At 38.6% G+C, this 42571-nt stretch carries 33 protein-coding genes and 4 pseudogenes; 5 read left to right on the plus strand and 32 right to left on the minus strand.

Going from position 1 to position 42571, the window contains the following annotated elements; all coding sequences use genetic code 11:
- The first annotated feature begins 1191 nt into the window (after positions 1-1191).
- A complete protein-coding gene (locus tag JIG37_RS08295; protein ID WP_036973798.1) occupies positions 1192-3018 on the plus strand; it encodes a diguanylate cyclase in 1827 nt (608 codons plus the stop codon).
- A gap of 42 nt (positions 3019-3060) precedes the next feature.
- Here the strand turns inward: JIG37_RS08295 and JIG37_RS08300 are convergent.
- The 8 genes and pseudogenes from JIG37_RS08300 to JIG37_RS08335 all read right to left on the minus strand — a co-directional run.
- Positions 3061-3543, minus strand: a pseudogene (locus JIG37_RS08300) (GGDEF domain-containing protein); the annotation flags it as partial.
- Positions 3544-3698: 155 nt separating this feature from the next.
- Positions 3699-4262, minus strand: a complete 564-nt coding sequence (locus tag JIG37_RS08305) for a hypothetical protein (RefSeq protein ID WP_199529172.1) — start codon at positions 4260-4262, stop codon at positions 3699-3701.
- A 356-nt stretch (positions 4263-4618) separates the two neighbouring features.
- Positions 4619-5662 carry a TraU family protein gene (locus tag JIG37_RS08310; protein ID WP_199529173.1) on the minus strand — a complete coding sequence of 348 codons (1044 nt, stop codon included), beginning with the start codon at positions 5660-5662 and terminating at the stop codon, positions 4619-4621.
- On the minus strand, positions 5662-5811 hold the full coding sequence (locus tag JIG37_RS08315; RefSeq protein ID WP_199529174.1) for a hypothetical protein: 150 nt from the start codon (positions 5809-5811) through the stop codon (positions 5662-5664). Before JIG37_RS08315 ends, JIG37_RS08310 begins: the two co-directional genes overlap by 1 nt.
- Complete coding sequence (locus tag JIG37_RS08320; protein ID WP_171039774.1) at positions 5808-6986, minus strand: TrbC family F-type conjugative pilus assembly protein; 1179 nt, start codon at positions 6984-6986, stop codon at positions 5808-5810. The genes JIG37_RS08315 and JIG37_RS08320 overlap by 4 nt, the downstream gene beginning before the upstream one ends.
- A complete protein-coding gene (gene lepB, locus JIG37_RS08325; protein WP_199529175.1) occupies positions 6973-7473 on the minus strand; it encodes a signal peptidase I in 501 nt (166 codons plus the stop codon). The genes JIG37_RS08320 and lepB overlap by 14 nt, the downstream gene beginning before the upstream one ends.
- Before the next feature lie 476 nt (positions 7474-7949).
- Positions 7950-9112 (minus strand): IS3 family transposase gene (locus tag JIG37_RS08330; protein WP_199529176.1). Its coding sequence is split into 2 segments (ribosomal slippage): positions 7950-8857 and positions 8857-9112, totalling 1164 coding nucleotides; the frame shifts between segments, so codons are not numbered across the junction.
- A 98-nt stretch (positions 9113-9210) separates the two neighbouring features.
- Positions 9211-10197, minus strand: a pseudogene (locus tag JIG37_RS08335) (IS256 family transposase).
- A gap of 158 nt (positions 10198-10355) precedes the next feature.
- Between JIG37_RS08335 and JIG37_RS08340 the strand changes: the two are divergent.
- Positions 10356-10787: pseudogene (locus JIG37_RS08340) on the plus strand (MauE/DoxX family redox-associated membrane protein); the annotation flags it as partial.
- A 216-nt stretch (positions 10788-11003) separates the two neighbouring features.
- On the opposite strand, the gene JIG37_RS08345 reads toward JIG37_RS08340, so the two are convergent.
- The 23 genes from JIG37_RS08345 to JIG37_RS08455 form a co-directional block, all read right to left on the minus strand.
- The gene (locus JIG37_RS08345; protein WP_004589646.1) at positions 11004-11354 is read right to left on the minus strand and encodes a hypothetical protein; all 351 of its coding nucleotides are present in this window, start codon (positions 11352-11354) and stop codon (positions 11004-11006) included.
- Positions 11355-11404: 50 nt separating this feature from the next.
- The gene (locus tag JIG37_RS08350; RefSeq protein ID WP_019677951.1) at positions 11405-11776 is read right to left on the minus strand and encodes a hypothetical protein; all 372 of its coding nucleotides are present in this window, start codon (positions 11774-11776) and stop codon (positions 11405-11407) included.
- A gap of 10 nt (positions 11777-11786) precedes the next feature.
- The gene (locus JIG37_RS08355) at positions 11787-12209 is read right to left on the minus strand and encodes a hypothetical protein (protein WP_055022014.1); all 423 of its coding nucleotides are present in this window, start codon (positions 12207-12209) and stop codon (positions 11787-11789) included.
- The gene (locus JIG37_RS08360) at positions 12193-12858 is read right to left on the minus strand and encodes an isoprenylcysteine carboxylmethyltransferase family protein (protein WP_016708241.1); all 666 of its coding nucleotides are present in this window, start codon (positions 12856-12858) and stop codon (positions 12193-12195) included. The genes JIG37_RS08355 and JIG37_RS08360 overlap by 17 nt, the downstream gene beginning before the upstream one ends.
- On the minus strand, positions 12851-13186 hold the full coding sequence (locus tag JIG37_RS08365) for a DUF2933 domain-containing protein (protein WP_055022013.1): 336 nt from the start codon (positions 13184-13186) through the stop codon (positions 12851-12853). The genes JIG37_RS08360 and JIG37_RS08365 overlap by 8 nt, the downstream gene beginning before the upstream one ends.
- Before the next feature lie 9 nt (positions 13187-13195).
- Positions 13196-13549, minus strand: coding sequence for a cupredoxin domain-containing protein (locus tag JIG37_RS08370; RefSeq protein WP_004589267.1), 354 nt, complete (start codon positions 13547-13549; stop codon positions 13196-13198).
- A gap of 11 nt (positions 13550-13560) precedes the next feature.
- On the minus strand, positions 13561-15804 hold the full coding sequence (locus JIG37_RS08375; protein ID WP_055022012.1) for a heavy metal translocating P-type ATPase: 2244 nt from the start codon (positions 15802-15804) through the stop codon (positions 13561-13563).
- Positions 15805-15905: 101 nt separating this feature from the next.
- Entirely contained in the window at positions 15906-16319 is a 414-nt protein-coding gene (locus tag JIG37_RS08380; RefSeq protein ID WP_045979599.1) for a MerR family transcriptional regulator, read from the minus strand.
- Positions 16320-16616: 297 nt separating this feature from the next.
- Positions 16617-17039 (minus strand): hypothetical protein, encoded by a 423-nt coding sequence (locus JIG37_RS08385; RefSeq protein ID WP_045979600.1) that lies wholly within the window; start codon positions 17037-17039, stop codon positions 16617-16619.
- 608 nt (positions 17040-17647) lie between these two features.
- On the minus strand, positions 17648-18508 hold the full coding sequence (locus JIG37_RS08390) for a copper resistance protein B (RefSeq protein WP_045979601.1): 861 nt from the start codon (positions 18506-18508) through the stop codon (positions 17648-17650).
- Positions 18505-20328: a copper resistance system multicopper oxidase gene (locus JIG37_RS08395; protein ID WP_045979602.1), complete on the minus strand. Its 1824-nt coding sequence runs from the start codon at positions 20326-20328 to the stop codon at positions 18505-18507. The genes JIG37_RS08390 and JIG37_RS08395 overlap by 4 nt, the downstream gene beginning before the upstream one ends.
- A gap of 27 nt (positions 20329-20355) precedes the next feature.
- Positions 20356-20826 carry a nuclear transport factor 2 family protein gene (locus JIG37_RS08400; RefSeq protein ID WP_008467847.1) on the minus strand — a complete coding sequence of 157 codons (471 nt, stop codon included), beginning with the start codon at positions 20824-20826 and terminating at the stop codon, positions 20356-20358.
- Between the two features lie 15 nt (positions 20827-20841).
- Complete coding sequence (locus JIG37_RS08405; protein WP_045979603.1) at positions 20842-21729, minus strand: CopD family protein; 888 nt, start codon at positions 21727-21729, stop codon at positions 20842-20844.
- A gap of 18 nt (positions 21730-21747) precedes the next feature.
- A complete protein-coding gene (locus JIG37_RS08410) occupies positions 21748-22095 on the minus strand; it encodes a copper resistance CopC family protein (RefSeq protein ID WP_016708251.1) in 348 nt (115 codons plus the stop codon).
- 24 nt (positions 22096-22119) lie between these two features.
- Complete coding sequence (locus tag JIG37_RS08415) at positions 22120-23952, minus strand: 2Fe-2S iron-sulfur cluster-binding protein (protein ID WP_045979604.1); 1833 nt, start codon at positions 23950-23952, stop codon at positions 22120-22122.
- On the minus strand, positions 23952-24563 hold the full coding sequence (locus JIG37_RS08420; protein ID WP_226899251.1) for a PepSY domain-containing protein: 612 nt from the start codon (positions 24561-24563) through the stop codon (positions 23952-23954). Before JIG37_RS08420 ends, JIG37_RS08415 begins: the two co-directional genes overlap by 1 nt.
- A gap of 88 nt (positions 24564-24651) precedes the next feature.
- A complete protein-coding gene (locus JIG37_RS08425; RefSeq protein ID WP_055022009.1) occupies positions 24652-27816 on the minus strand; it encodes an efflux RND transporter permease subunit in 3165 nt (1054 codons plus the stop codon).
- Between the two features lie 14 nt (positions 27817-27830).
- Complete coding sequence (locus JIG37_RS08430; protein ID WP_055022008.1) at positions 27831-29588, minus strand: efflux RND transporter periplasmic adaptor subunit; 1758 nt, start codon at positions 29586-29588, stop codon at positions 27831-27833.
- Positions 29588-31015: a TolC family protein gene (locus tag JIG37_RS08435; RefSeq protein ID WP_055022007.1), complete on the minus strand. Its 1428-nt coding sequence runs from the start codon at positions 31013-31015 to the stop codon at positions 29588-29590. The genes JIG37_RS08430 and JIG37_RS08435 overlap by 1 nt, the downstream gene beginning before the upstream one ends.
- Positions 31015-31512 carry a DUF411 domain-containing protein gene (locus JIG37_RS08440; RefSeq protein ID WP_055022006.1) on the minus strand — a complete coding sequence of 166 codons (498 nt, stop codon included), beginning with the start codon at positions 31510-31512 and terminating at the stop codon, positions 31015-31017. Before JIG37_RS08440 ends, JIG37_RS08435 begins: the two co-directional genes overlap by 1 nt.
- A gap of 107 nt (positions 31513-31619) precedes the next feature.
- A complete protein-coding gene (locus JIG37_RS08445) occupies positions 31620-31967 on the minus strand; it encodes a hypothetical protein (RefSeq protein ID WP_055022005.1) in 348 nt (115 codons plus the stop codon).
- Positions 31968-32229: 262 nt separating this feature from the next.
- Positions 32230-37821: a hypothetical protein gene (locus JIG37_RS08450; RefSeq protein WP_199529177.1), complete on the minus strand. Its 5592-nt coding sequence runs from the start codon at positions 37819-37821 to the stop codon at positions 32230-32232.
- A 429-nt stretch (positions 37822-38250) separates the two neighbouring features.
- Positions 38251-39384: a hypothetical protein gene (locus JIG37_RS08455; protein WP_055022003.1), complete on the minus strand. Its 1134-nt coding sequence runs from the start codon at positions 39382-39384 to the stop codon at positions 38251-38253.
- 1314 nt (positions 39385-40698) lie between these two features.
- Here JIG37_RS08455 and JIG37_RS08460 point away from each other — a divergent pair.
- The 3 genes from JIG37_RS08460 (at position 40699) to JIG37_RS22840 (ending at position 42121) form a co-directional block, all read left to right on the plus strand.
- Positions 40699-41064 (plus strand): hypothetical protein, encoded by a 366-nt coding sequence (locus JIG37_RS08460; RefSeq protein WP_199529178.1) that lies wholly within the window; start codon positions 40699-40701, stop codon positions 41062-41064.
- Between the two features lie 5 nt (positions 41065-41069).
- Positions 41070-41471, plus strand: a complete 402-nt coding sequence (locus JIG37_RS08465) for a hypothetical protein (RefSeq protein WP_199529179.1) — start codon at positions 41070-41072, stop codon at positions 41469-41471.
- Positions 41472-41989: 518 nt separating this feature from the next.
- Positions 41990-42121 carry a hypothetical protein gene (locus tag JIG37_RS22840; protein WP_268833887.1) on the plus strand — a complete coding sequence of 44 codons (132 nt, stop codon included), beginning with the start codon at positions 41990-41992 and terminating at the stop codon, positions 42119-42121.
- Between the two features lie 21 nt (positions 42122-42142).
- Here JIG37_RS22840 and tnpA read toward each other — a convergent pair.
- Positions 42143-42538, minus strand: a pseudogene (tnpA, locus tag JIG37_RS08480) (IS200/IS605 family transposase).
- Positions 42539-42571: the final 33 nt, after the last annotated feature.

The following is a 42571-nucleotide window of genomic DNA, read 5'->3' on the forward strand; positions in this document are numbered from 1 at the left end:
AAGCAGTACATTGAAAATCAAAACACACCGCCAAGTGAAAGAGCCGTAAAAACTTCACGCGCTTTAAGTCAGAAAAAAGACTAGTTACCTCTTGCTTGACTCGCCCTTGAAAGGGTGAGATTGCGCAAGCCTAATGTTCAAAACCTCTATAGCAGAGGTTAGACAAGTAGTTGAGCAACAGGATTTACCTGATGTTCATTGGAAACTGACAGCAGAAACTGCTGAATATAGGGAGTCTTTAGCAATAGAAAATGCTCGACAAGAACATAATGTCACCTAATAGCTAAACCTCTGTTATAGAATACCAAACCAGCAAAGTATAGAAGCACAAAAAGCAAATCCAGCGTCATTCTGGCTAAACTAGGATACAAAAGAAAAAAGCATACAAACTTAGGGATGAAGGTGAGTTTGTATGCTTGGGTATTGATAATCAATTAGGAAATTGCTGGCTCAATAATTTATGAAATACACTTTAAATATAGAGGCTGTGCTTATTATTGTCAAACTTCCATACTTAAAAATTTTTCGAAACTTTATGAGCCCCCCTTATTCGACATTAAGGTGGCGCCCATAAGTGATTCACTTCACACTGTTGTTTCAATAACTCCATGTTTTTAATATTAACTTTTTATAGGTGGAGTAAAAAAAACCGAAACAAGTATAAGCTTAATTTAATATTAAAATTAGATAAATCTAGGGGGTATCGCTCAATTACCTAGTAATTTTTTGCTAAAAACAAATTTTCCCAAATGAGTCCCTAAATATGTAAAGCTAACGAACGCAATATGAGCTTATATAAAAGGAGCTACCCTTACAACACTTTCAACACTTTCAACAGCCGGAGTATCTAGAGGTCGCGCAGCTTCCAAAAAATTAGCTAAGCTAAAACCATTGTTCTTTCTGATCCAAGGCTGGAATTTAGCTATACTACAGACGATAAAATTGTGTATCAGTTTCTGATAGAGAGTTATTAAAGTTTCTGATAAAACATTGGAATTTGTGTTTTATTACGAAAAGTCGCTGAAATTAAGCAAATCTTTGATGGAATCTAAAAGGCAGCAGAAAACCAAAACCTTTCGAGTTTTAAGCTTCTCGTAATTGTTATTATTGAACAACTTTTATGTTAACCTCAATTAAAAATAATAACTAAATTTTAGTAACGGAATAGTAGTTGATGGAGTAACAGTTTAAATGTTAAGGGTTTTATGCTTTGTTCTTTTTTCTGCCAATTTAACCGCCAATGAAGTAAAAAATGAAATAGATAAGGTTCTTTATGGCTATACCACCTTCTCTGAGTCGAGAGCTATTTTAGAAAAGTTAGAACAAGGAATGCCATATAAAAATGTGCTTGATGATGCGCGAGTAATGGCGTTTAAGTGTTGGTTTTCTGATGTCACTACATCTAATGGGCTACTCCATTACAATGACTTTTTAAATAATGCAAAGTCAATAATTCATAACTCAGGTAGCGAAATATTAAAACAAAACCTCACAGTCTGTGAAGCTTTCCAAGAGTACAACCAAGGCAATTACCAATTAGCCACAATACTTTTAACCCCTATAACTCAAAACTCTGCAAACACGCAAAACCCTGAAGAGCTAAACGGCATTGCTAACGCTAGTACAGTACTCAATCGTATTTACTTAGCCCAAGGAAACTATGAAGATGCATTCCATGCAGCGCAAAAAGCCTATCAGCTATTTGAAAAATCAGGAAATAGCTATGAACAAGCTCTTGCCCTAAAAGAAATAGCAGATATTCATATTGCTCTTTACAACTTTGATCTAGCAATTGAACAACTGCAACGCTCTGCAACCGAATTAGCCAAATTTAATAAACAAGAACATTACAAAGTAATCGATCAGATCGCTTTTGCCCATGAAAAAAGCGGAAATCTCCCTAAAGCTATAGAGTTGTATCAGTCAATCAAAAAAGATGTAAGGTCTTACGAAAGCGATAACGGTTATGCTTATGTATTGATAAAATTAGCTGAGTTGTACACCGAACTAAACCAGCTCAATGCTGCAAAGTCATATTTAACCGCTGTTGATAAACTTAAGATAGATGATAGCTGGATCACAACACTACTAACTATGACACAAGCCCAATGGCACTTAAAAAGCAATAATCTAAACGCAGCTCTCACTTTATTTAACAAGTTACAAACTAAGCAAAACTCATGGCCGGTCAGTTTTAAAGAAAGGTATTTAAGCTTTGCCTCATTAATTGCTGAAGCTACAAATGATTCCTTATTACACATAAATGCTCAACAACAACTAATAATAATAATAAAACAAAAGCAAACAGACATAGCCAATAACGCCCTTATATCAGCACGTCTAAACTTTAACTTTGAACAACAGAAGCGTGAAATAACTCGTCTAGAACAAGCTTCAGCTCTGCAAAAAGAGTTACTAACAGTGGCTGAAGATAAAGCCTTTTGGCAGCGCTTAACACTCATTATTGCCAGCGTATGTTTAATCCTATTTGCCATTTACAGCTTTAAACAAGTCCGCCAAAAAAAGTATTTTGAAGTACTCGCCTTAAAAGACGAACTTACAGGCATAGCAAATCGCAGAGCTATCATTAATTTGAAGCGAAGTGTCATGCAAAAAAACTTACACAATAAGCAAGTAAGTTCACTGATTTCTATTGATATTGACCATTTTAAAGCTGTAAATGATCAATACGGCCATGATATTGGCGATGAGCTTATCATTTCTGTCGTAAATACCATTGTAAGCACAGTTCGCTGTTCAGGTATGGTGGGACGAGTCGGTGGTGAAGAGTTTTTGATTGTGCTTGAAAACCAAACTCTCGAAAATGCAAAAGACATTGCGGGGCGAATTAGGCATTCAATAGCAGAAAAACAACATACTTCTTTGGGTATTAATTCAACCGTAAGCATTGGTGTTATTGAAATAACCCCGCATGAGACTGCTGAACAGGCAGCAAAACGTGTTGATCTGAACTTATACAAAGCCAAGCAAAATGGCAAAAATAGTGTGGTAGTTTAACTTTTGCTTAAGCTAGACATGTGAATATTGATCTAAGCTAATTTAAACAGTCACACGTTCAAGGTGCCCCATAATAAATTGATTTTTACCTGAGCTTTTAGCTTTGTACAAGAGTGTATCTGCTTTTTCATACAACAGCTCAAAATGATTAGCCTCAACACTACCTTTATCAAGGCCTACACTTATAGTAACTTGCGTTAGATTTTCGTTTAAATCTGAAAAATCGAGTGCGCTTACAGAACAAATTAATCTGTGGGAGATCAACTTTAGTTGGTCACTATCTTGTGAAGGGAAAAATATCACAAATTTCTCCCCCACATAACGAGCTACAATATCACTACCACGAACTTGTTCTTTTAATGTTTGTGCTACGCGATGCAAAACCTTATCACCAATATTATGCCCAAAACGATCATTAATAGATTTAAAGTTATTTATATCTGCGATTAATAAAAACCCAGATTTATCATCAAGCTTGTTAACACTTTGATGGAAACCATGACGATTCAATAATTGTGTTAAGGTGTCTAACTCACTTTGTTAATAATGATGTTGATTGGCTCGTTATTTTTTACTAATTGCCATAATGTTAATTCCTGTACAACGGCAAAAATAGCAATATTAACAAAAAAATAACATTGAGCCTTGTTTGCTCTATTGCTTGTTTTTGCCAACTTACATCACCTGCAATGCAAAAATGACTGAGCAAGCTTAATATTATTAATAGAGTATATTTTGTAGTACGCATTTTTTATTATTATAAATAGCAAAGATCCAAAACAAAATATCGAATGAACTAACAAGCCCTGTACACCGATGCTTAAAAATGAGCCAACCTGCTGTGGCTCTGTTACATCCACTAAAATACCCCAGCTGACTAACATATAGCCAATCCCAAGTACAAGCATGATAGCTGCAATTGTGTAACCTATTAACGAATGAACAATACTTGAAAATAGCAATAACAAGCCAAACGTGATGAACGCAGCAATACTTGTTGCAGGCTCAAACCAAAATGCTGGAGCTTCCAAAAATGAATGATGGGAATTCGCATGCCAGTATTCAGGTAATGCTAAAATCACAAACAAATTAAGCTCTGTCATTGCATTGAGTAGCTGTGAAAAAGTCATACTTGCGACATTATCGGTAAATGCAATAAATGTAATGAAACCATCTGCAAGCCAAATACTTAAGTTAGAAATAGCCAGTAGGAACAACATTGCGAGGGTTTGGAATGACAACACGAGGACAAACTCCTTCCTTGAATAGCGAAACTAGAATAGCACTAGTTTTTACATTTACGCAATATTTCCATCTACTTACAGATCTTATTGCAACCCCCCCTAATGCGCAATGTCACTAATTGATTCATTTTTATACTATGAAGAAGGAAAGTCGCGTATATAGTGTTTTTTTATTCATAACTGACAATACGTGGAGTAATATCTTGTTCAAAGAGCATTTATGGCTGAATAACACTTATCAGAAAATCAAAAATATCGATATTCCCCTCCGCGCTAAAAGCCTTGTCATAAAAGACTTTCTATTCCATTCTTCTCAGAAACCATTCCAGTTTTGGAACAGAAAGTACAATTACTCACTATTTTGAAGGCACATTAATACCAGAACTAATTACGCAACAGTCATTAAACCGCCACAGTAAATATAGGTAGTCTTCAAGACCTGGGATGGTTCTACCACCTGCCGCTGTAGACCATTTATGTTCAGACTCCCCCAATGGGTGACAGCACTTACCATTGGGGGAGTTTATATCAGCTTCAGCTACGGGATGAAGCATCGAAAGCTTATACTGGGATTTGGGGATCATTGGCCAAAACTCGGGTTTACACATTGCATCCTCTCCGATTGTTTTTCTAGCCAACCCCTTTCGGTGCAAACTCGCAAGTACACGTTGTGTCAAAAGAGAAGTTACACGCGGCCCAGACTCACCATGATAAACATTTCCAGTAAATGGATAGAGACTTCCGTCGCAGCCAGCACAACCATATGTAGATTCTTGAACATCTCCTGCTGTAATTGCGGCACAATCCGCAGTACACCACGCTTTTGCAATTGGATTTGCAAATATAAATGCTTCTGGGGATAGTAAAATTGAGAGCAAATCATTGTTCCAAGTTGGATCAATCTCGCTAAGGTACATCAAATCAAAATCTGTATATTCACCACCACATTTAGGCAAATACAAAATTTCCAACATCGCAAATAATGGGTATGAATAGTAATGGTATTGGTACGTTGCCAAGTCTGCACCACCGGAACTTTTAACATCCACTCCAGTCGACAATGAAAATAGATCATCCTGAAGCCTAACTCCCCCTAATGCGGGTGCACACCATGGAACTCTCACATGCTCGACTAATCTAGACGGCTGCCAAAACCCCAGTTGATAGCCAAACTCCGGGATTCCAAGAGCATCATTACAAGCACAAATCGATTGGTCAGGTGCAGCCCCGTTTGGTTTTGGACCAACTCCCATCAATCGCACTGGTAAGAAGCACGACCAACAAACTTCATTTATTATATTGCTAAATACATTCGCGTTATTGCATGCGTTACCTTCGGCTTTTGTTTGCGTTGAAAATAAAGCTGCTAAGAAAATAAGGAAAATCAATGTAAAGCGCATTACAATTGAACCACTTTTGACTCTAACCAATTAAATGCGATTAGAAAGTAATGCCAAACGGTATCCCAGATTTGCTTTGCTACAGTGGGGTACTCGTAACTTAAATAGACCCCACCCAAAACGCCTAACCCAACTAAAATTAATTTCATTTTTCACTCCAATCGAATTGACGTACCAGTAAATAGCCATTGCTTTGTGTTTCGATTTTGCTTGGTGTAGCTTCCACTTTAAATTTCTCAATAACTTGTTTAGGCAAAATGAAAACTGGTGCCCCAAACTCATTTCGAAACTTACTAAGGTCATCCCACCCTTTGTCTTTATCCATATGGGTTAGATGAATCTGAAACTGTCCTGATATCGATTTTAATTCTTCCTTAACCCAATCAACCTGTGACTTCACATAGGGATCAATTACAAAAATGGTTAAATGCATAGGGTATTGTTTTAAAGGGTTTGTTATGTCGCCAGCTCGGGCCAATATTTCTCCACGGCCATTTTTGATATCTTGAGTTACGCGAACAGTCGTATCTATTAGCCACTGCTTAGATTCATCTGACGTGGGGAGAGGGTAAGTTTTATATTTCTTCCAGAACCTTTCTTTTGCTAAACGTTGCTTCTCAGCCCAATCAATCTTGCCTGCTGCAGCTTTCATTTGCTCTATGATGTCAGGTTCGTCAATATTGAATAATTGGCCTAATGGCTCTAACTTGAAATCGCCTTGTTTTTGGTCAAATTGCTCTTTTGCATATTGCGCATTCAATGTGCCCGGAGCAATAAGATGCTTATTACCATTTCTTATGACGATAGTTGGTACACCGGTTACATTAAACTCTTTAAATCTTAGTGGGTTTATTCCTACATTTGGCTCTACTTTTGATATGGCACTTAATTTCTGAATAAGCTTCATCGTCGATGATATGTGTGTAGCCCCTTTTTCTAGCCCTCTAAATAAAATTGTTAAGTTATGCTCTTTGGCCACTTGGAAGGCATCAATAAGTGCTCTTCTGGGCATTGAGAAACTTACGAAAATAGCGCCATCTGTACCTTCTAATAAATCAATCTTATTTTGTTGTTGTGGAAGCGCTCTCTTCATTGTTTCACTGGAAATAACAACAGCCTGATCTGCAATTGACTTGGCTAAAGCTATATCTTTCTCTTGAATTGTTGGCTTATCTATATCTTTTAACCACCCATTTTCTTTGGCTTTCTCGACAGCCTTATTCGCAGCGTCTTGAAAACTAGAAACATCATATTCGTTTTTTTGATTGGCACTTACCGAAACTGAAAACGCACAAAGAAAGACTATCGACTTAAAAAATTGCATATGCTTTTCCCAAAATGTCCTCTTCATTTATTGGCCCCCAAAACCTGCTGTCATAGCTATAAATAGTCTCACCAACCATAAAGAATTCATTTTCATTCAAGGTGATTTGTCGCTCATACTCTTTTGGGTTTAACTGTAAGAAATTAATGGCATGCGTCATTCCAGCAATTTCAGATTCGACTCGATTTACATACATTTCATTTGGCGAATATTTGATTTCATCTCCTGGAACACCGGCTGCAATTTTTATGAAGCTCAGCCCTTTATCAAAATTTTTATCTTCCTTGTTAAATTTGAATGCAACTAAATCACCCCTTTTAATATCCTTATCACGCTTGTCGACTATGAACATGCGAGCATACAAACACTGATCTTGAAAGGTAGGAAAAGAAAATGTGAAGCGAGCAAAAAATAATTCCGCTAACCCATATAAGCCTAGTAGTGTAAGGCAGACTATGATTGTGCTTTTTAACTTTATGCTATTCATAGCTAACTGTTTTTGTGAGAACGTAAATAAATTCTACAGTGGGATTTTTGAGTAATTCTGAGATTTTCTTTCGTATTGAACTTTTTTTGGGGGGTTAAGAGAATATTTGTGGTACATTAACAACATACTAAAGTCTCCTCCAAAGAACTCTAGTATAAAAAAAGGTAGCCTTTGGTTGAGGCTACCTTTTTTTTAACTTAGACATTTCCTGTCTTAATGCACTTGTTTGGTAAAGTTTTAATATCTAATCAATTTTAGAGAGTTGAGCATAATGAAGTTGAGCTTTGAATTATTTAATTAGATTGTTAACTAAGGCAAATTTCGCCAATGTCTTGACCCCGTAACAGATTCTGTGTAGCTGCCACTTAGTTTATATGTCTTTCGAGGGGTTCCTCGAATTCGAGGATAAATCGACTCATCGCCTGACGCCAGTTTTGAATGGGCATTGTCCATTTTTTACTGGCATCTTGTTGTGGTCAACTAATTCCGGACAGTGAATTAAGTTTTTCTTCTGCTATAGCAGGGGCAACCATTTGATTATGGCTATGTGGCCTGCACCAGTTATAATAATTCATCAAATAATTACTAATGTCTTTTTCAGCTTCTTGATAATTACTATAACCTAATGAGGGAACCCATTCTGTTTTTAAACTTCTAAATAGACGCTCCATTGGCGCATTGTCCCAACAATTCCCCCGGCGACTCATACTTTGCTCTATTCGGTAACGCCACAGTCTTTGTTGAAACCTTCTTGCGTTGTACTGACTGCCTTGATCTGAATGAAACATCACTCCAGATGGTTTGCCTCGTTGTTCGTAAGCCCTATCTAATGCTTTAATAACTAAGTCAGTGTCAGGCTTATCAGACATTGCCCAACCAACCACACGGCGAGCAAATAAATCGATAATAACAGCCAGATAAGACCATTTTTTACCCGTCCAAATATAGGTGATATCCCCACACCAAACTTGATTTGCGCTATTTACTTTAAACTCACGATTAAGTTTGTTTGGAATATCTGGTCGCTCCGCCGTCGCTAATTTATATGAATGAGGCCCAGGTTGTTTACAGACCAACCCCATATCACGCATGATACGGCGTACCTTAAAAACGCCTACAGTTAAATCAGCGTCTTTTAGCATCACCGCCAACATGCGGCTACCAGCAGCTCCACGACTGAGTGAAAATAACTCGTTAATCGTAGATCTAAGCTGCACCTCTTCAAGTTTAATTGATGTCACACGCTGCTTAAAATCGTAATAACTCGAACGCGGAACATTTAATACGCTACAGACCATTTCCACTGACTCATGCTCACTTAATTGGTCTATCAACGAATATTGTTTATCTCGTCTGACATTAAGAGAGCGGTAGCCTTTTTTAAAATTGTTTTTTCTCTTTCAAGCCGATTAACTTTAGCTTCAAGCTCCTGAATTCTAAGCTGCTCAGGAGTAAGCGCTTTAGAATTTGGTGTTGTGCCACCACGCTCTTCTTGTAATTGCTTAACCCAACGCCGAAGGGCTGTTTCACCGACTTCTAGTGAACGAGCAGCTTCTGGAAATGAGTATCCATCATCAAGAACTAATTTTGCTGAACTAAGCTTAAACTCTTGAGAAAAAGAGCGACGTTGTTTTGTCATAGAACACCTCTGTTTGAGTGGTAATAATACCACCTAAATTAGTGTCCGGTTTCATTGAAGCACAACATCTTGAATTGCAAGGTAAACCATCTTTCTTGCTAAGTCATCACTCGGGAAGACTTTTCGCTTCTTAATCGCTTTCCTAATCACACTGTTAAGCGACTCTATCGCATTGGTTGTGTAGATTGCCTTTAGAATATCCTCAGGATAATTAAAAAGCGTATTTAGATTTTGCCAATGATTGCGCCATGATTTTGTAGTCTGCGGATACTGGCTATCCCAGGCATCACCAAAGCGCTCTAATTCAAGTAAGGCTTCATCTTCTGTGGCTAAGCGGTAAACGCGCTTGAGGTCTGCTGTAACGGCCTTGTAGTCTTTCCATGAAACATGCTTCAATGAATTTCGCACCATATGCACAATACACAGTTGAATGTTGGTTTGAGGAAATAATGTGTTGAAAAGCCTTTTAGGCCATCAACACACGCTATGAGGATGTCTTCTACACCACGCTGTTGAAGTTCGGTCAGCACATTTAACCAGAATTTGGCACCTTCATTCTCGGCAATCCACATTCCCATCAACTCTTTATGGCCTTCGGTATTTATTCCTAATGCAAGAAAAATGGACTTGTTGATAACCCGTTTATCTTGGCGAACTTTAACGACGATACAGTCTAGGTAAACAATAGGGTAAACAGCGTCTAAAGGGCGAGATTGCCATTCAATTACCTGCTCAATAACCGCGTTCGTGACACGAGACACCAACGTAGGCGATATCTCAGCACCATACCATTTATCCAATGCACTGACGATTTCACGGGTACTCATACACTGCGCGTAAAGCCAGAGGATTTTATCGTCCATGGACGTAAAGCGGGTTTGGTTCTTTTTGACCAACTTTGGCTCAAAGGAGCCTTCACGGTCACGAGGAGTGTCGAGTTCAAATTCACCATCTTCAGTTTTAACTCGTTTAGTACTTTTACCGTTGCGACTGTTTGTAGAAGTTGATTTATGGTGCTTCTCATAACCTAGATGCTCATCCATCTCTGCATTTAGTGCCGCTTCAACGGTGATTTTCTTGAGCATCTGGCTAAATTCGTTTAGGTCCTAAGAGGATTTAATCCCTTTGGCGGCTTCTCTTGCGAAAACTTCAAGTTCTTTCTTATTCATGTTCATCTGCCTATCCTTAACCCATCCAAAGGGTAATTTGAGATAGGCAATTACACAAAATTAGTTACAGTCTCCTTCTTGCTGTCGCATTTCAACATTTTGTTTCCGACTCATTTATCTCCATCAGAACACTGATGCTATTTATAGCTTTTTCAATGACGCTCTTAGCGGTGCAAAAACTGAAAGACCTATACAGTTTCACAAATTCGTTTATTACTTATGATTTACTAACGATGAGATGGATAAGATATGGTTATATTTATCCCTTCATTGAAGCATATGCAGGTATTGGTATGGTTGCCCAACTACAGCCTCTCGCAGTGGCACCATTTTCATTGTTTATCGGCACAGTTGGAGCAATTTCAGTTTTCAAAGCCGTTTACATTGACAAACGCCAGTTAAAGTGTGCCTGTGTAGGCGGCGATAGCAGTGTGCCACTTGGATTTGTATCGCTATCTGAAAACTTATTTATGATCGCGGGAGCATTGATTATGCTGCTGATGTAAAGGTATAGCTCTATTCGGCGGCCCCTTAACTGTTAAGATTAGACCTAGGATGCCTGCCCACACCTTTCTAATCCATATGTAACATTTTTTCTGTCGTACTGGCATCAAGATAACCAGAACTGAGCAAACAATCTCAGAGGTTGTACAAAATAACACTAAAGCTTTTTCATTAAGTTTTATTGTTATGCTCTTGTGGTGGCTTTCGCCACCACTTTATTAGTTTTCAAGTTCCACCATATCTTTCGCTGCAATGTCACCAGACACTAGCTTTACAGTTGCGAAATGATCATTCACAATTTTAGTAATTTGTACCGTTCCTACCTTTTCGATAGTGTAGGGATCTTCACCTTCACTCAATACTATTCTTTCATGGAATCTAATAACACTGTATTTTTGCCCAACCTCTGCACCATGCTTAGCACCAATACAGATTAGAGTTCGATTATCAGAACTTTCTACTACCTGACCTCTCATCATGTATTTATGATAAAAAGTGGTATTGGAACAACCCACTAAATATAAACCGAATGTAAGCAATAAAAGAGCTTTTATATAGGGTGTTTTCATCACTGTTACCTCATTTGACTAACTAATTATCTATACACTTTTTTATGAATTCATTTGTTTTTCCGGCCAGCCCCCGAAGGTGCTTGATGACAACTCCAAGGCTTATGAACAGAGTTATCTTTGATGTTCTGATCAACAAATTTATAGTAACTTTCTTTAGTATGTGTCCACCAATCATCATGAACATCTGCGCCATACTTACGGATTACCTCCTCAATCCCATCAAGGCTTACGTTTGCGGCATCATAGGCAAGGTGTATTTCACCTTCTTTGATGTTGTAACTAACTTCATCTATACCAAAAAGCTGATCTATTTCTTTTACTAACTCGTCACAGCTTTCTTCTGTGACATTGCTAAGCTTTAGATTTCGAACAACTAAATTTTGCTCTCTAACGCCAACTCTATGATCTAAATCGCTCATAATTTTTCTCCTAATGTTTGTGTGAATGCTGTTGATTGCTATCTTTCATTTCTTCCATTTTCCGGTTCATCTGCGGCATCATGTTCTCCATCATTTCTAAATGATGTTCAGTCATCTTGATTTGTTGATGCATTGGCATTTCTTCCATGTTTTTGTGCATGGATTGCATCATCTTCATCATTGAACGGTGATGTTCAACCATCATCTGCTGTTGCCTGTCAGGATCTTTTTCAGTTTTAATGGCATGGACTTCCTTTTTCATTTCCATCATCTTTTTATGCATTTCTCCCATGTTCTCATGTGGTATTGTCATGCCTTGATGCATACCAGCTTTGTTCGCACCTTCATGTTTATGCTCATTGTTTTGGGCAAATGAGCTAGTGGTTATCAGTAGTGAACCAATAAATAAAATTGATTTAGTTAACGTTTTCATGATTTTTACCTTCTACACTTTTATTAAAACTTGGGATCCAACTTGGTGTCGATTCCATATACCTGTGGTACTCCGAACCAAATTCAGCAATCGCCTGTGCTTCTTCGCGTTTCGCTAGCTTGACGTAAACAACGACTAAGATCGGAAACATCGCAAGTGTTGGGATTGTCGGCCACTGCAATAAAAAGCCGAACATGATTAGAATGAAAGCTACATACTGTGGGTGGCGACACCTTGCATACCATCCAGTTGTAGCCAATTGATGATGTTTTTGCGCGTGATGCAATACATTCCATGCTGAAGACAACATAAAGAAACCTGCAACAATAAACACCATACTCACTATATGAAATGGGTCCCAATGGGCATCACCTTGAAATCCAAAGAAAGTATGTAATAAATGCCCATTTTCATGCGCAAAGAAATTTACTTCTGGATAGGTCTCCGTCAGCCACCCCGACAGAAAATAGATAGTTAAAGGAAAGCCATACATTTCAGTAAATAGGGCAACAATAAAGGCAGAGAACGCGCTTAGACTTCTCCAATCAGTTGATGTTTTTGGTTTGACAAAACTAAAGGCAAAAAAGATAAAAATTGCTGAGTTCAGTATCACCATTGACCATAAGCCATAATCATATGTTTCATTCATCACTGCTCTCCTTTTTATGTGATTCCTTACGTGCCTTTTCTAACCCTTGTATGTAGCCATCGCGATAGGCTGCATTTTTATCCGTGAGTTCTTGAAAGCTCTCTTCCTTTTTTTCATCAGGCGCATGTGAATGATCGTGACCATGTTTACCATGATTGCCATGCATAAATACGTGCATCAAGGGGCATAGCAATAAAATCAAGTAGGGAAGAAATTGCAGCGTATGTTGACCATGCTCAAGCACTAAGAAGTAGGTCACTGCGGCAATAAGTGCCAGTGCAGCCCAGCCTGTAGGTGTTGACCAAAAATTAGGGTGTTGATTTTTCATATTGCCCTCCTAAACGACTTTTAAGACACCGCGATACATTTGCATCTGACAGTGAAACTCATGCTCTCCCGGTGATAAGTTCAATAGGGTAATTTGAGTAATTTCATTTAATTTAAGCTGTTCGCTTATATCCAATGAAGGAATAAGCATTGTTTCAGCGCAGGGGGATTGATCTTTGCGCATAAACTTCAGAGTGACAGGCTGGCTAGCAGACACCTGAATTGAGGATGGGGAATACACGCCATCCCTCACTTCAATGAGTACTTCATTACCTTGAACGATTGTTTTATTGGGTTTATATAGCCAAAACCACCAAACAATCAGCGCGATTAACATTAAGCCTAATAAGTTAATAACCATCATTGTGATTCTCCTTAATGCTCTTTTGCTTTAAAAAAGCGAAGTCGATTTGCATTTGACACTACAGTCAATGACGAAAACGCCATTGCAGCACCTGCAATTACAGGGCTAAGCAGAATGCCAAAGAAGGGGTATAGAACCCCCGCAGCAAAAGGAATCCCGGCTACGTTATAGACAAACGCGCCAAACAAGTTTTGTTTGATATTTCGTAAAGTAGCTTTGCTTACCGCTATGGCATCGGCAAGGCCATGAAGTGAACCACGCATTAGGGTAATGTCAGCACTTTCGATAGCTACATCAGTCCCTGTGCCTATGGCGAAGCCAACATCGGCTAACGCTAGCGCAGGAGCATCGTTGATGCCATCTCCTGTCATACCAACAATTTCGCCACTGCCTTGTAGCTCTTTCACCTTGTTGGCTTTATCTTCTGGCAGCACCTCAGCAAGAAATTCGCTAATACCTGCTTTTTTGGCAACAGCGGCAGCGGTTTCCTTGTTATCACCTGTTAACATGATGACGCGTATACCATTAGCCTGAAGCCGTTTGATAGCAGAGATTGAGTCTGACTTAATGGGATCTGCGACAGCAATGATTGCGGCAAGTTCACCATCTACAGCAAAGTACATAGGTGTTTTGGCTTCTTTGGCTAAAGACTGGGCTTTTCCAACAAAGCCTGTGAGGTCTATGCCTTTTAACTTCATTAGTTTATCGTTACCAAAAAGCAGGACTTTATTGTTACAGTTTGCTTCTACACCAAAACCCGTAATAGCATTAAACGATTCAATTTTTAGTAACTCAATATCCTTATCTAAAGCACTTTCAACAATCGCTTGCGCTAAAGGGTGCTCTGAGCCGCTTTCTAAACTTGCTGCAAGCTGTAGTACGTCTTTTTCGTCAGTAGCTTTTGCTAAAACAATATCGGTTACCTTAGGTGCCCCTTCAGTAATAGTGCCCGTTTTATCTAAAATCATGGCAGTGATTTTAGAGGCGGTTTGCAGTGCCTCACCGTTGCGAATAAGTACTCCGGCTTCTGCTGCTTTTCCTACTCCGACCATGACAGACATGGGTGTTGCCAAGCCTAAAGCACACGGGCAGGCAATAATAAGCACAGTAGTTGCTGATACGATAGCAAAAGCAATTGCTGGCTCAGGGCCAAAGTTAAGCCATGCTAACGCACTTAACACCGAGATGATCATGACTACAGGAACGAAATAGGCGGAAATAACATCGGCCAAGCGGCCAATCGGCGGTTTTGAATTTTGCGCTCGTTTCACCATATTGATGATCTGTGCAAGCGCCGTATCTTTACCAACACGTGTGGCTCTGAATAAAATCATGCCTGATTTGTTCAACGTGCCAGCGACAACCTCATCTTCCTCGGCTTTTTCAACGGGCATCGGTTCACCTGTCAGCATGGACTCGTCAATAGACGTGTGTCCTTCCAATACCACACCATCGACGGGAATTTTTTCACCCGGTTTTACCTTCACAATATCGTTAAGTAAAACCTGCTCAATACCAATCTGAACTTCTTTGCTATCACGAACCACGGTTGCCGTTTTGGCCTGCAAGCCGATAAGACGTTTAATGGCCTCAGAGGTTTTACCTCTGGCTTTTATTTCTAATGCTAAACCTAAATCAATCAAGCCAATGATCATGGCGGTCGCTTCAAAATAAACATGCCGAGCCATCAATGGAACGGCGTCAGGTGCAAACACAACAACCATTGAGTACACCCAAGCTGTACCTGTTCCCAAAGCTATTAGTGTGTCCATATTAGCGGAGTGGTTTTTAAAGCTTTTCCAAGCGCCAACATAAAAATGCTTACCTGAAAAATACATAACACCAAAAGTTAAAATACCGACAACCAGCCAAGACATGCGTTCAAGGTTTGTTTCAACTGTCATTTCTCCAACTACAATGCTGTAGATCATCAAAGGAACGCCGAGTGAAAGGGCAATAAACGTATCGCGCATTAGCTTTTTGTAATATGCCCAATCCGCCGCCTCTTTCTCGTCAAGCGCATCTGTTGCTGAGCTATCATCAATTGGCTTCGCGTTATACCCCACTGACTCAACAGCTTTGATCAATTCTTCTGTCTTAGCTGTCCCAGAAACTGTTACAGTCCTATCAGCAAAATTCATTTCTGCACTGACGACTCCATGAGTTGCCTTTAACGCCCCTTCAATTTTGCCTACACAGCTAGCACACCCAGCGCCTTCAATGATGAGCTGTTGGCTTTGTGATGTTTTTTCCAACGTATTCTCCTTACTTTTACACGAAGAGGATTGAGTTTTTGCCTGACAGCAACAGCCTGATTCGGTTTCTATATTTGTATTAGTAGTTACCATTTTTCCTCCTATGCCTTTTTAATTTGTTCAAAGTTTTCGATGAGATGACAAACCATGTTTGCAGTCGGCGCTTTGTCTTCCATTTCTTCCCATTGAGAAAGCGCTGAAGACATTTTCCCTCGAAGTGCCAACATTGCTTGAAACTGTTTTTCTGTTTCTTCAAGCCGCTCTTTGATGAGGCTTCTGACTAATGGGCACGCACTTGTACCATCTTCAGATTCATTAAGAATTTGCTTGATATCAGCAACGGAAAAACCAAGATTTCTGGCACTTAAAATGAACTTAAGTCTCGATACTTCTTTATTCGAGTATGACTTGTAGCCGTTCACTGACTTAGCAGGTTTTAACAGTCCCAATCGCGTGTAATAGCGCACCGTATCAGCAGTCGTTCCAAGGCTTTTTGACAGTTCTGCTACTTTCATATTTACTCCTTAGTTTTTCACCTAAGTTTGTACTCTCACCTACAGCTTAGACCTGTGTCTAAGACACAGGTCAAGTACTAATTCTAGTGAATAAGCTAAAAAATAATTTTTTGGTAAAAGAGAAATCTCGGCCAAAATCGACAGCATTAAGTACTGTAAATGGCAATAGTTTGAGAATTTTCATAGTGCTTTCAAAATATCGTACTAATCGTTCAAAACAATTGATTATTTAAATCAATGAATAAGTCATTCTATTTTTGATGGGAGTGGCGAAAAAAAGACGCACTGATCCCGTGATTAGCCAATAATTGGTGGACGATAAAGTAAGAGATGGATACCAGATTTTGGTAGAGGTGTACGCTGTAGAAATAGCTCAGAGTAAATATTGCAAATACCTTCCTCTTGCGCTTGCACAAGATAGGGATTTAAATGAAAGCTTGAACAAAATCCCCCCTCACAACAAACACAATCACTAGCTTTACATTTTTCACAGACTTCATCACCATGACGGTGTTTAGAGTCTTGCGAGTTTACAGTGTGATAGTGACTATTGTCATTCATTGATTGATGGTGAATATTTTTGCTTCGTTGCATAATATGCGTGTCGGAAGATCCATTTTGATGTTCTTCACAATTCATTGGCTTAGCTGTAGCAAAACTATGCTGCGTAAGCAACACAGTTATTATCACTATTTTAAACCACCTGAAAAGTCCAAACATTATCATTCCTTCTTTAGCTCCTACAATATTAGCCACTTTATAAAAATAATTTTATGATCTTGATCAACCTTTGAACTAAAACCTAAACTTTTTACTTTTTTAAACAGCTTAAACTTAACAAGTATAAAAGGGGTGTCTGATTTATACTCATGAGATTGAAGCCAAGCATGAGCACCATAAAAAAATAAAAACCCTACGCTCATAACTAGGTATTGAGTAAGGGATCATTTTTCCAATTGTTCAGCTTTAAGCGCAGTACTTTGCAACAATCGGTTCTATCCCGAGCACACCCAATTCCCGTTCATCAAAAGTGATAAGATAGTCTATTGTACGTCTTTCAATGGCGATGTTTTTTGGCTTGACTCTTTAACCTTTACCATTCGCCAACTTTACTTCTTAGCTGATATTCCACCTTGATAGGTATACACCAGACTGGCACAGACTGAAAACAAGAAGTAGCTTACTATTACTGCTCTTAGTTCTTTCCAAAAAAACTATTAGCTAGGCCTTTCCTAACATAACTAAAATGGTTTAAATCCCAAAAAACAAAAGCTACCATCAATATAGTTGCGGTAGCTCTCATCAAGTCAATATAGTATTTCTTCACATCAGAGCCAGAACTTGATACCTGCAACAAAAGCAGTATCACGAGTACTTTGCCCATTTAACTTCGCAAATTCGGCTGTATTACCAAATTTATTTGTCCACTCAACGCCAACATAGGGAGCAAACTGGCGGGTAAACTCATAACGAACCCGAAAACCAATAGCACTGCTAGATAAGCCACTACCAAGGTTATTTTGGACGTCATCCTTACCGTAAAGCGTCAACTCTGCTCGTGGTTGAACAATTAACTTTTGAGTAAGTAATAGCTCATACTCAGCTTCGATCGAAAATGCACTATTACCTTGCTCTCCTAAATACGCAGTCATATCAATTTCAAACCAGTAGGGGGCTAGACCTTGTAAACCAAAAGCTAGCCATTTGCGGTTTTCACCTTCGTTATTGTAATCAAGTCGAATACCGACTTGTGTATCCCAATAAGCAGATATTGCGTGGCCCCATAGAAAATCTGTTTGGTTCTCCTCTAAATTACCTTCGCTAAAATCTCCCTCAGTTTTGATGACTAATCTATCAAAAGTAGTGCCATACCATGCCTGAAAGTCAAAAACACCTGCGTTTGTTTGCTCATTATATTCAAGACGATCCCCTAGTAGCGCGTAAAATGAATGCTCATCTGCCAAAGTCAGTCGTTTGTCGCTATTGAGTGCATAAGGACCTTCAGTCAATGTTGTACCTGCGGCATAAGCATGAGGGTCTCTAGCATCTTTAGGTGCATCTCCACCTTGTGCTTGCATTTTAGAATCACCCATCTCAGTCATCTCATCTTTTGCAGATACAGATACACTTATAAGGGGCAAACCTATTAATAATAGTTTTAACGTATTGGTTAGTATTAATTTTCTCATGATACAACTACCTCTCTAAACATACCTGCATCCATGTGGAATAATAAATGGCAATGCCATGCCCAGCGACCTACGTCATGAGGTGTTGTTAAAAAACTAATTCTTTGCGCTGGTTGTACAGGGATAGTATGGCGACGAACCTGTACATCACCTTTTTCATTCTCCAAATCGCTCCACATACCATGCAGGTGCATTGGATGTGTCATCATTGTATCGTTTTGTAAAATAACTCTTAAACGTTGATTATGCTTCATGTGAACTGGCGTGCTTTTTCCAAATTCCAAGCCATCAAATGACCAGCTATAACGCTCCATGTTTCCAGTTAAATGTAATTCAATTTCAGCCTCAGGCTCTTGCTGGCTTGTAATTCCCTCAAGAGAATGTAAATCTGCAAGTGTTAAAACACGGCGTCCATTTTTACGTAAACCTATACCGGGATCATCAAGGTTTGTTCTAGGCATATCAACACGCATATCAACAGAAGCTCCATACTCTGTTTTTGCATGACGCACTTTAGTGCTAGCAACAGCTAATGGGTTTTTAGTCATTCCATGTTTACTATGATCCATTGCCATCGCTCCATGACCCATTGCACTATGATCCATTTTATTAGAATTCATGCCCGACATACCTGCCGTATCAGCCATTGTAGAATGCACACTATCATGGGTCATATTGCCCATCATATCTGTCATCGTTAACCACTCAACGGGGTCTAAAGAAGGTACTGGTGCATCAACGTTAGGTGCCATTGATAAAGTACCTTTAGCATAACCTGAGCGATCCATGCTTTGTGCAAAAATCGTATATGCGTCATTTTTTGGCTCGACAAGTACATCATAAGTTTCACCGGGACCAAATCTAAATTCATCTACTGTCACAGGTTCAACATTTTGTCCATCAGCTTGTACAACTGTTAACTTCAGCTCAGGTATTCTTACATCAAAAAACGTATTGCTAGAACCGTTAATAAATCTAAGCCTAACCTTTTCGCCAGCTTTAAACATTCCACGCCAATTTGTCAAAGGCGCACAACCATTCATTAAAAAAGTCATTGCAGATGCTGATAAGTCTGCAAGATCTGTAGGGTTCATTCTCATTTTATTCCACATTTCCCGGCGTTGTAGCGCATTTGAAACGCTGCTATTTGAAATGTCATCAAAAAACTCTGGAACAGTAGGTTGATTAAAGTTAAATACATCGCTCTGTACTTTTAACTTGCGAAACAAATCCATTGGGTCATCATCAGTCCAATCAGACAATTGGATGACATGCTCATTGTCAGCACTAATAATATCCTTTTCTCTTGGCTCAATAATTAATGCGCCGTACATACCTGTCATTTCTTGAAAACCACTGTGTGAGTGATACCAATATGTGCCGCTTTGTTGCAGCTTAAATTTATAAACAAAGGTTTCACCCGGCATTATACCTTTAAAGCTAATACCCGGTACGCCATCCATTTGATACGGAAGAATGATCCCATGCCAATGAATTGAACTCGGCACTGATAATTTATTCGTTACCCTGATAGTAACGTCATCACCTTCTCTGAGGCGCAAGGTAGGAGCTGGTATTGAGCCATTGATTGTTGTAGCCATTCTTACAACACCTGTGAAGTTTACTGGTGACTCATCTATCACCAGATCTATGACTTCCCCACTTAGTTCGGGCGCAGTACCTGTTGAAGTTCCAGCAAGCAAAGATGAAGCTGCATGAAGAACACTTGGAAAAGCAGCTAATACACCGCCAGCAGCTAATCCTTGTACAAAGCGTCTACGTGGCGTAGAAACTTGATGTAATGGATTGTTATTTCTCATTTTACTCTCCGTTGTTTGAACAATAAATTAATGTGACCAATGAATGTGCTTAATCTTCCATTCACCATTTTGTTTTTCCAGCACCATCGTTTCCATGCCTTGATAATCGCGTTCAACACCTTTATGAGTACCTGTAGTTTGACTGCGCGACGCAGAGATAGCGGTATTTCCAAGTATCGTCACTTGATGTTCAAGTGTGTCGCTCTTCATCGCTGCTAAATACTTCATATCCGACAACATATGATGATGAGCATATTCATCAGCGCTCCTTTCAACGCGGCCTCCCTCGAAAATGGTGACATCATCCGCTAACTGCGCTCTAGCCTGTTTTTGATTGCCAGTTTCAAGTGCTTGATGAAATGCCAAAACAACTTTTGCGGCTGGGGTATCTATACCTTTAAACAAACCTTTGTCTTTGTTCTTATCACCATGAGCGTTTGCTGCGAAACTAAACGTCATTAATAAAACGAGTAATATATTTATTGTTTTCATTTTCATTCTCTCTTTTAGGTTTTAATTTGCAGGGCCAACAACACTAGTAAGCCCAGCCGTTACAGATAAAATGGCAAAAGCTACTACCATTTCTATCGAGATAGATTTAGATAAAGCCTCTCTGCCTTGACTATTTTTAAGTTGTGGAACGAGTATTAGTTTATGTTTAGCAGCAAGTGCCAAAATAGACACTACAAGGGCCAATTTAAACAACAGTGTTTGTCCGTAACTTGAGCTTATTAGTGCATCAAGACTTCCGACCAATTGAATCACGAGCCAGAGGCCTGCTACCAACAATAGGCTCAATGTAAAACTTGCTTGTTTGCCAAAGCTTTCCATCAGCAAATGAAGTTCTGCATAACTTAGCTGATGGCAAGCCTGTTTTAGTGGCAATAACGCCCCAAACCACCATGCCATAACGAGCACATGCAAAATAAGCAAGCCTTTTTCAATTGTGCCTAACTCAGAAATATGACCCAGTAACGTGAATGAGTATGCAAGGATTAATAAACTCAACATTAAAGCGCTTTGTTTTAAGTACGAGTTCACAGCGAGTTTGAACCTTAAAGCTAAAGCGATTATTGCGGTAACTAGCCCAAGCGCTCGAAGCAAAGCTCCAGTGCCGACAGAGGAGTCCCACATAATAGCCAATATATCAGCGTCTATCGCCCCCTGAATTCCCTCTTCTGCCATTGCACCAGTACTGGCAAAGAACCAAGTAATATTAGCGATCAAAGCCATAACTATATAAGTTCTTGTCCACGTTAAATTCGCTATTACAGCATTACTATGAGATTCATTATGCTCAAAAATTTGTCTGAAAAATGTATAGCCGGCAATACAGGCAAAGCCGACGTAAAATACAATTTTTGACAGTACAATGACTGTATTCCAGATATACATTTCCATATCAATCACACAGCCTTACTAATGAACCATAAAGCCGAAGCTATCTTTCATTTTATGTCCATCTTTACCTAAATAGGTCACATCAACGATATAGTTTGTTGGAGCTAATTTAGGTAGTTCCCATGAAAACTCTCTGGAAGCTTCTTTTGATGGTTTAAAGTCAAATTTAATATTTTCACCTTTTTTATTTTTCAACGTAACTTTAACTACACGTACCTCTTTGCTAAATCCCAATGTCAATTTTTCTGGAGTATTCATTAGCATTGCATTATCAGCAGGCACGCTTTTTTCAAGATGCACATGTGCAAATACTGCACTACTAAAAACAACACTGATTATGGTTAAAAGTTTAATTAATGTTTTCATATATACCTCTATTTATTTAATGGATTAACGACTAAATTTATCTTTGAAAATTTGATTACTTGGAATCCCAGCATCTGTAATTATTTTTTCCACTTCACTCATCATTGCTTCTGGACCGCACAAGTAAAACTCAGCCAAATGCAGTTCTGCTTTTTGGTTCATATACGGCAGAAGTACTTTTTGAACATAGCCTGAGTGCCCTTGCCATTCTTCTGAAGGATTAGAAAGAGTAGGAATATAAGAGAAGTTTTTATGCTTCTCACTCAGTGACTTCAATTCATTATGGTATAGCAAGTCATCTTCAGTTCGCGCACCATAGATAAGAGTCAAACCACTTTTATCTTTATGCTTTTTCAACTGTTCAAAAATAATAGACCTCAGTGGTGCAAGTCCTGAACCCGCACCTATAAACACGCGACTAACTTTTTTATTTGAAGTGGCATAAAAATCAGAAAAAGGGCCTCTTGCAGTTATCGTTTCACCTACTTGGAGTGAACCTAAATAACTTGAACCTATTCCTGCTTTAAAACCATTCTTTGCGGTCTGCCAACGGATATTAAACATTAACTCATCAGACTCCTCGTCAAAGTTAACTAATGAGTAGTGGCGAGTTACACCGTTATGAGAAAATTTTCCATGATAGTAGCTATCCCAGTATTTTTCATAGCACTCTGGCATATCATCTGGACGTAAGCTATTCATCCCTGCTGGCACATCAAATTGCATATATGCACCAGCTTTAAATGCCAACTGTTTGCCTGATTTCAGCTTAAATTTCACTTCCTTGATAAAAGGAGTAATGAAATTAGTCGCAACCACAACTAGCTCATGATTTTCAATATTGCGATCAGTATTAACTTCAATCGAACTAATTTCAGAGAACCTATGCTGACATCCAAGCCGATAACCTTCCTTAAGTTGCTCCTGAGATAAATGTTCCTGTTCAGATAGTGTGATAGGTAATTTAGTTGAACTTAAGAACACGCATTTGCCACAAGTACCGCCACCACCGCAACCTGAAGGAAGGTATACATGTGAACTAGCTAGCCCTTCTAATACAGTTGAGCGACCAACTGCTGAGATGTCAGTAATAGTATTTTCATTGGAAAACGTCACTGCCACTTTTTGCCTGTTAGTGCCCCAACCTAGCTTCAGTAAACCACTTCTATACTGTTGTATCAGCCAAGTAACACCAGTAATTGAAAGGAATAGCGTTGCAAAAGCAAATGCAATGATCAACCAATGGTTAAATCCTCCAGAATTGCCATAGTCCATAAAGTGAAGCTTCATCATCAGATCTTTCAATCTGAAATCATCATTGGCATGGCGAAGTACTTGACCTGTAATACTATCTAAATAAATAGTTGTATTGTTCTCATCCTCAACGGCAACTTGCCACATAGGATTTTGCTGCCTTACGTGATCAGAAAACGGAGGTTGAGATAACACTGGAGTAGTTAACTTACCCTGTCCCGAGTAGGAGTTTTTTGCCAAAGTTAGTACTTGTTCTTCAGACAAATTAAATGGCTTTCCTGTTACAGCATCAAATAGCTTTGAGTGGCGCTCTTGATAGCTATGCTGCCCCTTATCGAACACAAAATGATAGTAAGGCTGATGTAAAACCCATATAAGGTTTACTTCCTGCGGAGCATTACTAGTAATGTCTTTAATAGGGAATAGGTCAAAGCCTGTAATGCTACCTTCATGATGAGAATGAACTCTAAGTTCATTACCACTGGCTTTACTGTGATCCATCAAATTGAAGTAAAGGCCCGTTCCCAACCAAATAAGCAGTTGTAAACCAACAAATAAAGAAAGCCACTTGTGTATCGTTGTATTTAACTTAAATAGTCGCATCAAATGACTCTCTTTTTATTTGGGGAAAGCACTCGGTAATAAGTCAATACTGCGCCAGTAATTGCTCCCATTAGACCTAGAGTTGCGACCAAGAACAAAAACCAGTTTGATACGTTTTCTCCATCATAGTAATCCATAATGTGGAACCGCCACATCCAATCAAACAATCGCCAGTAATCATGACGCTTGGCAACAAGTGATCCTGTTTGTTGACTTATATAAAATGTCGGTGTGGAGAATTGCTCAAACGTCACTCTCCAAACAGGTAAATGCCTTGGGGACAACTCAGCAGGCAAGTTTGTCGCTGACTTAATCAACCTTATGCTGTCGATTTGATGATTCAGCGCATAATGGTATTGTGCGATTTCTTTAGCCTTGGTTTCATCTACAAGGGCCTGAACAGCTCCAGTTTTAGCATCTATTGCTACTTTTCCATTTTCTCCATTAATAAAAGAATACAAAGGACGGCCCATACTTTGAGTAAGTGTAACTTGGCTAGCTTTAGGATAATCCGCAGCTAGCTTTACAATGGAGTAATCCATACTTGCTAAATCTATTTTGGCTTCCTCACTCTTAGCCAAGGTTTCGCCGTGTATATAGTGAATATCCATAGTCACCATATACACGCCTGTAATAGACCAGAAGAGGAATTGTATTCCGACAAATGCCATTAGCCATTTGTGATATTTTCTAGCCGTGCTAAGCATTATTCTCAGGCTCCACGTTAGAAAGCTCTTTGTTAAAGGCATTTACTTCAGGCTTTTTAATGATTGAGTAAATTGCAGGGAGTACAATAAGCGTGAGCAGCACAGCACTTGTCATTCCGCCTACCATAGGAGCAGCAATGCGGCTCATGACCTCAGAACCTGTACCAGTACCATATAAAATAGGCATTAAACCTATAATGATTGTAGCTACCGTCATCATTACTGGACGAACTCGTAAGCCAGCACCGTGCAATAATGCATCTTGATATGCATCATCTGAGATGAGTTCTGCTCGCTCCACCGCTTTTTCCTTAAGCTCAGCAAGTGCTTGATTAAGATAAACCAGCATTATCACGCCAATCTCAACCGCAACACCAGCTAGAGCGATAAAGCCCACACCAACAGCTACTGAGAAATTAAACCCTTCTAGATACATCAACCATAACCCACCGATCATTGCCATCGGCAAGGTAACGATAATGATAGCCACTTCACTAAACGCTCTGAAATTCAGGTAAAGCAGAATAACAATAATGGCGAGTGTTAAAGGCAATACATAGGTGAGCTTTTCTTTCGCTCTTTCCATATATTCGTATTGTCCAGCCCAAGTAATTGAATAGCCTGCTGGTAATGTCAGGTTATTTGCTAAGTGTTCTTTAGCATTTTCAACATAAGTACCTACATCAACGCTATCAATATCAATGAAAGTCCAACCATTGATTCTGGCATTCTCACTTTTAATACCCGGTGGGCCATTCTCTACTCGAATATCAGCAACATCACCTAGTGCAATGCGTTGACCACTTGGTGTTACAACAGGTAATCGTGCTAGCTGCTCAGGAGAATCTCGATAATCTTGCGGATAGCGCAGATTAACAGGGTAACGCTCTTGACCTTCTATCGTTTGTGTCACATTCATACCGCCAATCGCAGTAGAAACTACTTGTTGGACATCTTCGATATTTAACCCAAAGCGACTTGATTTATCTCGTGAAATATCAACCTTGATATATCGTCCACCTGCAACTCGTTCAGAGTAAACTGACGCTGTGCCTGTCACTTCTGGCAAGAGTTGTTCTATTTGTTGGCCGATATCCTGAATTACATCAAGTTCTGGTCCGGCGACTTTAATACCGACAGGCGTTTTTATACCTGTAGCTAACATGTCAATGCGGGTCTTGATTGGCATGACCCAAGCATTGGTTAAGCCCGGAAATTTAACCAACTTATCAAACTCAGCTTTTAACGACTCAGTTGTCACGCCTTCTCGCCACTCCTCCCGTGGCTTCAATTGAATAAAGGTTTCAATCATGGTTAGAGGCGCAGGGTCAGTTGCGGTTTCAGCTCGTCCTACTTTACCGAATACATTTTCAACTTCTGGCACAGTGCGAATAAGCTTGTCCGTTTGCTGCAATAACTCTCTTGCTTTACCGATTGAAATGCCGGGATATGTAGTAGGCATATACATAAGGTCGCCTTCATCCAATGGCGGAATGAATTCACTACCAATTTTATCGACAGGCCAAAAACCAACGATAGTCACTAATACTGCTGCGACTATTGTCAATTTTGGAAACTTCATGACTTGCTTTAAAACAGGCATGTAGATAGCAATCAATAATCGATTTAATGGGTTTTTCTTTTCAGAGACGACTTTGCCTCGAATAAAGTAGCCCATCAAAACAGGCACCAATGTTATTGCCAAGCCTGCTGATGCAGCCATTGCATAGGTTTTTGTATAGGCGAGCGGTGAAAACATTCTTCCTTCTTGCGCTTCTAAGATAAACACAGGTAAGAATGAGACAGTTATGATCAGCAAGCTAAAAAATAATGCAGGGCCTACCTCACTCGCAGCCTTAGCTACAATTTGCCAACGGTTTTCATCTGTTAGTGGTGTTTTCTCCATATGTTTATGCATATTTTCAATCATCACTATTGCACCATCAGTCATCGCACCAATAGCAATAGCGATACCGCCTAAAGACATAATATTGGCATTGATGCCTTGCATATACATGATGATGAATGACACCAATATACCTAATGGTAGAGTAACAACTGCCACAATTGATGAGCGAAGATGAAATAGGAAAGCAACACAGACAATAGCCACGACCGCAAGCTCCTCTAGCAACTTGCTCCAAAGGTTATCAACAGCACGATCTATTAACTTCGATCTGTCATAGACAGGGACAACCTCCACCCCCTCTGGTAAAGAAGATTTGAGCGACTCAAGCTTTTCTTTTACCCCATTTATGGTTTGTTGAGCGTTTTCACCAAAGCGCATAACGACAACACCACCAACAACTTCGCCTTCGCCATTAAGTTCTGCGATACCACGGCGCATTTGAGGACCAAGGTTAACGTTGGCAACATCACCAATACGCAACGGCGTGCCTTGTTCGTTAATACCAAGTGGAATTTTCTCTATATCACTAACTGATTGAATATACCCCGTTGCGGTAACCATATATTCAGCTTCAGCCATTTCCACAACGGATGCGCCAGTTTCTTTGTTCCCTTTTTGTAAGGCTATTTGTATTAAACTTAGAGGAATATCGTAAGCTCTCAATTTGTCAGGATCTACTTGCACTTGATACTGCTTAACCATACCACCAACGGCGGCAACTTCGGACACGCCCGGAACAGTTTGTAGTTCATACTTTAAGAACCAGTCTTGAATGCTTCTTAATTGGCTTAGATCATGGTTTCCAGACTTATCTGTTAAAGCGTAAATGTATACCCAACCCACACCTGTTGCATCAGGTCCTAATTGAGGTTTTGCCGAATCAGGCAGGCTTGATGCTACTTGGCTTAAGTATTCAAGTACTCGGCTTCTAGCCCAATACAAATCAGTATCATCATCAAAAATAATGTAGACGTAGGAATCACCAAAGAATGAGTAACCACGAACAGTTTGCGCCCCCGGCACTGATAGCATCGCTGTAGTAAGTGGAAATGTCACTTGATCCTGCACAACTTGTGGTGCCTGTCCCGGATAACTCGTCTTAATTATCACCTGCACATCAGAAAGATCTGGGAGTGCATCTACTGGCGTTTTTTGTAATGAATACAAACCACCAAACGCGATAATTAAGGTAATCAACAAAACAAAGAAACGATTGCCGATAGACCATCTAATAATTGATTCAATCATTATTTTTCTCCCACTTAATGATTAGAATGATCAACAGCAGCTTTATTTTCCTTGCCGTGTTGTTCATCTGATTCAAGAGAGATTTCAGTGATAACTAAGTCATCCCTAACCTCAAAAGTGAAAGTGACATTATCACCAACATTGAAATCAACTATTTCTATATTGTCCGCGACGATAAAATCCATCGTCGCAGCAGGTCTATCCCACTTCTCTATTGGGCCTCGGCTAATATTTAGAATCCGTGTATCAATATCAATCGCATTAATTAAACCTGATACTGTTGCTGATGATACTTCTTCACTCATATCAGCAGGCTCACTCATGATATGAATTCCAGTAACTTCATATCCACCCTCTTCGGTTTTGCTCACTTCAAAGTGCAAAGATTGACCAGACTTCAGTGAATCAATATCTACCTTTTCACCTACATCGAAGTCCATTGTCATTTCAGGCCAATCCCAAGCCTCAGCAGGACCATGAGTAATATTAACCATACGATGTCCCGCCATGACGCTGTTGATTTCGCCTTCCATCCAAACAGAGCTAGGCACTTCGTCATGAGTCATTCGTTTAAAATCAGAGTTTTTACTTGATTCAGAATCAATCAAGAATTGAGCAGATGTCACCACAACATCATCTTCATTAAGACCCTCTAAGATTTCGATACTATCGATATCAACCCGGCCAATTGTCACTTCGATAGACTTAAATTGCCCATCCCCCAAGGCAAGTACAACTCTGTCTTGTTTACCTGTGCGAATGACGGCTTCTTTAGGTACGAGTATCGTGCTATCAGCTTGATTAGCGTGAATAGAGACTTGTGCAAACATGTTTGGTTTTAATTGATAGTCTGGGTTGTCAAACTTCAGTCTCACTCTGAGTGTGCGTGTTTTACTATTCAATGTTGGATAAACATAATCAACGACACCAGCCCAGTCCTCTCCGGGTAAATAATCCAGTGTCATTGATACAGGCAGTCCTTCTTTAATTAAGGCTGCGTCACGTTCAAACACTTCTGCTTCAACCCAAACTTGATCTAGTTGACCAATGCTTAATAAGGTGTTTCCCGGCTTGACATAAAAGCCTTCTCTAATCTTCAAACCGTCAACAACACCTGCTTGTGGTGAATAAAAGGTGATGGTTTGCTGAACTTTTCTAGTCTTTTCTAGCTTTTGAATGAAATCTGCTGAAAGCTGTAACGCTTTAAGGCGATCTTTCGCCGCCGAAATTAAGGAACTATTGTCGCGCTTTAAAGCTATTAAAAGTTCTTCTTGCGCGTTAACTAACTGAGGAGAATACAGTGTATAAAGAGGCTGCCCTTTCTCTACAGGGTTACCTGCCGCTTTGACATAGAGTTTTTCAATCCAACCATCAACACGTGGGTGGATATGAATTAGCTTATCTTCATCATATTGAACGTAACCAACCGTTGATATTTCAGTATGCATATTTTTCAGCTCAACAGGTGCAGTGCGAACCCCTAGGTTATTCACTACATGAGGCGCAATTTTTACTGCTCCGGGACCAAAATCATCACCAGATGATTCTTCCTCATACACAGGAATTAAATCCATCCCCATAGGCGACTTACCGGGCTTGTCCCGGCGGTAATTAGAATCCATCGGTGCAACCCAATACAGAGGCTTTTTCTCTGCTGATGTTGTTTCATCTGTATTACTGTTTGACCCTGCACCTTGATATAAGCTCAATACTCCTGCGCCTAGCGCAGCACCAATGATGATGGCAATAATTGTTTTAGTATTCGTTGACATTATTTTTCTCCAAATTGCTGATTGGATAAGTGCTGATTAGTTTTGTGTGAAGTTTGCATCGACTTATGTTCAGCATTTGAGTTAGATTGAGAACGTGCAAAGAAATAGTTGATACGAGCAACTGTTTTAAGTGCGTCAACATCAATTCTTAAGGCTGATATTCTGGCATTTAATTCTGCGATTCTTGCTCGAACAACTTCGGCAAAATCGCCATCATCATTTGTGTAAGCTGTCAATGACGCTTCTGCTTGGTCATGAGTTTGTTTAAGGAGTTGTTCTTGATAGATAGATTGCCTATCAGATAAACGCTTAAGCTGTCTAAGCTCCTTTTCCACCATACTGATCATTTGCTTTGTCAGTAATAGTTTCTCGGTTTTAATAGTCTCTGAATCTGCAATAGAAGCTGCAACTTGCTTATCTTGTCTGTTCTCGGTGAACAAGGGTAAATCAAACGTTACTCCAACAGAAAATAAATCAGCTCGGCTATCACCAGAGGGCATATTGTCCCGATAGGCATAACTAGCATTAACACCCCATTGCGGTTCATATTGCTGTTTAGCTAACTCAACTGCTTTTTCTGAAGCTTTGCGTTTTATATCAATTGCAAGTATGGCTGGGTGATTCGAAAGCTCCTGAGCCAATAGATTTCTTGAGTAATTAGATGCTTTTAGGACTGTTGAATTGTTCAAATGAATTGCAGGCAACTTTTTAGAAACCCTAAACTCTAATGGTTGCGTATCAAAGTTAAATGATTCATTCAAGCCAGCAGCATCGTAGATATGAAGCCACTCATTAAGGCGAGCGATTGTTGTTTCTAGTTTCTGCTTTTGCGAAGTTAATCGGTCATCTAACTGCACGATTTCCAATTGAGCACGAATAACATCTTGTTGTCTGGTTTTACCAACAACATTTGAGTAGCTAGCTTTAGTAACTTCCGCCATCTGCTCAAAGAGCGCCCAATCCGCTTCAATCAATTTAATGGTTTGTTGAGCTAAGTAAGCATCTAACCATAACTGTGATACTTGGCTTATCAGTTTAGCCTTACGATCCTCTCGTAGCAGTGGAAATTTCGTTGACTCAATTTTTAATTGCTCTTGTTTAATCTTTAAACTATCACCTCTAGGAAACATTTGAGAAACACCAACCTTTAGTTGAGTCATTCCTTCCTGATCTAAGTCCCAAGTATCTGTTGGTAAATTCATTATCCCTAGTGATACTTTGGGGTCAGGCAAAGTACCTGAAGCGATACTTCTATTTTCAACCGCGCTTTGTTTTAACCGACTCCCATGAAGCCAAGGATCATTTTGCTGAGCCAAGGTGATAGCTTGTTCAAGTGACACTACTTTCTCAGCTTGAGCTGAGAATACAGACAAGCCGAGCATTAGCGAAGTTGAAATTAGAGTAAGGCTTGAAACATTTAATCTCATTAGAATTGCTCCTCATAAGCCTTAACTTCTGCATATACTTTACTCGTTCCATCTTTAAATAAAATTAATACGTTATATGACATAAAGCGGTCGCCGACTTCCATACCAGGAGAGCCAACAGGCATTGCTGGGACAGATAATCCAATCGCATTGGGGTGCTCTTCTGACAAGAACTTCTGAATAAACTTAGCGGGTACATGACCTTCAAAGGCAAATCCATTTCTACTCACTGCCGTGTGGCATGAACGGTAATTAGGTTTGATACCATACTTAGTTTTGATGTTGCCGATGTTTCGGAAATCTTTGGAATGCGCAACGATCCCTTTGTCTTCAATATGAGTTATCCATTTTTTACAACACCCACAAGTTGGGGTTTTATAAACGATTAACTCCAAAGGTGTTACGTCGTTATTGTGTGCATGCTTATGTTCATTGGAGTTTGCAAACGCAGGTGAAAGCAGCATTAGAACTGCTATTTTTAAATACTTATTGATCATTTTTGCCCCCAGACATCGCTGGAAAATAGCTATAGCGCTACGACGCTATATTGACTAACAGAAAAATTAATTACATGTGCGCGAAATTTAGACGCACTAATCCTGTATTAGGCAAAAATTGGTGGACGATAAAGGGAAGTGGAAATTGAATGAGGTTGTTTAGATTGCATAGCAGCTACAGATTCACTCAATATTTGAATATCTGTCGAGTCAACACTGGAATTTAGGACTGTCGTAGATGAGCAAGCATTTGCAGGACAAATACATTCAACGTCACAACAATCTTCTGATTGACCATTACTGCTTTTATTCATATCACCATGATCCATCTTCATGTGTGATTCGTGAGAACCTAATGACATTTCGCAAGACATAGCAGAATAAGCAAATGCTTGCCCTACAAAGGCAAATAGCATAAGCGTTATTACTAAGACTTTTGAAAATGCTTTAGACATAAAATCCTCATAAAAATACACCTCTTATATTAATATAAATTTTCGAATAAGTAAATTGATATCATCAAAACATTTATGAGTTATTTTGTTAAAGTTAATTTTAACGGATGCTATAAAAACCGCTCTTAAGCTTAATGTTTATATCCAAGTTCATGTCTTAAATAGCTTTTTAGGTTCATTTTTGGCAATAATTGAGCCCAATCATAGGCTGTTCATTTTTTTGAATATAGCATTCAAAACAGCTTCCATATTCACATATCATTTAATGAATTGTCTGAGTGATATCTATGTATTCGAAACTATCGTCATAACATCTACCTACAACATAATTTGTACCTTTTAGCTTATCCTTGCTGAATTGGATAATATTATGAGAATGCGTTAGTAACTCACCATTTAACTGCCATGTAGTCGCAGCAATTCGACCATCCGAGTCATTACAGTTGAGATGTAATTCAAACACTTGATCTGTTTCATGCATATTAATACTACCGGTTGGTTTCTGATTTGGTATCACGCTCACTTCAAATGACTGCGAACCTGTCTGACCAAACTCAGTTTCAACATCAACGCGGATAGTATGATCACCAACTGATAAATCTCCAATACTTTCTCTATAGCGCTTGCTTTCCATGACAAGCTCGCCATCCAAGTACCATTTATACACTGAAACTCTATCATCTGGATGTGAAAGCCATACACGAGATCTAAGTGATACATCTAATGGATATCTCAGGTATTCATTACTGAATGTACGCACGATCTCAATTTCTAATGGGGTTGGAGGTAAAACTTCTACAATTTGGCTTACTTCTTTGCTTTGTCCCCTGCTGTTAGTAACCCTAAATGTGAGATTTTTCATTCCTTCTTGGGAAAACTGCAGAGTAAACTTGCCGTCATCTTGATTTAACACTTTAACTCCGGGTGTTTTTAGTAGCTCATATGTATACTCGACGCCAGGAGCAAAATGACGCTCTAAGCCTACCCATGCAATATGTTTAGAAGGCATATAATTTACTGTAGCTGGCATGTTTAGTTCAATTTCAGGAAACTCGTATGTCCAGCTTTTCACACGAACTCTAGTCTCGTTGATTGTCTCTTGCTTTGACCCCTCTACCCAAGCTTGGTAGGTCAGAATAAAGTTTCTTCCTTCAAGAAGATTTTCACTAAATGTCAGGTCAAATTCACTATCATTTATTACTTTCCCATCCGGTAACACCCATTGGTTTTGAGTCCTACCATTAATAGACTCAGTTCTTGTGAAAGAGCTTCCTTTAATGTGGTGTGTAGAGCCGACTTCGACTAGATCAGGGACATCTAAATCAAAATAGAATCGTGGCGCTCTTAAGAAGTAGTATCGCGCCCTAGCTTCGACAAAAGCTTCATCACCCAAACTACTGTCACTTGCTATCCCGTTATATTTCATTCGGGCATTGATATCTCTTCCTGTAAAGTCATCTTTATAGAATGAGATTTCTGCTGGACCTGTGAACCAAGACTTACGATTATCAGTTGACCACTCGATAACACCATCCCCATTTTGAACGAGGTTATCTCCGTCATACAAAACGAACTTTGCAGCTTCATTAAATAGAACTTCATTAGTTTGTTGAATTAATAGTTCAGGTTTTTCATAAGCAACAACTTTTAGAGTACCGCTAGTTGACCATTCGCCTGTAAACTTATTTTCAACTTTAACTCTCAAGTATTCAATTTCTTCGTTTTCATATCGCTTACGCCAACGTAAAGTATCTTTATGTTCTGTAGACTCCCTCCAATCTGAACCGTTACTTGAAACTTCCCACACAACTCGGCCAAGTGATCCAACATCTGCTCGGTCTTCAGGTGAGTAAATTGCTGAAGCTCTCAATGGTATCCGGCCCTTAATTAAGCCATCCTTTAGCTCCCCTTCAATTTTAGTGCCTTTGTACACAATAAAGTATGCACGAGCAGACTGAATATAGTACTCATAATCAGGTATAGGTGTTTTTGCTTTTGCTACTGCAACATAAATTCCACTTTCTTCGCCAATAACTTCCATTGGCATTTTTATGAAGGCTTCTCCTTTCTCATCTATTGTGACAGTTTCTGTTAATGGTTCAGGTATATTTCTTCTGTCATACTTACCTATGTAAACTTCCCATTCACCCATTGAACTTTTGTCATAAACCCATCCATCGATTCGATTGTAATTCCCAAGGTTGATTTTAGCCGTTACTTCATCGGTAGATAGGATCTGATCATCTTGAAAATCTAGATTAACGCCAAGTGTGCTATCAGGAACCACTAAAGCTTTAATGCTTTGGGATGCATTTATTTCTGGCATTCTATGGTACTTAACGTTGTAATCGATAGGGAATACTTCCCATAGATTGCGTTCAACTTCAAAAGGCATATCGAACCTACCAGATGTTCTAAATATTTCACCTGTTCTTGTAGAAGGGTTTTTCGGAAATGTTTGGCTAACCCCTTTGGTGTAGAATGTCATATCTAATGAACCAGGGCTCGATACAGTACCCATTCTGACAATTTCACCACCCGAGTATTCAACTGGATAAAAACCGTTTATAAGTTCTCGCCTTGAGCTAGCTTCAACTGAAATCCCTGTTGGTTCCTGAGAAGAAATCAGTGTCTTTTCATTAGGTATGATCAGCGTTTCACCAAACTCATTAATTATTTCGATATCGCTTTCAATTTCTACAAGCGCTTTGTCTAAATAACCAACAGCCGATGGTGTTCTACCTCGCAATGATATTTCAAAGCCTTCTGGTAAATTAACCCAATTGAATATGCAACTTTTAACACCTTTGCGCGCATATTTAACCGCGAGGTCTCTTTCACTATAGAACCGGCACTCTTCGCCGCTCACTTGTTCAGAATCTAAATAAACCAATTCAATTAGTCTGAACGGTAGATAGTCGTTTTCACGATGCTTTATATCAAACGACATAGGAGCAAAGACAACATTTAGATCATAATTAAATTTATCACCTGAAGAGTTTTTAACTACAACACTAATTTCTGCATTATCTTTTGGTGATAACAGCTGAGTTAAGCCATTAATAGTGACAATACCGTCACCAACAGAATTTAAACTTAATGGCACGCCGTTTGATTGTACACTCTCAATAGTGACACCATTTACGTAGCCATTAAACCCTGCTACTAACAGTTCACTATCAAAGTAGAACTCATCATCTTCCTCCATACTTTGGCTGTTTCTGAAAATAGAAATTGATGGCTGCTTACGAGATAAGAATGCAGCGTTTTTAAATTCTTTTTTATCTGATTTTGAATATAAGTACTTTGAAGTAACCGTAATATCGTAGTGTCCATCTGGTACACTCTGCACATCAGCTGTATAAATAAACTTGTTATTAATAACTTCAGGCCCGGTTAGATTTTTTACTATTACAGTTTCACCTTCAGTAATATTATCGTTTTTAAAAAGAGTAGTACCGTCAAATTCAAGTTCCTTAAGGACTTCGTGCGAACTACTAACTTTAAACTCAAGTTCAATCGATTTAGGAAGCCACCATGTACCTGATATAGCTGGAGACGGTTTATCAAATACAACTCTCGCTGTTTCGTTCTCAACATCTATAGAAGCGCCTAACAAGCCAAAGCTCAATGGCAAACCACTAGCCCTTGCATTAACTTTTACTTGCTCTACCCGAGAGTATGCATATTCCCAACTTACAATGGCCTGTGAGTTTATTTCTTTATCAGTAAAGTACTTATTAATTGAATTTACCTTAAACTGGTGAGAAACAATGCCATCCTCATAGCCAATGTAATTTTTATTTCCAAGGAAATAAGGAGTGATATTTATTGTGCAGGATGTACTTCCAGCATTTATTAAACAACTCCCCAAATTATCGACAATCACCTGTTGTGAATAATTAACTGGCTTAGTAGTGATTGAAATGGCTTTAACCTGAGCGTTTGGATCGTGATTGACATCGCTATTATTGTCGATCCATTTATTCCCTACATAAATAGAATATTTTGTTAGTTCAGGCGCAATTGGGGCCTCGACGTTAAAAGAAGTAGTTCCAGACTTGATTAGTGTTTTCTCTTTCTCTGCGCCAAAATAGGCAAACACTTTATACCCAACAGGCACAACTCCGCTCATTCTCAATCGACCTTTAAGAGAAAAGTTATCTCTATCAAGCTCATCCATACCAACCCATTCAAAATAACACTTTCCAGATACATTTTTGTTGGTACCAATTGCAACCGCTTCATTGGTCACAATGTCACAGAAACCTGAAAACTTAGTTTGGACTGCTTCAAAACTAGACTCTTTTACGTGAGATACTAATCGACCACCTAAATTGTTAATCTTAAACTCGATTTCATCTTGAACTTTATTTAGTGTGATTGTTCTGGAATATAAATGTCCCAGAGTATCCTTGACCGTAACTTTTATTGTATTTAAGCCATTTTTGAAAATAACAGTGTCAGGTATTGTGGCCACACCAATTTTTGGCTTGTTAAAAGCAACGTTAGAAGAATTAACTTGAATCGATACCAGGTCAACGTCATCTGTAAATGAATTGAAAGTTGAAATTACCAGCTCTTGATTGTATGCAAAGTTACTGCTGTTATTTTGCTTAACACCTGATTTGAAAATATCAATTTTGGGGGCAGTTTTGTTAATTCTTAACCCATTAAAATTTTGGTTAGAAGGGATGCCACTTGAATTTGTGAAAGCCACAGAAGCACCATAATAACCATCTTCAATTTGCGTCATATCGAACGTGTAAACATATGCACCATTTACACTTTCTCTCTTAGTGCTCGTAATAGTCTTATTTGCAGTAACTAGTGAGCCATCTTTTGTATATAGAACATTCCCGCTATAGGTGATGCCACTTGAAATGGTTGGCTGACTATTTCGGCTGAATTTTACATTTAACTCAGATGGGGCCCACCAATCGCCAACAATCTCGCTTGAAGGCTTATTTAAAACGAGTTTAGCTGTGTTATTCGAAACTTGAATTGATTTGCTATTAACGTTTATTGTCTTTGTAGTCGCATAACTAGCAGGCATTGAATTAACCTCAAAAAGGTCAATTTTTGTTGGTTGGTAATTCCAAGGAACAGTTAAAGCGTGTTTGGTGTTACTAACTCCCCAATAACTATTACTCGAATCAACTGACACTTGATAGCTTAAAGAGCCCACTTTATTTGAAATAGCATCACCAAGCTTTATTTCTGAAAATGAAATATCGCATAAAGTAGCGCCACTTACTACTGTACAGCTACCAAGCGATGGTATAGATACCTTCTGACTGTAATCCCTTGCTTCAACATTAACTCTAACTGCAGAAAACTTGTTTGCGGGGTTGTAATTGGTATGGCTACCTACGCTTTTCCATGAGTTTCCAAGCTTAACTGAGTATCTTTGGACAGTGGGCTTAACTGGAGCTGCAAAATTGAAAATAAAGTTTTTTGTATCAACTAACTTTTTAGCTTTTGCTGACCCTGAATAATAATAAATTGAGTAGCCAATACTATTCGGACCTGAATTGGAGGCGACGCCTTCAACTTTAAATCCATCAATTGAATAACCGGCTGTGTTATTCCATTCAAATAAACAATATCCAGCGCTTAAGGTTCCCCCTTGTAATGCTAAATTGTTATCTGTAGTGACAGTACAGTAATCGTCTATAACAGTTTGGCGAGCCTCAAGCTTGAAGTTTCTTACGTTTGAAATAAGTGTGCCTGATTTGTTCTCGATGACAAATTCTGGTTTGTAGACATTCATCGTTCCTTTGATAGTTGTGATAGCAATAGCGCTAAATGAAAACATCAAAGTAGTTAAAGCCGCTGCCTTTAAATAACTCATTATTAGACCTTGTTGGAATTACTCAGAGTTAACTTACCAACTTAGCCAATCAATAAAGCCTGAAAAAAAATTGAAATAGAAGAAAAATTCGTTTTATTAATTTTGGAAGGGAATGATTAAAGAAATTTCCAACCAACCCTAGTCAAACTGCACTATCACATTTAACTTTGTCATTAAAAGCAACAAAGAAAATAGCATACATCGATATGCATAAAGTTGTTTCTGAATAGATTGCAACAGTCTTCCATATGGGAAATTTTGCCATGACTGGATACAAGCTTAACCAAAACACAGTGTAAATTGATAAAGTAAACATAGCTGGTTTAATGATCTTCTGTGGAAGAAGATGTTTAAACTTAACTAAGATTAATCCACTGCACTGTTCAACTTTAACAGTGCAGTCCCCATAACCAATATATGTACTGCCCCTTACTGCTCGATTAAAAGAGTTTCAACAACTTCTTCCGTCGTATTGCTTTTGATTCTAATTTTTTTAGCGTGTTTGTTGAGCGACACAATTTCATCACAGAACCCTTCTGTTGGGTATAACGTGTACTTGTAATCGATAACCTTACCTTCATCGTCTTTTACAGCAGCTATATCATACTTCTCTAAAATGCCAGCATTAATAAGGTCTTTCATTGTTGAAGTCATATTTCTGCGAATAGCGATTAAGCGATTTTCAGTGATGTCTTCTGACTCAATAGAGCCAAACTTAATCATTATTCTTACAAGCATGAAGTGATACGTCTTTTCGGGGCTGGCGTATCTAAACAATGTATAAAGTCTGGTTGTAAGCCAGCTAGATAAGGTTCTCTTAAATTGTTGCGCCTGGTTAAAGTAATATCCTTTATAAGATACAGTTTCAATTTGCTGAGCCATGTACTCATTAAGAAATACAATGCATCTCTGAGTGCTTGGCCCTTTTTTACCAGAAAAATGAATTGACCCCAGATAAGGCATTTTTGCTTCATTTGTTTCTACTTCACCATTTGAGCTGGTGCTGTAGTTAAAAGACAGTTGACTCCCTGACAGGATTAGTAGCGCTTCCTTTAAATCTGGATAAGATAATGATTGATTAACTGACTTAAGCTCTGCATTTAGTTCATTCATTTTAAAATGAATTGCGTAACGAGTGCCGCTTGCGTTATTAATCTTAGAAATATTGCCTTTAGTTGCAAGTGATATAAGCGCCCTTTCTACCTTTTCTTCGCGGTCAGATGGCCAAGCAACATAGTCAGTTTCTTTACCTTTGATTACAGCTGGTGAAATTTGTAATTCACCGGTGTATTCAACACCATCCAACTTATCAGAAATAGAACGAGAATTAACGAGCCTTTCTGGTGCTTGTCTAATTGGGTATATGGTAGTTTTAACTCTTACAAAACGAGACCATAAATCATATAAAGGAAAGGTATTTGATAACGAATTTGATTTCAAACCTTCAAAATGCACATCAGTAAAGAGTTTGAGCTGCTCAACCTCAGCGGCTTCCTGAACTACTAGCCCTTTAGTGCTGATAGTCTCTGGCAAATTATTTATTGTAAGTTTGTTTTTGCTCATACCGAAATTCCCGCATACTTGAATTTCAAATATATCAAATCGCTATATAAATAACACAGTAAAATGCACCATTATTAAAAAACTCTTTATAATCATTAAGATAATAGAGTGCAACTGTGATCTGACTACCTATTAAGCCTATTAAAAATAACGTGTAATTGCGATCTGGTAGATTGAGTAACAGTATGAATAACGTGTAACTGCGATCTGAGTTCAAAACCTATCTATTTGATTAACGTGTAAATGCGATCTGAGGTGAAGATTTAGTTCAAAAATAACGTGTAAATACGATCTGGGATGAAAATTGAGGCCGAAAAATAACGTGTAAATGCGATCTGGGATGAAATTTGAGGCCATAGAATAACGTGTAACTGCGATCTGGGATGAAATTTGAAGTCATAAAATAACGTGTAAATGCGATCTGACACAAAAATTTAGCTCATAAAATAAAGTGTAAATGCGATCTGAGAAGCTACATAACTACTGAATAACGTGTAATTAGGGTCTGAGATTTATTTTCAGTATATTATTTCATCAACTTACTTCTGTGTACCCGATGTGAACTTAAAACTATTGGTCAAAAATAAATCGGAAGAATTTGCTCTAAAAAGGACAGAGAAATTACAAAATAAAGTGTAAAACCGATCTGAAAAATAAAACACATATATTTCAGTGATTTACAGAATTGTACCACACGCAAACAAAGGTAACGGGCGAAAAAAAACTTTTTTCAAATGAAAATTCACTAAACTTCTGTAGTATGGATTCAGCAGGGCTGTGAATAACCCCCTAAAAAAAGGTGTAATTGCGATCTGAGAAGCGTGCAATTGCGATCTGGTACAGTAATTTGGCCTATTTTCAATCATTTCGAATAAAAATCAAACTGTGGTTGTGAATAAAATAAAGTGTAAATGCGATCTTGAGCAATGTCGTTGTGGATATTTTACAGGCAACCCTTTATAACTTGTTGATAATAATATCAATATGAGTACCAATAACGTGTAGCTGCGATCTAAGTAAGGTGTAATTGCGATCTAAATAACGTGTAATTGCGATCTCATTTATTTTTTATTAGCTATAAAAATCAATAAGTTAATAACACAATCCACAGCGCTAACCTAAAGATCTAACCTATATATTTAACCATCATTATCCTTAATATTTATTCTTAGCTCTCAACAAATCAAATTAAAAATGATATTTGGTATTTAAAAAGAACTAAGCTCAATACCTTTAGCTAATTAGTTCTTTGCAAAATGCACGATGTAATTTAGCTGTCATTCTGTTGTTAAATAAACAATAGAAGGCATATTCATGAATTTTTCAATCTCACTCTCTACCGCAAAACATCTGTTTGTGGATGCTTGTGGTGTAGCAAATGGGTCAAAATGCAACATATCTGCGTTGGATTATATCCACGTCTCATTAATTGGCGGCATAGCAGAAGTGCTAGGAACGGACACTCAATCGATTGTTAGGCAATCTTCACCAATTGATGCGTTTGAAGATTATGAGATTTGTATCAAAGCCAAAAAACTTAATACTTTTATAAGTAGCTTTACCGATGAAAGTAAGCCACTAAAATTTCAATTCGATGAAGATAAAGTAATTGTTAAACATGGTCGTTCAAGAGCTTCAATAGCTACAATGTCATGCGATAGCTACAATGTCATGCGATAGCTACAATGTCATGCGATAGCTACCCTATTCCCAAAATTGTAATTCCTAATGGCTTTCAATTTTCTTGTGATGCAGAATCATTTAAGTCTGCTATTTCTGGTATTTTTTATGCCAAGGCGAATAACGATGTAAGGCCGTTCCTAAATCATATTAACTTTTCTATAAATTTTCATCAGATGAAGTTATACACTAGTGATGGTCATAGATTGGCTAAGGATATTATTCAGTTAGAAAATTCTGTAGATGATTTGAATGGTATCTTGCCATTTAAGCTTGCTGAAATGCTTCTACAAGCACAGCCTGATGGTAATTTGGGCTTTTTCTTTGATGTGAGCCACTTCTATTGGTCAGCTGAAGGAACAGTATATGGCACAAACTTTCTCATAAAGGTATTTTTTGGTATATAAGTTATAACGCCAAGACGAACTTTTCAATTATCTACCCTGCCCTTCTTTTTTGTTTGGAAAAAGATAAACAAGGAGAACCAAATGGGTTAATTGTGTTTGCTTTGCCAAGTAATCAACGACCTAATGAAAATACGCATTTGTATCATGCGCCACTGATGAATATTTATTCGAATGGAGTTGTTTGCCAAGGAAATGCAACTTTACCCAAAAAGAACACATCAATTACTGAATGAAGGCATGAATGATGTTGAGAAAACTGTACTGGCCTCAAACTTCACTCACGTTAACCTCGAAAAGACCCTTAACGCAAAGGAAGTTGTAACAACGCAAAATTTGCTCGCATTTTGGAGCGCTAAAGCCAACACAAAGAGCCTAAGCAATGCAAAAGTAAGAATGCGAGAGTTAAATCGATTTATGCGTTTGGGAGAGTTTTTAAGCTCGGCCTTGTGAATATTTCACATTCAAATTAATAGTGAATAATTCACATTGTATGCCCGGTCACATTAAAGGGGTAAAAAATGAACACGTTTTCAATTCCATCAGAGTGGATTTCTAAACCATTTAATGTATCAGTAATTTGTGCGGGTGGTACAGGATATGCGTTTTTATCGAAAATTCACCGAGAAAACCCCGTGATCAGAGCGAAGTGATGTCGCGGGGATGAGTCTGTGTCACCCCTGCTCTTGAATATATTTTCGTATTATCTCTGCACTAGCATTTCCTACAGAACACACAAAGTATCCATCCGACCAAAATGTTTTCTCTTTCTAAAATTGGTTTTTGAGGTAAGGAAATGATTTCCAGATTTTAGTAGTTGTCGCTTGTTTGATCCTCCTTGCGTACTGGCCTACAGAATATCGAGTGCCGATTGTAATCAGCATATGAATGTGATCTTTATCTATTTCAATCTCTTCGATCCTGAAGTCAGAAGATAGAGAAACATCGAAAACCGTTTTCTTAACAAACTCACCCAGATTTCCGTTTAGTAAAGGTTTTCTGTACTTAACTACCAGAATTAAATGAGGTGCAATTAAATATTTGCAGTGAGATTTAGTTTCATATTCCAACTTGACAACTCGACCTTATACAGTAGTCTATAA

The sequence above is a fragment of the Pseudoalteromonas sp. bablab_jr010 genome (assembly GCF_016464105.1).
Classification (GTDB): domain Bacteria; phylum Pseudomonadota; class Gammaproteobacteria; order Enterobacterales; family Alteromonadaceae; genus Pseudoalteromonas; species Pseudoalteromonas simplex.

Bases quoted from the DNA above. Each gene is read 5' to 3' on its own strand.
- JIG37_RS08390 (WP_045979601.1), bottom strand. From the start codon at position 18,508: ATGAGAAAATTAATACTAACCAATACGTTAAAACTATTATTAATAGGT.
- JIG37_RS08430 (WP_055022008.1), bottom strand. From the start codon at position 29,588: ATGTCAACGAATACTAAAACAATTATTGCCATCATCATTGGTGCTGCG.
- lepB (WP_199529175.1), bottom strand. From the start codon at position 7,473: ATGAATAGCATAAAGTTAAAAAGCACAATCATAGTCTGCCTTACACTA.
- JIG37_RS08295 (WP_036973798.1), top strand. From the start codon at position 1,192: ATGTTAAGGGTTTTATGCTTTGTTCTTTTTTCTGCCAATTTAACCGCC.
- JIG37_RS08425 (WP_055022009.1), bottom strand. From the start codon at position 27,816: ATGATTGAATCAATTATTAGATGGTCTATCGGCAATCGTTTCTTTGTT.
- JIG37_RS08385 (WP_045979600.1), bottom strand. From the start codon at position 17,039: ATGTTTGGACTTTTCAGGTGGTTTAAAATAGTGATAATAACTGTGTTG.
- JIG37_RS08360 (WP_016708241.1), bottom strand. From the start codon at position 12,858: ATGAATGAAACATATGATTATGGCTTATGGTCAATGGTGATACTGAAC.
- JIG37_RS08380 (WP_045979599.1), bottom strand. From the start codon at position 16,319: ATGAAAGTAGCAGAACTGTCAAAAAGCCTTGGAACGACTGCTGATACG.
- JIG37_RS08445 (WP_055022005.1), bottom strand. From the start codon at position 31,967: ATGTCTAAAGCATTTTCAAAAGTCTTAGTAATAACGCTTATGCTATTT.
- JIG37_RS08310 (WP_199529173.1), bottom strand. From the start codon at position 5,662: ATGCGCTTTACATTGATTTTCCTTATTTTCTTAGCAGCTTTATTTTCA.
- JIG37_RS08435 (WP_055022007.1), bottom strand. From the start codon at position 31,015: ATGAGATTAAATGTTTCAAGCCTTACTCTAATTTCAACTTCGCTAATG.
- JIG37_RS08440 (WP_055022006.1), bottom strand. From the start codon at position 31,512: ATGATCAATAAGTATTTAAAAATAGCAGTTCTAATGCTGCTTTCACCT.
- JIG37_RS08450 (WP_199529177.1), bottom strand. From the start codon at position 37,821: ATGAGTTATTTAAAGGCAGCGGCTTTAACTACTTTGATGTTTTCATTT.
- JIG37_RS08315 (WP_199529174.1), bottom strand. From the start codon at position 5,811: ATGAAATTAATTTTAGTTGGGTTAGGCGTTTTGGGTGGGGTCTATTTA.
- JIG37_RS08465 (WP_199529179.1), top strand. From the start codon at position 41,070: ATGTCATGCGATAGCTACCCTATTCCCAAAATTGTAATTCCTAATGGC.
- JIG37_RS08370 (WP_004589267.1), bottom strand. From the start codon at position 13,549: ATGATGGTTATTAACTTATTAGGCTTAATGTTAATCGCGCTGATTGTT.
- JIG37_RS08400 (WP_008467847.1), bottom strand. From the start codon at position 20,826: ATGAAAATGAAAACAATAAATATATTACTCGTTTTATTAATGACGTTT.
- JIG37_RS08415 (WP_045979604.1), bottom strand. From the start codon at position 23,952: ATGCGACTATTTAAGTTAAATACAACGATACACAAGTGGCTTTCTTTA.
- JIG37_RS22840 (WP_268833887.1), top strand. From the start codon at position 41,990: ATGAACACGTTTTCAATTCCATCAGAGTGGATTTCTAAACCATTTAAT.
- JIG37_RS08395 (WP_045979602.1), bottom strand. From the start codon at position 20,328: ATGAGAAATAACAATCCATTACATCAAGTTTCTACGCCACGTAGACGC.
- JIG37_RS08350 (WP_019677951.1), bottom strand. From the start codon at position 11,776: ATGAGCGATTTAGATCATAGAGTTGGCGTTAGAGAGCAAAATTTAGTT.
- JIG37_RS08365 (WP_055022013.1), bottom strand. From the start codon at position 13,186: ATGAAAAATCAACACCCTAATTTTTGGTCAACACCTACAGGCTGGGCT.
- JIG37_RS08355 (WP_055022014.1), bottom strand. From the start codon at position 12,209: ATGAAAACGTTAACTAAATCAATTTTATTTATTGGTTCACTACTGATA.
- JIG37_RS08460 (WP_199529178.1), top strand. From the start codon at position 40,699: ATGAATTTTTCAATCTCACTCTCTACCGCAAAACATCTGTTTGTGGAT.
- JIG37_RS08405 (WP_045979603.1), bottom strand. From the start codon at position 21,729: ATGGAAATGTATATCTGGAATACAGTCATTGTACTGTCAAAAATTGTA.
- JIG37_RS08420 (WP_226899251.1), bottom strand. From the start codon at position 24,563: ATGGATATTCACTATATACACGGCGAAACCTTGGCTAAGAGTGAGGAA.
- JIG37_RS08345 (WP_004589646.1), bottom strand. From the start codon at position 11,354: ATGAAAACACCCTATATAAAAGCTCTTTTATTGCTTACATTCGGTTTA.
- JIG37_RS08455 (WP_055022003.1), bottom strand. From the start codon at position 39,384: ATGAGCAAAAACAAACTTACAATAAATAATTTGCCAGAGACTATCAGC.
- JIG37_RS08410 (WP_016708251.1), bottom strand. From the start codon at position 22,095: ATGAAAACATTAATTAAACTTTTAACCATAATCAGTGTTGTTTTTAGT.
- JIG37_RS08320 (WP_171039774.1), bottom strand. From the start codon at position 6,986: ATGCAATTTTTTAAGTCGATAGTCTTTCTTTGTGCGTTTTCAGTTTCG.